The organism is Oligella sp. HMSC09E12, assembly GCF_001808505.1.
GTDB lineage: Bacteria > Pseudomonadota > Gammaproteobacteria > Burkholderiales > Burkholderiaceae_B > Oligella > Oligella urethralis.
Genome location: NZ_KV793599.1, coordinates 1 through 57,671, shown reverse-complemented (window position 1 = coordinate 57,671; position 57,671 = coordinate 1). Strand labels below are relative to the sequence as shown.

General features: G+C 48.5%; 51 protein-coding genes and 1 pseudogene (1 of these 52 running past the window's edge). 18 read left to right on the top strand and 34 right to left on the bottom strand.

The window, feature by feature from the left end; all coding sequences use genetic code 11:
- Positions 1-280: the 3' portion of an electron transfer flavoprotein-ubiquinone oxidoreductase gene (locus HMPREF3179_RS08955; RefSeq protein ID WP_070470793.1), read on the top strand. The gene continues 1,385 nt to the left of window position 1, outside the view; the window shows 280 of its 1,665 coding nt (coding positions 1,386-1,665); its start codon lies beyond the left edge, outside the window; its stop codon occupies positions 278-280.
- A gap of 661 nt (positions 281-941) precedes the next feature.
- Positions 942-1,529, top strand: coding sequence for a C40 family peptidase (locus HMPREF3179_RS08950; protein ID WP_018026399.1), 588 nt, complete (start codon positions 942-944; stop codon positions 1,527-1,529).
- A gap of 358 nt (positions 1,530-1,887) precedes the next feature.
- On the opposite strand, the gene HMPREF3179_RS08945 is transcribed toward HMPREF3179_RS08950, so the two are convergent.
- From HMPREF3179_RS08945 to lptF, 3 genes are all read right to left on the bottom strand, one after another.
- Positions 1,888-2,232, bottom strand: a complete 345-nt coding sequence (locus tag HMPREF3179_RS08945; RefSeq protein ID WP_018026401.1) for a DUF2325 domain-containing protein — start codon at positions 2,230-2,232, stop codon at positions 1,888-1,890.
- 143 nt (positions 2,233-2,375) lie between these two features.
- The gene (locus HMPREF3179_RS08940; protein ID WP_018026402.1) at positions 2,376-3,311 is read right to left on the bottom strand and encodes a CysB family HTH-type transcriptional regulator; all 936 of its coding nucleotides are present in this window, start codon (positions 3,309-3,311) and stop codon (positions 2,376-2,378) included.
- 121 nt (positions 3,312-3,432) lie between these two features.
- Positions 3,433-4,554, bottom strand: a complete 1,122-nt coding sequence (lptF, locus tag HMPREF3179_RS08935) for an LPS export ABC transporter permease LptF (protein ID WP_048766975.1) — start codon at positions 4,552-4,554, stop codon at positions 3,433-3,435.
- A gap of 65 nt (positions 4,555-4,619) precedes the next feature.
- On the opposite strand from lptF, the gene HMPREF3179_RS08930 reads away from it, so the two are divergent.
- The 4 genes from HMPREF3179_RS08930 (at position 4,620) to HMPREF3179_RS08915 (ending at position 8,025) form a co-directional block, all read left to right on the top strand.
- Positions 4,620-6,122 (top strand): leucyl aminopeptidase, encoded by a 1,503-nt coding sequence (locus HMPREF3179_RS08930; protein WP_036559014.1) that lies wholly within the window; start codon positions 4,620-4,622, stop codon positions 6,120-6,122.
- A 15-nt stretch (positions 6,123-6,137) separates the two neighbouring features.
- Positions 6,138-6,626 carry a DNA polymerase III subunit chi gene (locus HMPREF3179_RS08925; RefSeq protein ID WP_070470792.1) on the top strand — a complete coding sequence of 163 codons (489 nt, stop codon included), beginning with the start codon at positions 6,138-6,140 and terminating at the stop codon, positions 6,624-6,626.
- Between the two features lie 12 nt (positions 6,627-6,638).
- The gene (locus HMPREF3179_RS08920) at positions 6,639-7,154 is read left to right on the top strand and encodes a hypothetical protein (protein ID WP_070470789.1); all 516 of its coding nucleotides are present in this window, start codon (positions 6,639-6,641) and stop codon (positions 7,152-7,154) included.
- A gap of 181 nt (positions 7,155-7,335) precedes the next feature.
- Positions 7,336-8,025, top strand: coding sequence for a Bax inhibitor-1/YccA family protein (locus HMPREF3179_RS08915; RefSeq protein ID WP_018026407.1), 690 nt, complete (start codon positions 7,336-7,338; stop codon positions 8,023-8,025).
- 64 nt (positions 8,026-8,089) lie between these two features.
- Here HMPREF3179_RS08915 and HMPREF3179_RS12525 read toward each other — a convergent pair whose 3' ends face one another.
- From HMPREF3179_RS12525 to HMPREF3179_RS08820, 20 genes and pseudogenes are all read right to left on the bottom strand, one after another.
- Positions 8,090-8,290, bottom strand: a complete 201-nt coding sequence (locus HMPREF3179_RS12525) for a TMEM165/GDT1 family protein (RefSeq protein ID WP_246824428.1) — start codon at positions 8,288-8,290, stop codon at positions 8,090-8,092.
- Entirely contained in the window at positions 8,248-8,655 is a 408-nt protein-coding gene (locus HMPREF3179_RS08910) for a TMEM165/GDT1 family protein (protein WP_246824426.1), read from the bottom strand. The genes HMPREF3179_RS12525 and HMPREF3179_RS08910 overlap by 43 nt, the downstream gene beginning before the upstream one ends.
- A gap of 264 nt (positions 8,656-8,919) precedes the next feature.
- The gene (gene recO / locus HMPREF3179_RS08905) at positions 8,920-9,525 is read right to left on the bottom strand and encodes a DNA repair protein RecO (RefSeq protein ID WP_070470787.1); all 606 of its coding nucleotides are present in this window, start codon (positions 9,523-9,525) and stop codon (positions 8,920-8,922) included.
- Positions 9,518-10,411, bottom strand: coding sequence for a GTPase Era (era, locus tag HMPREF3179_RS08900; protein WP_070470784.1), 894 nt, complete (start codon positions 10,409-10,411; stop codon positions 9,518-9,520). Before era ends, recO begins: the two co-directional genes overlap by 8 nt.
- Positions 10,398-11,171, bottom strand: coding sequence for a ribonuclease III (gene rnc, locus HMPREF3179_RS08895; protein ID WP_070470782.1), 774 nt, complete (start codon positions 11,169-11,171; stop codon positions 10,398-10,400). The genes era and rnc overlap by 14 nt, the downstream gene beginning before the upstream one ends.
- A gap of 8 nt (positions 11,172-11,179) precedes the next feature.
- Positions 11,180-11,995 (bottom strand): signal peptidase I, encoded by an 816-nt coding sequence (gene lepB / locus HMPREF3179_RS08890; protein WP_070470780.1) that lies wholly within the window; start codon positions 11,993-11,995, stop codon positions 11,180-11,182.
- Between the two features lie 22 nt (positions 11,996-12,017).
- Positions 12,018-13,808 (bottom strand): translation elongation factor 4, encoded by a 1,791-nt coding sequence (gene lepA / locus HMPREF3179_RS08885; RefSeq protein ID WP_070470778.1) that lies wholly within the window; start codon positions 13,806-13,808, stop codon positions 12,018-12,020.
- 82 nt (positions 13,809-13,890) lie between these two features.
- A complete protein-coding gene (locus HMPREF3179_RS08880) occupies positions 13,891-15,435 on the bottom strand; it encodes a Do family serine endopeptidase (protein WP_018026414.1) in 1,545 nt (514 codons plus the stop codon).
- Positions 15,436-15,474: 39 nt separating this feature from the next.
- Positions 15,475-16,503, bottom strand: coding sequence for a MucB/RseB C-terminal domain-containing protein (locus HMPREF3179_RS08875; RefSeq protein WP_018026415.1), 1,029 nt, complete (start codon positions 16,501-16,503; stop codon positions 15,475-15,477).
- Positions 16,500-17,276, bottom strand: coding sequence for a sigma-E factor negative regulatory protein (locus HMPREF3179_RS08870; RefSeq protein ID WP_048767240.1), 777 nt, complete (start codon positions 17,274-17,276; stop codon positions 16,500-16,502). The genes HMPREF3179_RS08875 and HMPREF3179_RS08870 overlap by 4 nt, the downstream gene beginning before the upstream one ends.
- Positions 17,277-17,302: 26 nt before the next feature.
- Complete coding sequence (gene rpoE / locus HMPREF3179_RS08865) at positions 17,303-17,908, bottom strand: RNA polymerase sigma factor RpoE (RefSeq protein WP_018026417.1); 606 nt, start codon at positions 17,906-17,908, stop codon at positions 17,303-17,305.
- Positions 17,905-18,345, bottom strand: coding sequence for a hypothetical protein (locus HMPREF3179_RS08860; RefSeq protein WP_070470777.1), 441 nt, complete (start codon positions 18,343-18,345; stop codon positions 17,905-17,907). Before HMPREF3179_RS08860 ends, rpoE begins: the two co-directional genes overlap by 4 nt.
- A gap of 9 nt (positions 18,346-18,354) precedes the next feature.
- Positions 18,355-19,583 (bottom strand): annotated as a pseudogene (fabF, locus tag HMPREF3179_RS08855) (beta-ketoacyl-ACP synthase II).
- A gap of 132 nt (positions 19,584-19,715) precedes the next feature.
- On the bottom strand, positions 19,716-19,955 hold the full coding sequence (gene acpP / locus HMPREF3179_RS08850; protein WP_018026420.1) for an acyl carrier protein: 240 nt from the start codon (positions 19,953-19,955) through the stop codon (positions 19,716-19,718).
- Between the two features lie 326 nt (positions 19,956-20,281).
- Positions 20,282-21,025, bottom strand: a complete 744-nt coding sequence (fabG, locus tag HMPREF3179_RS08845) for a 3-oxoacyl-ACP reductase FabG (RefSeq protein WP_036558974.1) — start codon at positions 21,023-21,025, stop codon at positions 20,282-20,284.
- Between the two features lie 49 nt (positions 21,026-21,074).
- A complete protein-coding gene (gene fabD / locus HMPREF3179_RS08840; RefSeq protein WP_036558972.1) occupies positions 21,075-22,028 on the bottom strand; it encodes an ACP S-malonyltransferase in 954 nt (317 codons plus the stop codon).
- 47 nt (positions 22,029-22,075) lie between these two features.
- Positions 22,076-23,056: a beta-ketoacyl-ACP synthase III gene (locus tag HMPREF3179_RS08835; protein WP_036558971.1), complete on the bottom strand. Its 981-nt coding sequence runs from the start codon at positions 23,054-23,056 to the stop codon at positions 22,076-22,078.
- Between the two features lie 38 nt (positions 23,057-23,094).
- Entirely contained in the window at positions 23,095-24,174 is a 1,080-nt protein-coding gene (gene plsX / locus HMPREF3179_RS08830; RefSeq protein ID WP_083290742.1) for a phosphate acyltransferase PlsX, read from the bottom strand.
- A gap of 106 nt (positions 24,175-24,280) precedes the next feature.
- Complete coding sequence (gene rpmF, locus HMPREF3179_RS08825; protein WP_018026425.1) at positions 24,281-24,463, bottom strand: 50S ribosomal protein L32; 183 nt, start codon at positions 24,461-24,463, stop codon at positions 24,281-24,283.
- A 116-nt stretch (positions 24,464-24,579) separates the two neighbouring features.
- Positions 24,580-25,146 carry a YceD family protein gene (locus HMPREF3179_RS08820; RefSeq protein WP_070470775.1) on the bottom strand — a complete coding sequence of 189 codons (567 nt, stop codon included), beginning with the start codon at positions 25,144-25,146 and terminating at the stop codon, positions 24,580-24,582.
- Between the two features lie 70 nt (positions 25,147-25,216).
- On the opposite strand from HMPREF3179_RS08820, the gene HMPREF3179_RS08815 reads away from it, so the two are divergent.
- Together HMPREF3179_RS08815 and HMPREF3179_RS08810 are read left to right on the top strand one after the other, a co-directional pair.
- Entirely contained in the window at positions 25,217-25,816 is a 600-nt protein-coding gene (locus HMPREF3179_RS08815; RefSeq protein ID WP_070470773.1) for a Maf family nucleotide pyrophosphatase, read from the top strand.
- 5 nt (positions 25,817-25,821) lie between these two features.
- Complete coding sequence (locus HMPREF3179_RS08810; RefSeq protein WP_070470771.1) at positions 25,822-26,532, top strand: SAM-dependent methyltransferase; 711 nt, start codon at positions 25,822-25,824, stop codon at positions 26,530-26,532.
- Between the two features lie 69 nt (positions 26,533-26,601).
- Here HMPREF3179_RS08810 and HMPREF3179_RS08805 read toward each other — a convergent pair whose 3' ends face one another.
- Genes HMPREF3179_RS08805 through HMPREF3179_RS08795 form a run of 3 tightly spaced genes read right to left on the bottom strand, consistent with a single transcriptional unit; the run spans position 26,602 to position 28,869 of the window.
- On the bottom strand, positions 26,602-27,264 hold the full coding sequence (locus tag HMPREF3179_RS08805; RefSeq protein ID WP_070470769.1) for a ferric reductase-like transmembrane domain-containing protein: 663 nt from the start codon (positions 27,262-27,264) through the stop codon (positions 26,602-26,604).
- Positions 27,265-27,270: 6 nt separating this feature from the next.
- Entirely contained in the window at positions 27,271-27,936 is a 666-nt protein-coding gene (locus tag HMPREF3179_RS08800; RefSeq protein WP_018026430.1) for an HAD family hydrolase, read from the bottom strand.
- Between the two features lie 21 nt (positions 27,937-27,957).
- Positions 27,958-28,869 carry an RluA family pseudouridine synthase gene (locus HMPREF3179_RS08795; RefSeq protein ID WP_036559050.1) on the bottom strand — a complete coding sequence of 304 codons (912 nt, stop codon included), beginning with the start codon at positions 28,867-28,869 and terminating at the stop codon, positions 27,958-27,960.
- 836 nt (positions 28,870-29,705) lie between these two features.
- Between HMPREF3179_RS08795 and HMPREF3179_RS08790 the strand changes: the two genes are divergently transcribed.
- From HMPREF3179_RS08790 to HMPREF3179_RS08770, 5 genes are all read left to right on the top strand, one after another.
- Positions 29,706-32,957, top strand: coding sequence for an Rne/Rng family ribonuclease (locus HMPREF3179_RS08790; protein WP_070470767.1), 3,252 nt, complete (start codon positions 29,706-29,708; stop codon positions 32,955-32,957).
- A gap of 191 nt (positions 32,958-33,148) precedes the next feature.
- A complete protein-coding gene (locus HMPREF3179_RS08785) occupies positions 33,149-34,726 on the top strand; it encodes an acetyl-CoA hydrolase/transferase family protein (RefSeq protein WP_070470765.1) in 1,578 nt (525 codons plus the stop codon).
- A 187-nt stretch (positions 34,727-34,913) separates the two neighbouring features.
- A complete protein-coding gene (locus HMPREF3179_RS08780; RefSeq protein ID WP_070470763.1) occupies positions 34,914-35,924 on the top strand; it encodes a TAXI family TRAP transporter solute-binding subunit in 1,011 nt (336 codons plus the stop codon).
- Positions 35,925-35,973: 49 nt separating this feature from the next.
- Positions 35,974-36,483 carry a DUF1850 domain-containing protein gene (locus tag HMPREF3179_RS08775; protein ID WP_246823830.1) on the top strand — a complete coding sequence of 170 codons (510 nt, stop codon included), beginning with the start codon at positions 35,974-35,976 and terminating at the stop codon, positions 36,481-36,483.
- Positions 36,446-38,440: a TRAP transporter permease gene (locus tag HMPREF3179_RS08770; protein ID WP_070470761.1), complete on the top strand. Its 1,995-nt coding sequence runs from the start codon at positions 36,446-36,448 to the stop codon at positions 38,438-38,440. Before HMPREF3179_RS08775 ends, HMPREF3179_RS08770 begins: the two co-directional genes overlap by 38 nt.
- A gap of 149 nt (positions 38,441-38,589) precedes the next feature.
- On the opposite strand, the gene yaaA is transcribed toward HMPREF3179_RS08770, so the two are convergent.
- Both yaaA and serS read right to left on the bottom strand, forming a co-directional pair.
- A complete protein-coding gene (yaaA, locus tag HMPREF3179_RS08765) occupies positions 38,590-39,375 on the bottom strand; it encodes a peroxide stress protein YaaA (RefSeq protein WP_070470759.1) in 786 nt (261 codons plus the stop codon).
- A gap of 20 nt (positions 39,376-39,395) precedes the next feature.
- Entirely contained in the window at positions 39,396-40,742 is a 1,347-nt protein-coding gene (serS, locus tag HMPREF3179_RS08760; RefSeq protein ID WP_070470756.1) for a serine--tRNA ligase, read from the bottom strand.
- Between the two features lie 220 nt (positions 40,743-40,962).
- On the opposite strand from serS, the gene HMPREF3179_RS08755 reads away from it, so the two are divergent.
- Complete coding sequence (locus HMPREF3179_RS08755) at positions 40,963-41,646, top strand: cytochrome b/b6 domain-containing protein (protein ID WP_070470754.1); 684 nt, start codon at positions 40,963-40,965, stop codon at positions 41,644-41,646.
- A 116-nt stretch (positions 41,647-41,762) separates the two neighbouring features.
- On the opposite strand, the gene fba is transcribed toward HMPREF3179_RS08755, so the two are convergent.
- The 6 genes from fba to HMPREF3179_RS08725 form a co-directional block, all read right to left on the bottom strand.
- Positions 41,763-42,827, bottom strand: a complete 1,065-nt coding sequence (gene fba / locus HMPREF3179_RS08750; protein ID WP_018026440.1) for a class II fructose-bisphosphate aldolase — start codon at positions 42,825-42,827, stop codon at positions 41,763-41,765.
- 89 nt (positions 42,828-42,916) lie between these two features.
- Entirely contained in the window at positions 42,917-43,735 is an 819-nt protein-coding gene (locus HMPREF3179_RS08745) for a carbon-nitrogen hydrolase family protein (protein WP_070470814.1), read from the bottom strand.
- Positions 43,736-43,775: 40 nt separating this feature from the next.
- Positions 43,776-44,435 carry a YiiX/YebB-like N1pC/P60 family cysteine hydrolase gene (locus tag HMPREF3179_RS08740; protein WP_083290740.1) on the bottom strand — a complete coding sequence of 220 codons (660 nt, stop codon included), beginning with the start codon at positions 44,433-44,435 and terminating at the stop codon, positions 43,776-43,778.
- Between the two features lie 22 nt (positions 44,436-44,457).
- Positions 44,458-44,874, bottom strand: a complete 417-nt coding sequence (locus HMPREF3179_RS08735; RefSeq protein WP_048767264.1) for a DUF4878 domain-containing protein — start codon at positions 44,872-44,874, stop codon at positions 44,458-44,460.
- A gap of 80 nt (positions 44,875-44,954) precedes the next feature.
- Positions 44,955-47,201, bottom strand: coding sequence for a penicillin-binding protein 1C (gene pbpC / locus HMPREF3179_RS08730; RefSeq protein WP_083290739.1), 2,247 nt, complete (start codon positions 47,199-47,201; stop codon positions 44,955-44,957).
- 1 nt (position 47,202) lies between these two features.
- On the bottom strand, positions 47,203-53,151 hold the full coding sequence (locus tag HMPREF3179_RS08725; protein ID WP_070470752.1) for an alpha-2-macroglobulin family protein: 5,949 nt from the start codon (positions 53,149-53,151) through the stop codon (positions 47,203-47,205).
- A gap of 366 nt (positions 53,152-53,517) precedes the next feature.
- Here HMPREF3179_RS08725 and HMPREF3179_RS08720 point away from each other — a divergent pair, with 366 nt between their 5' ends.
- The 4 genes from HMPREF3179_RS08720 (at position 53,518) to HMPREF3179_RS08705 (ending at position 57,494) form a co-directional block, all read left to right on the top strand.
- Positions 53,518-54,522, top strand: a complete 1,005-nt coding sequence (locus HMPREF3179_RS08720; protein WP_070470750.1) for an ABC transporter substrate-binding protein — start codon at positions 53,518-53,520, stop codon at positions 54,520-54,522.
- A gap of 87 nt (positions 54,523-54,609) precedes the next feature.
- Complete coding sequence (locus HMPREF3179_RS08715; RefSeq protein WP_070470748.1) at positions 54,610-55,374, top strand: ABC transporter permease; 765 nt, start codon at positions 54,610-54,612, stop codon at positions 55,372-55,374.
- Between the two features lie 12 nt (positions 55,375-55,386).
- Positions 55,387-56,151: an ABC transporter ATP-binding protein gene (locus tag HMPREF3179_RS08710; protein WP_070470747.1), complete on the top strand. Its 765-nt coding sequence runs from the start codon at positions 55,387-55,389 to the stop codon at positions 56,149-56,151.
- Positions 56,152-56,186: 35 nt separating this feature from the next.
- Positions 56,187-57,494: an NAD(P)/FAD-dependent oxidoreductase gene (locus HMPREF3179_RS08705; RefSeq protein WP_036558929.1), complete on the top strand. Its 1,308-nt coding sequence runs from the start codon at positions 56,187-56,189 to the stop codon at positions 57,492-57,494.
- The last annotated feature ends 177 nt before the right edge of the window (positions 57,495-57,671 follow it).

The following is a 57,671-nucleotide window of genomic DNA, read 5'->3' as shown; positions in this document are numbered from 1 at the left end:
ATCCAATACCCACCACGACGATAATCAGCCAATTCACTTAACCCTCAAAGACGCTAGTGTGCCTGTGCGTGTCAATCTAGCAAAATACGCCGGTCCAGAGCAACGCTATTGCCCTGCCGGGGTGTATGAGTTTACCAAGGACGATCAGGGCGAGGATCAGTTACAGATTAACGCGGAGAACTGCGTACACTGTAAAACCTGTGATATCAAGGATCCGACGCAAAATATTGTGTGGGTAGCGCCACAAGGAGGCGAGGGTCCGGTGTATTCGGGTATGTAGTTAGCGCTTTGCCTTAGTTCGGTTAGGCAGCGCTTGCGCTTAGCTCACCAGAGTAGCCATCTGATGGCGGGTTCATCCCGTTCTCACATCAGATGGCTTTATTTTTTGCTGCAGGTAGCGAGCGCCATCAATTCAATCAAATCGAAGCGACGCGACACGATTAATTTCAAGCACTTATACAACACTTCTTAGAAACCACCTCACGTGTTACAAAAAAGATTTTTAAACTGTGGGGCCTTGATTATGAGCTGATGCTTTAGACTTCAATCAATGGCGCTAGATACTTTAAATGCGAATTATTCTCTTCCAGACTAGGTCTTATATGGCTCTGCAGCAAACACAATTAGTTTAAACTTGGATTTAGCAACAAATACGCCTTGTTTTGAGCTTAAGTTTTATTACATCTACGATAATAACAACCTTGCGATTTACAATTTAGTAGGACAAAACCTCATCTAATGCCTTGTAACTCCTTGGAATTTTATATAAAATCTTACTACTTGCTCGCAAGTGAAAACCTTACTATTCTAATTATATTGTTACCTTTTTTTGTGATATGGCTCAATTAAACTTTGCAAAATCACACGGGTTTCAGGTTTTCTGCCAAAAATTATTTGTAGTAACTGGATTTATTGCAGGACTGACGTTTAGTAGCGTCACTATGGCAGATAATCAGAAGGACGTGATCGGTGACTTGATTATTCAATCAAGCATCAAACAAAGCGCTGTTTCTATTAACAATACCCCCGCTTCTACTGAGTGGCGTGCTGACTTAAATGACCCCATCGGTCAGTTACTCAGCCAGACTAAAGCTGATCTAGGTAGTAAAAACGCTGCCGTACAGCTAAGCACCCCAACCACCGCTTCTGGTGAGTTAGCGCAAGCTGCGCTTAACTACTTAGGTGTTAGATATCGTTTTGGCGGTACCTCGCCTAGCAGTGGCTTTGACTGCAGCGGTTTAATTCACTACATTGCGAATAAGCACTTAGGCATGGAGATTCCACGCGTGGCCGCTTCTCAGGCGCAATTAGGCACGGCTGTTAAGCGCAGTGAGTTGCAGCCCGGTGATTTGGTATTTTTTAATACCCGCGGTGCCCGCAATTCTCACGTTGGCGTTTACTTAGGCAATAACGAGTTCGTGCATGCCCCCCGTTCAGGTGCCGTCGTTCGTGTCGAGAAAATCAGTTCCTACTGGGATAAGCGCTGGAACGGCGCCCGTCGTTTAAGCGGTACTAAGACTCACTTCTAGACGTCTAATTTTAGCGGTGCGATAGACCCTATCGCCTGATACAGAAAAGCAGCTCCATATCTTCTGATGTGGAGCTCTTTTTATGGGCGCATAACGATGACGCCCAATCAAAAAAGCCTCCGAAATTTAGCTGAACAAAGCCAAATTCAGAGGCAGAAAACGATAAATATAAAAACTAGTTTGAATAAATAAGCTGCAGGCTGGGAGCCTCCTTGATAAAGAGGCTGACACTCGCCTGAGAGCCGTCAAGCGGTGTGTCGATGCGCAGTCCGAAACAATTCCAGATCACAAAAAGTAGCATCAAACGGCTAAACCACTTTTGAAATCTTAAAGCGCTAGTCATCCCACACCTCCTCGCTTAGTGACGAGCTTGTTGTAGCTCAGGTCGATTAGGGCAGGTCGCGCAGGCCGCTTTAAAACCACAGCGCGCTAGGGCCTCCTGCATACTGCCTTTAGAACGGCGGCAGCAGACAATCTGCACGCCAGCCTTTTGCGCAGCGCAACGGTAGGACTTCATCACATTATGACCTAGAAAATCGGTCAATAAAATGACTAAACTAGTGCCACTCGGCAATTGATCCACACGCTTTTGATGCGATACCTCACGACCACTAATATGATGCTTAACTTTAATATTGTGCGATTTTAAAAGATCGGTCAAATTACCTAAACGGTCCGCACCCACTACTAACGCTCCAGTCATAACATTCTCCTAATTCATTTATAGCTAAAATCAATCGCATAAATGAATTATAGATGATAATGATTCTCATTTGCAAGCGTTATGTCGTATTGACCTAGACTGTGTAGGGTTTTTAGAGCGCACCGCCCTAGCACTCAGACAAACTAAGCCAACATATCATCTAAGGCATGGCGAGAAATCTTTTGACTGCTACACATGGTCACGAACTCATACAGGTAATCACGCACAAACACACCCTTTCTAAGTCCTAGACGCGTGGTATGACGGCCGAATAGATGACCTACCGGAATTTGGATCAAGGCCGCATCACGCCCTGGGTCAAAAGCCATGCCAGCAATAATGCCTAGCCCCATATTCAAATTTACATAGGTTTTAATCACATCGGCATCGACCGCCTCTAAAATAATATCCGGCACCAAACCATGTTCGGCAAAGACACGGTCGATGGTGGTACGACCAGAAAAAGCACGGTCATAGGTAATCAACGGATACTGCTGAATCTGCTCCAAAGTGATATTTTTTGCTTGTGAGGTTGTTAATTGACTAAGAGGATGCTCACTACTCATCACTAACACATGCTCCCACTCATAGCAGTCAAGCGTCACAATATCACTCACTTGCGACAGAGTTTCAGTAGCAAACGCAATATCGATTTCGTCGTGCAGCAAACGATTAGCGAGCTGTGGTGGATCACCCTCACTTAAACTAACACGGACTTTAGGAAATTTTTTGGTAAATTCAATCAGAAATTTCGGCAAAAAATAACGCGCTTGGGCATGGGTACAACCAATGATCAAACTACCCTCGTCATTTTCCGCCAGATCATCGCTTAAGCGCTTTAAATTATCGACCTGACGCATAATATCGTCAATGATGACGCTCACTTGCTGACCGGCCTCAGTCAAGCCACGCAGGCGCTTACCGTGGCGCTCAAAAATAGTAATACCAAGCTCATCTTCCAACTCAATAATCGCTTTGGAAACACCGGGTTGTGAGCTGTAAAGCTGCCTTGCTGCCTCGGTTAAATTAAAGTTTTGACGAATGGTTTCTCGTACAAAACGAAATTGCTGTAAATTCATACAATGGTCGCTCCACTAACATCTCAGCTCAATTCAGTAAAGCATTATATTAATATGATTTTTTCTTATAATACACATTAAGCTTATAACGTATGAATATATAACAACATCATCATAGCAGCTACACCGTCGGCGCCTCAACTAGCGGTGGCTTAGGCTTTTTCACCCGTATTTGACGCCAAAAGAAATACACGCAGAGCATGGTCGCCAGTAAATTAAGCCCTAAGGTCCCCTCAAAAAAACCGACCGTGCCGTTAGCAATCCAACTACGCATCAGATTCAGTAAATTCATATAGAGTAGCGCCACCAAACCGGCAATCACCAGATTAATCGAGCGTCCCATCCGCGGATTCACCGCTCCTAGAGGTATGGCAAGCAGCGCCAAATTTAAGGCAGCAATGGGCATCGATACCCGCCACATAATTTGCCCGTCACTCTTAGGCTGGCGGTCGTTAATTAAATCAACAAAAGGACGCGCCTTTAGACGTGATAACACCGCCTGCCGAATCGCCTCTTCACTGCCGGCATCAGCCGTTTTAATCTGCATGGTAAAGGAGTCAAAATGCGTCATTCGAAACTCGTTCGATTCATTGCGCATATCGTAGCGATTGCCAGGACCCAAATCAATAAAACGTCGTCCCTGCTCATCCACCCGATAATCCGCATGATCGGCGGTAATGGTACTGCTCCAGCCATCATCCTCGGTGATACGGGCAAAGACCCTACCCAAACCGCTCTCTAAGGTCTCATCTTGTTCAATAAAAAAGACCCGTGCACCATGCTGCGTTTCAATAAACTGACCGGTAGCAATTTTAAAAATATCTGAACGTTGCTCAAAGCGCTGACGATACTCTTCAATTTTGGCATAGGCCCATGGCGACACCTGAATCGTCAATAAGCCAATCAGCGCACAAATTGGTAAGGCAACACGTAATACCGGTTTAAGCCAAGTGATTAAGGAGATCCCGCTGCTAAACCACACGACCATCTCATTTTCCCGATAACTGCGGGAAACGGTAATAATCACAGCAATAAATAAGGTCACTGTTAAAATAGTGGGTAGCGCTGTCACGCTGGAAAAGGCCGCAATCCCTAGGACGATATCCGAACCAATGCTGCCCTCTGCTGCCTGGCCCAATAACCTAACCAACAACACACTGAGCCAGACCACCATCAAGGTGGACATTACCACCCCGGCGTGACTGCTTATTTCGTTAACTGCTGAGCGTTTGAATAGCGACATAGAGATTCTTAAGCGATAATAACTAACACAATGAAGTTTTAATTATAAGGAATAAGGACAGACAAATGGAATTTAAAGTACAGCAAGCAAAGTCATTTGAAGAGATCAAGACCGAGGCCTTAATTGTCGGCGTTTATCAGGAGCAAGCACTTGGTCTTGCGGCTGAAGCCATCAATAAGGCTTCGAAAAATGCCATTGCCCCACTATTAAAAAAAGAATTTAAAGCCACCCTGGGCAGCAGTCTGGTCCTACGCCATCTTAAAGGCGTGGAAGCCGAGCGCATCGTCCTAATCGGTCTTGGTAAAAAGGAAGATTACAATGCGAAGGCTCTTATCAAAGCGCATGAAACGCTGGCTAAGCTATGCAATGAGCTAAGCCTAGAAAAAGTGACCAATACCTTATTATTGGAAAAGGTGACGACGCTCCCCCTAGCCAAAGCCCTTAGATTAGCCACACGTACCCTTGAAAATGCGCAGTACAGCTACACCACCACCTTGGGCAAAGAAAACAAAAAGAACCAGGATAAGCCTACGCTAGAGCAACTGGTATTTCTACTCGATGATAAGCATGATAAAGCCATGGATAAGGCCATTGCTGAAGGACAAGCGATTGCTCGCGGTATGGCATTGACGCGTGAACTAGGTAATTTACCGGGTAATATCGCCACTCCTAGCTACCTAGGTGAGCAAGCTAAGACACTTGCTAAAAAATACCAATCACTGAGCGTACAGGTGCTAGAGAAAAAACAGATTGAAGCGCTTAATATGGGCGCTTTCCTATCGGTTGCCGCAGGCTCTGATGAGCCACCACGCTTTATTATTTTGCATCATAAGCCTAAAAAAGAGACTAGCACCAAAGCCCCCATCGTCTTTGTGGGCAAGGGTGTCACCTTCGATACTGGCGGTATTTCATTAAAACCAGGCGCTTCAATGGATGAGATGAAATGGGATATGTGCGGTGCGGCTACCGTCTTAGGCCTGTTTAAATTTATCGCTGAGATTGAGTTAGAGCGCGAAGTCGTCGGTCTCATCCCTGCCACCGAAAATATGCCTAGCGGTCACGCCACTAAACCGGGTGATGTGGTCACCAGTATGTCTGGGCAAACCATTGAGATTCTGAATACCGACGCAGAGGGTCGCTTAATTTTATGTGATGCCTTAAGCTACGCCGAGCGCTTTGAGCCGGCAGCAGTGATTGATATTGCCACCTTGACGGGTGCTTGCGTGATTGCCCTTGGTAAGGTCAATAGCGGTCTTTTTGCCAATCATGAGGAGCTCAGTGCAGCCCTGCAGCAAGCGGGTAAAGATGCCTGCGATACAGCGTGGCCAATGCCTTTGGACGAAGAGTATCAGCAGCAATTAAAGAGCGATTTTGCTGATATGCAGAATATTGGTGGTCGTGACGCAGGCGCCATCACAGCCGCATGCTTCCTGGCACGTTTTACTAAAAAGTATCCATGGGCGCACTTAGATATTGCGGGTACGGCATGGGATAAAGGTGGTGCCGCTAAGGGCTCCACTGGTCGTCCCGTACCTTTATTAGCCCAGTATTTATTGGATAATCATTAATCGTAGGAAATGGCCATGAGCGTTAGGGTGTATTTTGCGTTTGGGGTTCGACATCGCATTCAACAAGCGGCACTGACGGCTGCCAAAAACTATCGCTCGGCCAAAAAAATCCTGGTTTATAGTTCTGAGCAAAAGCGACTGGATGGCTTCAGTCGCATGCTCTGGGATGTTGCGCCGACTGCCTTTGTGCCACACGAACAAGTAGAATCTGCGGCGCATTTAGCGCAACTCATCCATGAGGACTGGGGGCACGAGCAGCAGCCAGCGCCCGTGCTGTTAGTGCAGGATTCGAGTTTACTGGCTGCTAGTGAGCTCGCTGCCATTGCAGAGGAGGTGTGGCTACTCAATCTTGATTTGGCCTGTCCGCCGCATTATGCGCAGTTTGCCTGTGTCCTCGAAATTGTTTCCGAGCACGAGCAGGATAAGCAATACGCCCGCAATCGCTGGAAGCACTATCGCAACGATGGCGCCAATCTAATTGCACACCAAATGACTAGCAATTAAAGGAATCAAGTCATGAGTTCATTTTTTCGCAAACGTCCTCCTTATGAACCGCGTGAAGCACCAGCCAAGCAAACGACGCAAGAGGATGTGATAGCAGATGACTATCCCGTTGTCAGTCCATCAGAGGCCGTTGAGGATTTCCCAATTGTCGGTCCGGCAGACGAGGATGCACTCGATGACTTCGATGTGGAGATACCGACCTTAAGCCCGGCAGCAGCTGAGGTTGAAGCCGATAGCAGAGCCAGTGCCGTGGAGCCTGCCCCTATGCCGGTAGCCAGCACCAAAAGAACCTTTCAGCCGAGCAATAAGTTACGCTTAGCCGAGGCACCAGCGTGGGTACAAGCGCAAGCGCAGCAAGCTGCTGAACTGTCGCTTAGCGCCTCTGACGCGACTAATCGCTCTAATCACACACCCCTCCAATTACAAAATGCCATTCAAGTGATTATTAATAATGAAATGGCAGAGGCGGAAAAGCGCATTAAGCAAAAAGTACTGGATGAATTAGCAAGCTATTTTGAAAATCGCTAGTTTTTTTCATTAAACTTTCATCAATCTAGGGGAACATACTAACTATTAGCTTGTCTATTGACACAGATTTCAGTTTTTTGTAAGCTTTTAACACGACGTGATTTTACAGTATTTGCCACTCAAAAGCTGTTATTATCTGCCTATTTCTAAGTTATCTATTTAGCGTTTCTTTGGAGAATCCATGAATCAATATCAACAACCTACTCAGTACCAGCAGCAAAGCACCGCCGGTGCCGTGGTGCGCAATCGTGTACTGCGTAATACCTACATGCTATTAGCCATTTCCATGATCCCCACCGTCTTCGGTGCATGGTTAGCGCTTCAGTTGGGTCTCAATCAGTTACTCAGTCCAGGCATGTCTACCATCGTCTTTTTTGCCGGTGCCTTTGGTCTGATGTTTTTAGTCGAGCGTAATCGTAACAGCGCTGCCGGTGTCGGTTTCCTGCTACTATTTACCTTCTTTATGGGGATCATGCTCTCACGCATGCTAGGCTTTGTGCTCAGCATGAATGACGGTGCCAATTTGATTATGTTGGCCTTTGGCGGTACGGCAGCGATTTTTGCGACGATGGCTACGATCGCCAGCACCACCAAGCGTGACTTCAGCCATCTACACAAAACCTTGATTATCGGTGCGGTGGTACTGATTGTGGCGGCTATTGCGAATATCTTCTTGATGATTCCAGCCTTGACCCTCACCATCTCGGTATTAGCAATCGTGATCTTCTCGGCCTTTTTGCTGGTTGATATTCAGCGTATTGTACAAGGCGGTGAGACGAACTATATCAGTGCTACCCTCTCCGTTTACCTAAGCCTTTACAATATCTTTGTGAGCTTATTAAGCATTTTAGGTATCACTAACAACGACTAATTGCAGCTTGCTGTATACAAAAACACCGGTATCGCAACTAAGTGATACCGGTGTTTTTATTGGTCTAAAAGTAATAATGCCGTAGCAAGGTCGCCACGCCTAACAACAAAAAGAGAATACAGGCACCAATACGAACTTGTTTAAAGGGCAAGAGCTTCATCAAATACGCCCCCAAATACACAACGGGCACATTCGCTAGCAGCATTCCGGCGGTACTCCCCACTAATACCATTGAAAAGTTCTGGTAGTTAGCGGCAAGCAGCACCGTAGCAATTTGTGTTTTATCACCAATCTCGGCAAAGAAAAACAGTATGGTAGTCGCGACCAATGCCCCCACTGCATATACTTTTCATCAACCGCATCGTCTTTATCGGGAATTAATAACCACAGACCCACGGCAATAAAGCTAATGGCCACAATCCAGCTTAGGTGAGTTTGATTAAGATGCTCGGCAATCCACATGCCGAACCAAGCAGAAACCGCATGATTCAATACGGTAGCGATAAAAATACCACAGACAATGGCGAACTTGCGTGCGAACACAGCAGTGAGAAAAAGGGCCAATAACTGTGTCTTGTCACCGACTTCGGCCAAGGCGACGGCTAAGAATGAGGCGATAAAAGCGTCCAAGCTAAACTCCTAAGCAGTGGGCAGATACGATAAAAGACAAACACAAAACCGCCCACTCGCAAGCCTTGTGTCTGTCTTAAGTCTCGTTAATCTGCTCACTAGGAGCCGGTAAGCTCTCATGCGATAGATGCTGTCACCATGCCGAGATAATGGCAAATGTGTTGATGACCGCTTCGTAGGAAGATACGACTAACTACTCCCCTAAGAACGCTTGAATTATAGCATGTATCAGCGCTAAAGCAAGCGCAGGTAGTCGCTTTGGATTTACTCTTGATGTGCGCGCACTAAGCGATGCAATGATTGAATCACATCCCGGGTTTTCAGCTCGCGTTGATCCAACTGCTCATCCAAGCGTTGTCTCATGCGCTTACGCCAATGCAGATTCTGTGCGGGATCATAGAAGTCTGGTTGGGGATCGGCGAAGCCGTAGCCGGTTTGTTCTAATAAGGCCCACTCAAAACGACGTAACACAATATTTTCATTGAGTCCCTCGGCTAGCTCACGCAAGCACTCGCTATACATATCAAAGAGTTCGGGATGCGGATCCTCTGGGGCCAGGAACTTCAGCAGTAATTCATTCATATACCAAGCCGGCATCAGTGCACGGCCTTGGATTGGGAAAAAGCCATTATATTCTGCGCGAGTCAAGGTTTTAACCTCGCCCTGCCCACTCCAACTGAGTAGTAAGGGATGAAAATGACTAAGAATCGGTCGCATGACTGAATAGGGGCGCTTTGCCCCCTTGGCTACCGCCACCACCACGCCATGCTCTTTGGCAAACACATGGGCGACTACTGAGGTTTCACTCCAAGGGTAAGCGTTAAGAAGAAAGGCCTCGGCCTCTTGTACCCGCGCTTTACGTCTACTCATAGCCTAAGTCACGCAAAGCACCCTCATGCTCTGACCAACCCTTGCGGACCTTGATAAAGACTTCCAGAAACACTGGTTTTTCTAACATAGCGCGAATTTCTTGACGCGCTTCACTGGCAATGCGCTTCATATGCTGACCACCTGCGCCTAACAGAATGGGCTTATGCGCTTCACGCTCCACCACCACGCAGGCATTAATCCGCACACCCTGATCATCCTCTTGCCAATCCTCAATCACCACCGTGGAAGAGTATGGCAGTTCATCACCGACTAAACGAAAGATTTTTTCACGTAATATCTCAGCGGCGATAAAACGCATGGAACGATCCGTTAGCGCATCCTCATCAAACATAAATTCGCCCACTGGCAGGCGTTGTGCAATTTCATCTAATAAAATATCGAGTTGCGTGTCTTTTAAGGCGCTCACTGGCACCACTGCATCATAGGGGTACTTGGCAATCAGCTTGGCGGTAAAATCAAATAAGGCCGCTTTGTTTTTTAAAGCATCGATTTTAGAGAGCACCAAAATCACCTGCTTATTTTGTGGCAAGAGCGGTAGCATATTTTCATCACCAGCAGACCACTTCCCTGCTTCTACTACATGCACCACCACATCAACCTCAGACAAGGCCTGCGTCACCACACGGTTCATCATACGATTCATGGCGCCACCATGACGCGTTTGGAAGCCTGGCGTATCGATAAAAACAAACTGCTGATTATCTCGCGTTAATACGCCCTGTATGCGGTGACGGGTGGTTTGCGACTTGCGTGACACAATCGAGATTTTGGCACCGATAAGCGCATTGGTCAGCGTGGATTTACCGACATTCGGACGCCCTACAATGGCAACAAAGCCACAACGCTGCGGATTACTTGTGCTCATTTGATGGTTCCTGCTCAGTTGCCACCGGTAAACTCAATTGCGTGGCTTGACGTTCCAAGTACTTTGCTTTATTAAAATGTGGTTGCGACAAAATAGGTTGCAGCTGCACTAAAGCCAATGCAGCAGCCGACTGCTCAGCCTGACGACGGCTATGGCCGCTGGCCTCTGTCACAATGCCTAAATCCTCGATCCGACATTCAACCACAAACTCCTGGTCATGGGCTGCACCGCGGGTATCTACCACCACATAGCGTGGCAAGGCCAGACGCTTAGACTGTAAAAGCTCCTGCAAGAGGGTTTTATTATCCTTGCCAGCGGTTTTGAAATCGACACGTTCAATTAATGGCTTATAAAGACGGGCAATCACCGCCTGTGCGGTCTGAATGTCCGCATCCAGATAGATCGCCCCAAACACCGCTTCTAAGGCATCTGCCAAAATGGACGGTCGTCTAAAACCACCACTTTTTAGCTCACCCTCACCCAAGCGCAGCACCTCAGATAAACCCAAGGTGCCGGACAACTCTGCCAAGGTCTGTTGATTCACCAGACTAGCGCGGATGCGTGACAGATCGCCCTCATCCTCTTTTTTCAACCCATCAAAAAGTATCGATGCAATGGTGAAGTTAAGAATAGAGTCACCCAAGAACTCTAAGCGCTCGTTATTAGACTGCCCATGACTACGGTGCGTCAAGGCGCGGATCAATAGCGCCTCGTTAGTAAACTGATAGTTCAGCTTGTCTTGTAATTGTCTTAAATTCATCGCTAGTGCTAGTTAATGGAGCCAATACGATCAAAGTTAAAGCCCAAGTTCATCCACACAAAAAATGCCTTACCGACAATATTTTCCTCTGGCACAAAACCCCAGAAGCGACTATCGACACTATTGTCACGATTATCGCCCAGAGCAAAATAATGGCCCTGTGGTACGGTACAACTTAGCTGCTCAGCCGTGTACTCGCAGTGATCCATAAAGGGGTAACGAATATGCGGCCGCGCCAAGTTAGCATAAGGCAACTTCAGAATATTATAAGTCTTGCCGTCGGCAACTTCCGCAAACTGCTCCGGCGCACCACCCTGCTGCTCGGGGTTAATATAAGGCCCTAAATCCATTTGACCATAAAGCTGACCATTGACCGTGAGGGTCTTATCGTGATTATGATAGACCACGCGATCACCCGGCAGCGCCACAATGCGTTTAATATAATCCACCTCTGGCTGTGGCGGATAGCGGAATACCGCCACATCACCGCGCTGCGGACTACCCACGGGGATAAGTTTTTTGTTGATAACCGGAAACACCACTCCGTAGGAGAATTTATTGGCGAGGATCATGTCCTTAGCTTCTAGGGTTGGCAACATCGAACCGGAAGGTATTCTAAACGGCTCCACAATAAAGCTACGCAACACAAAGACCGCTAAAATCACCGGGAAAAAGCTATGCACTAGGTCAATAAACCAACCACGATGCTTTGCCTCAGCCTCGCCGTAGGCAGCCACTCTGCGAGGCCGGAGTAAGAGCCTATCAATGACCTTGACCACGATCGCGATGATTAATAAAAGTAATAAAATTAGGGCGTAATCCATGATGATCTAGCTGCTCCGCGTATTAATCCTCAACTTGTAAGATCGCTAAGAAGGCCTCCTGTGGAATATCCACGCTACCAACCTGCTTCATGCGTTTCTTACCCTCTTTTTGCTTCTCTAAGAGCTTTTTCTTACGTGAGATATCACCACCGTAACACTTGGCCAAGACGTTTTTGCGTAAGGCCTTGACGTTTTCACGGGAAATAATCTCGGCACCAATGGCACATTGAATGGCTACATCATACATCTGTCGCGGAATCAAGGTGCGCATCTTGGCAACCACCTCGCGCCCGCGTTGACGGGCGTGCTGACGGTGCACAATCATGGATAAGGCGTCAACCTTATCGCCATTAATCAAGAGATCCACGCGCACCACATCGGAGCTGCGGAACTCAACAAACTCATAGTCCATGGAAGCATAACCGCGCGACACCGACTTCAAGCGATCGAAGAAATCCAACACGATCTCGGCCAATGGCATTTCATACACTAAATTGACCTGACGGCCGTGGTAAACCATGTTCTTCTGAATGCCACGCTTTTGATTACAAAGCGTCATCACCGGCCCCACGTAGTCCTGTGGCATCAATAAACTCACCTGGACGATGGGCTCGCGAATATCGGCGATTTCACCCACACTCGGCATCCGTGAAGGGGTTTCAACCGTGATCACCTTGCCGTTATTGAGCTCGACTTCATATACCACTGACGGTGCGGTGGTAATGATATCCATATCAAACTCACGCTCTAAGCGCTCCTGCACAATTTCCATATGCAGTAGCCCTAAGAAGCCACAACGGAAACCAAAACCGAGCGCCTCCGAGACTTCCGGCTCAAACATCAAGGAAGCATCATTTAATTTAAGCTTTTCAAGCGAATCACGAAGCTGGTCGTACTCACTACTCTCAACCGGATAGACACCAGCAAATACCTGCGGCTTGACTTCTTTAAAGCCCGGCAAAGGCGCTTCGGCTTCCTTGCCCACCACCGTGATGGTGTCGCCCACCTTGGCGTGTTCTAGCTCCTTAACCCCAGAAATAATAAAGCCTACCTCGCCCGCACTTAACTGCTTGCGTTGCTCTGACTTCGGTGTAAACACACCCACTTGCTCACACAAATGGGTTTGATTGGTCGACATAAAACGCATACGGTCCTTAGGCTTAAGGACGCCATTGACAATGCGCACTAACATCACTACACCGACGTAGTTGTCAAACCATGAGTCGATGATTAAGGCCTGTAAAGGCGCCTCTGGATCACCCTCTGGTGGGGCGATTCTCTCGACAATGGCCTCAAGAATCTCATCAATCCCCATACCCGTTTTAGCACTGGCGGGAATCGCTGCAGAGGCATCAATACCGATCACCTCCTCAATTTCGGCCTTGGCGGCATCGGGATCGGCCGAATTAAGATCCATTTTATTGAGTACTGGTATCACCTCCACATCGAGCTCAATCGCTGTGTAGCAAGTCGCTACCGTCTGCGCTTCAACCCCCTGAGAAGCATCCACTACCAGTAATGCGCCCTCACATGCCGAAAGCGATCGACTCACCTCATAGGCGAAGTCCACGTGTCCGGGCGTATCGATTAAATTTAAATTATAAATATTGCCGTCTTTGGCTTTATAGTGCAAAGCGGCCGTCTGTGCCTTAATAGTAATACCACGCTCACGCTCAATGTCCATGGAGTCTAGCACCTGAGTTGACATCTCACGCTCAGACAGACCCCCACAACGCTGAATTAAGCGATCGGCCAAGGTCGATTTACCATGGTCGATATGGGCAATAATAGAGAAATTGCGTATATGCTGCATGAATTCCGAAAAAAAGCAATAAGTAACAAAAAAGGCGCGTAAATTGCGCCTTTTTTAGCGTTCAACCACCGTATATTGTACTTTATTTTTCAGGTTGAACTGCGACCCACTGCGTTAAATTATCACGTCGTATCAAGATAGCGGCATTTTTGTTTTTTGCCAAGCCCTTGACCAACTGATGATATTGTTCAACGCTTCTAACATCCTGATCATTTAAGACGAGGATAATATCATCCACCATCAGACCAGCTTCAACCGCTGCACCTTGGACATCGGTGATGACGACACCGGCATCGTTACCTAGCAGCTGCTGTTGCGCCGGCGACAGTTCAGCCACTACCAGACCTAAACGATCGGCTGCGGTCGACTTATCCGCTGGCGACTCACGATTAGACTTAGCCGCTAAGGCCGCATCGCCATTAACCGCTTCTACCGTGATTTTTAACTCGACGGCTTTACCACGACGCCATACCTCAATGGTGGAGTCAGTGTTAGGACGGGTCTGGCCAACTAAACGGGGTAAATCCGACCATTTTTTGATGCTTTTGCCGTCAAACTTAGTGATCACATCACCGGCACGCACACCCGCTTTTTGGGCAGGACTGCCAAGCTCAACATTACTTACTAAGGCACCCTCGGCATTTGCCAAGCCAATGGCTTCAGCCACATCCTCTTGCACCTCAGAAATGGTCACGCCAATACGTCCGCGAATGACCTGTCCATTTTCCTTAAGCTGCTCAACCACCTTCATCGCTTCATTAATCGGAATCGATAAAGAAATACCCATAAAGCCGCCGGAACGAGAAATAATCTGCGAATTCACGCCGACCACCTTACCGCTCAGATCAATTAAAGGACCACCCGAGTTACCCGGGTTAACCGCCACATCGGTTTGAATAAAGGGCAAATAGTCACCGGTATCACGATTAATGGCACTCACAATACCCGCCGTTACCGTGGAATCCAAGCCAAAGGGTGAGCCAATAGCCAATACCCATTGACCCTTTTGCAGATCATCTGAGCCGCCGATAGTTAAGGGCTTTAAGCCACCTGCCTGCACTTTCAGTAAGGCCAAGTCAGTACGCTCATCGGTGCCCACCACCTCTGCCGTCAATTCCTTACCGTCATTCAGCGTGACGATGATTTTAGAGGCTTTATCAATCACGTGATTATTGGTGATGATATAGCCATCTTCAGAAATAATAAAGCCAGAACCGACACTGCTTGGCACCTGACGCTCGGCTCGATCGCCCTGCTGCGGGCCACGGCGATCATTATCCCGGCGCTGCCCCGGAAAACCGAAATCGGGACCGAAAAAGAAGCGGAAAATCTCCTCCATATCCTGATCCATGCCGAAGCGACCACCACTAAAACCGCGTACAGGCACAGACTCCATGGTGCGGATATTGACTACGCCAGTCTCTGTCTTGGCCACGATCTCAGTAAAGTCCGGCAAAGCCACCAGGCGATTTGTCGTTGTTGGCACCGCTGGCGCAGCTTGATTTGCAGCTGGCGCCTCTTGCTTCACCACCGGTGAAGGGACGAGCTTATTATCTTGAGCAAGTGCCTGAGTAGCAAATAAACTCATGGCCAACAAGGTGGATACAAAGGTTTTTTTTACTAACATAAAAATGTCCTTGAATACTAGTAGATAAAATATAAGCACCTAATCCGCAAGCGAACGATGCTGAGCAGATTCCGCCACGGCTTGCAAGCTTGCAATCGGCATAGCACCTAGCGCAGTAAGCCAATAATCGCCTACCCGTCTGCTGTAAATATTGACCGGTCCTTCAACCATATCGGATTGTCCGTATTGCGCCTGATCCTCTGGCGTCAGCTCTTGAATAAATAAGGAAAAGGAGGAAAGACCGTCTGAAAGAGTTAGTTGACGAACCTCCTTATTGGTTCCCATCAATAATTTAAAACTAGTAACTTGATGAAACCCGCTAGGAAAACTAAATTCCCAACCCTCAGCCGCCAAGTCGACCTCATCGCTACGTGGCTTAAGATGCTCCCAATTCACATAGTCATGCGCTGTATGAATTGCCTCAGGATCGATTTGCTCGTCAAAATGCACTTGCGTAAAGAGGGCCTGACTAATCACTTGCTGCTTGGCATTCACCGTTTCGATTTGTAGCAATAAGCGCTTAAGCGGTTCAACACAAAGCCTAAAACCGTAGCGACTGTCATCGCGTGGTTCTAAAAGAATTTTTTTACATTGAATCCCAGCCACTCGACCCGGCGCCTTTAATTCATGCGCAAAGTAATAATTAGCAATACCGTCGGCCTTGCTCAGTAAAAGACCGGGAAACTCATGCTCCCGAATCGGCATACTAATCACAATCTGTTGCTCAGGGACTAATTGGATTTGCTGATCGTCGGTACGCAAAATCTCAATCGGACTAGCATCCATGGAGTAGATGCGACGCAATAAATGATGGTTGTTGTAGAGGTTGGTAATGGCCGAGGTCACTAACTGCTGATTCGCCCAATGCGATACAAAAACACCCTGATAATTTACCTGAGCGGAAGCCAATTGAATCTGCGTCAGTAATTGCTCTAGATTTAACTCCTCCACTGCCTGTCCCACTTGACTATCTGCAGCCACTGATGACGGTGCCGCCTGCGCACTCAAGGTTGAGCCTAAACACAGTGCCAACAGCAGGGCTTGGGCGTGATGTATCCACTTAATCATTGAGCAAAACCTGCGCCTTGGTAATTTACCTGCATAAATGGCGTTTGTGCCGACATATCACGGTGTGAACGTAAATACTCGGGATAGGTGCGACGATACTCCTCGCTGGCCGCGCGAGCAGAGGAAACAGCTGCCGGCGCACTATGCACAACCGTCGGTGCCGCACGGAAGCTACGCACTGGACTAAGCTCGCCATGATCGGTAGTGGCTGTGAGCACTGGCTCTCTGGTCGTGTGTAAGGTGCTCGCTGGGGTCGTAGGCGCTACTGGGGCACTAGACACTAAGGCTGGTGCCGTCAACTCCGCACCCGATTGAATCTCCGCCGACTGAAAAACACTATAGGTCATCACGGTCGCAATCGCAGCTGCCACCCCACCGGCCACAAAGGCTAAACGCGCTTTGGGCTTGGCCGGTAGTTGGTGAATACTCGCCGTAGTCGCAGACTGAACGGGGAGCTTTGCATAGCCACCATCGGTACCGGTCGCCGGCAGCGCATCCTCCCAGCTTGACGCCTCAGCCACATGCGCAGGCTCAGCAGCCAAGGCCTCTGCCAAGCGCATTGAAAAGCGCTCGGAGCTACGAATCGCCAGACTGCCATCGCGCATCACATCACTAATCAGATGATAGCGCTTAAGCTCAGCATAGTGACTATCATCCATACCATCTAGCAATGCGCTCAGCTCGGCATCGCTTAATTCACCATCTAAAAAAGCACTCAGACGCTCGGCTTGATCGAGGTGCTTAGCAGCTGATAAATCTATCGTAGTACTCATTTACAAGACATCCTTTTGGTGGGTAGCTACCACGGCCTACCATCACCATCGCTACCCAATAACGACTTGAGACGCTCTGAAATCGCCTCACGTGCCCTGAAAATACGCGAGCGGACGGTGCCGACAGGACAGTCCATCACACCCGCAATTTCTTCATAGCTTAAGCCCTCAAGCTCTCGCAACACAATCGCTTGGCGCAATTGCTCGGGCAAGTCATCAAGTGCTGCCTGCAAAGCCTCTAAAATCTCGCGATTGTGCATATGTGTTTCAGGGGTTTCTCCATCTGTTAGATTATCTAACAAAGAAAAAGTTTCACCATCCTGACTCTCCAGTTGATCTGAGACAAACAGCTGATTTTGTTTACTGGAAAGATGATTTCTGGCGGTGTTGACCGCAATCCGATAGAGCCAAGTATAAAAGGCGCTCTCATTGCGAAACTTAGGCAAGGCACGATATGCCTTCAGGAAGGTTTCCTGTGCCACGTCCTCAACATCACTTTGATTGTATAAAATGCGCCCCAGCAGCCGCAAAATGCGTCGCTGATACTTACTCACTAACAGCTCAAAAGCCCGTTTTTCACCGGCTTGAGCTCTTTTTACAAGGGCTGCGTCTAATTCCCGCTCTGTACTCATGCCATTATCTCCTGAGACCAATTATGACATAAGGCATTAAAGCGACGCTTCTCTTGCGCTTTTAAGGCATGTAAGCAAATGATTAATTGATGGTGCTTGCCGTCCTCTGCCTGCAGCAATAAATAACACCAAAACAAGACATAACGCACGGCGATCGGCTTGCAACGAATCGCAGCCGCTCGGGTACCCTCACGACGAGAATCATAGGGATAATAGCGACACTCACCCTCCGGACTCAGGGACAGTCCCCAAGTCCTCTGGGAGGAAGCATGTTTTAAAAAAACAAATAAGAGTGACGCAATCAAGCAGGAAGTAATAAAGTCGAAAAAAAGTAACAAAGTGAGCCAGATTAAGCCGGCCTTAAAAAAAATCGCATAAGCGCTCGGCTTAATCTCTAAACTCTGATACCAAACTCGGTTTAAAACTGGCGAGGACATGCAATAACACTAGACTTTCTTAACAACCATTGAGCCGTTAGTGCCACCAAAGCCAAAGGAGTTAGATAGCGCATACTCAATCGCTACGTCACGCGCTTCATTGGACAATAGTCTAGATCACACTCAGGATCTTGGTTGATAAGATTGATGGTTGGTGGCGATTTCTGATGATAAACCGCTAGGGTCGCAAACACGCCCTCAATACCACCAGCCGCACCTAATAAGTGCCCTGTCATTGATTTGGTGGAGTTAACCACAACCTTGTGCGCATGCTCACCTAAAGCCAGCTTTAAGGCTTTGGTCTCATTAACATCACCCAGTGGTGTGGAGGTACCATGCGCATTCACATAGTTAATCTGATCAGCATTAATGCCGGCATTTCTCAAGGCATTGACCATACCACGGCGAGGACCGTCTTCATTTGGTGCAGTGATATGATGCGCATCGGAACTCATACCGTAACCGACTAACTCACCGTAAATCTTGGCACCACGCTTTTTGGCATGCTCATACTCTTCGAGTACCATCACGCCGGCCCCCTCACCCAAGACGAAACCGTCACGGTCAACGTCCCAAGGGCGCGAAGCGGCCGTCGGATCATCATTGCGCGTAGACAGTGCACGCATCGCCGCAAAACCACCGATACCTAAAGGAGATACCGTAGATTAAGCGCCGCCAGCAATCATAATATCGGCATCACCATACTCGATCAAACGACCAGCATCACCAATCGAATGAAGGCCAGTAGTACACGCAGATACCACCGCATAGCTCGGCCCCTTTAGACCTAGCATAATGGTCAGGTGGCCTGAAATTAAGTTAATCAATGAGGCTGGCACAAAGAAAGGATTAATACGGCGCGGCCCCTTATCAAGGTAGGCCGTTTGTGTTTCCTCAATCCGAGGTAAACCACCAATACCGGAACTCACGATCACGCCAGCACGCTCAGGGTTAATCTGATTAATATCTAAACCAGAGTCCTGCCACGCATCCAGGCTGGCAGCAATACCGTAATGGATAAAGGTATCCATCTGCTTGGCTTCTCTAGCGCCAATGTACTTAGTGACGTCAAAGTCCTTGACCTCACCTGCAATCTGAGAGTTGAATTCACTCGCATCAAAACGGGTAATCGGGCCAATACCTGAGCGGCCATTGACCAAATTATCCCATGCGGAATCAATGGTATTTCCAACAGGTGACACAATGCCCAAGCCTGTTATGACGACTCGTCTTCTCACAGAACACTCCTTAATGAGTTGTTAGTTTTTGTTCTAAAAAATGACAAAAAAACCGCCTAAGCCTGCTAGTTGTGCCAGCGTGACTGTGCACAAAAGACGGTCTAGGCGGTAATACGAAAATCACCCAAGCGATTACTTCTTGTTAGCAGTGATGAAATCAATTGCTTGTTGAACGGTCGTGATTTTCTCTGCTTCTTCGTCAGGGATTTCGGTTTCGAACTCGTCTTCTAAGCACATCACTAACTCAACCATATCAAGCGAGTCAGCGCCTAAGTCGTCTAGGAAAGAAGACTCATTTTTTACCTCAGACTCGTCCTTAATTGCTAATTGTTCAGCAATAATGCTCTTGACGCGTTGTTCGATGCTATCCATGTATATCTCCAAAAAGGGACATGCCCTTAATAATTAAAAACTAATGGTCAAAAATATGACCCATCGTGTGATTAATCGTTTTGAACTACTCAAGTCTAAGCAAAAAGCAGGCCTAGTTCAAGTAGATAAAACACCCAAAAATTGCAATGCGCTGTGTTTAAAACTGCATTTTAGACAAAAACACTGCAATGTTCATTAAATAAGTCACTTAGGACAATAATTTTCCTGTATCGCGACTCTTTTTACGACAGATCCACCTAATTTAGCTACTCAATTGACTCCAAATAAGCAGACCCTGACTAAAAACTGCTGCGGCGATGCAGTGATTACTGCATAAACATGCCGCCATTCACATGTAAGGTGGTGCCCGTAATATAAGCAGCTTGCGGGCTAGCTAAAAACACCACCGCATTGGCCACGTCCTCAGGCTGACCAAAACGCGATAAAGGAATACGTGATAATAGTGCCTCAGTCGCTTCCTCGCCTAATGAACGTGTCATATCGGTATCAATAAACCCGGGTGCCACGCAGTTAACGGTGATATTACGACTACCCAATTCGCTGGCTAAGCTACGGCTCATACCGGCAACCGCTGCTTTAGCGGCGGCGTAGTTAGCTTGACCGGGATTACCTACAGAGGCAATTACTGAAGTCAAATTAATAATCCGACCCTCACGCGCCTTCATCATCGCACGCATCACACCACGACTTAAACGGAAGACAGCGTTAAGATTGGTCTGAATCACTTCCAACCAGTCCTCGTCCTTCATGCGCATCGCAAGACCATCGCGCGTGATACCCGCGTTATTTACCAGAATATGCGGACCACCCTCTTTGGCCAGCTCTGCCAAGAGCGCATCACACGCCGCATCATCGGTGACATTTAACACCACACCGCGCCCGCCGAAAGCCTCTAATTCCTTGGTGATGCCCTCAGCGCCTTGCGCGCTAGTGGCTGTACCCACCACCACGGCACCTTGCTCAGCCAATGCCTTGGCAATCGCTTTACCAATTCCTCTAGAGGCACCGGTAACGAGAGCAATTTTATCCTTTAAAACTTTTTCCGACATCTGTTTTTACCCTAAAAAAAGCGCTTATAAAAGCAATGATGAGAGGCGATTAGGCGTGATTTGCCTGACCCTTTAAAGCCGCCAAAGTCGCTTCTAAAGAAGCAGGATCGTTAATACTTAAGACTTGTAACTCAGGTTCGATACGCTTAATCAAACCGCTTAAGACCTTGCCTGGACCACATTCGACCACATGCGTTACGCCCATCGCCTTCATCGCCTGAATGGTCTCAACCCAACGCACTGGGTGCCACGCTTGACGCACTAAGGCATCCACAATATCCTCAGGCATATCGGCCGTGGCTACATCGACATTATTAATCACGGGCATGGCTGGGCGCTGCAATTCAATTGCTGCTAAGGCATCCGCCAACACCTGCGCCGCTGGCTCTAATAAACGTGAATGGAAGGGTGCAGATACTGGCAACGGTAGCGCACGCTTTGCGCCCGCTTCCTTGGCCAGCACGCAAACACGATCAATAGCGTCCTTGTGACCAGCAACCACTACCTGTGCCGGAGCATTGAAATTGACCGCTTCGACAAAGCTATCAGCCGTGCTAGCCTGCTCACAGACCTGTCGCACGGCATCGTCATCCAAACCTAAAATGGCCGCCATGCCGCCCTCACCCACGGGTACTGCAGATTGCATGGCATCAGCGCGAATACGCACTAAGCGCACAGCATCACTAAGCGATAAACTACCCGCCGCCGTCAATGCCGTGTACTCACCTAAACTATGGCCTGCAACCACCTCAGGTGCTGCACCACCAGCGGATAAATAGGCCTGATACATGGCGTAGCTGGCGGCCAACATAATCGGCTGCGTATTGGTGGTTAAATTTAAGGCCTCAGCCGGCCCCTCGGCCGCTAAGCGATGTAAATCCTGGGCTAAGGCTTGACTCGCTTCATCCATCACCGCTTTAACGGCATCATTTGAAGCCCAACTGTCGAGCATGCCGACACTCTGTGAACCTTGACCCGGAAATACAAATGCTAATTTAGTCATATAACACCACCCTAATTAATCACTGAAATCGAATACACTGAGGGATACTAGGCTCTCAACAGCACAGAACCCCATGTAAAGCCGCCACCTACGCCCTGCAATAAAACCAACTGGCCGGGCTGGATGCGACCGTCACGACAAGCCTCATCAAAGGCTAAGGGAACGCTAGCGGCCGATGTATTGGCGTGCTTATCCACCGTCACCACCACCCGCTCGGCCGGTAGGCTGAGCTTGCGCCCCAAGGCATTAATAATGCGAAGATTTGCCTGATGCGGCACAAACCACTCAATCTCCTCGTGACTGATGCCGGCCTTATCGCACACATCCAGTGCTGAACGCTCCAACAAACTCACGGCCTTTTTAAAGACCGCCTGACCGTCCATACGCATAAAAGGATCACCCACCACCGCACCACGTGAAATACGGCCCGGTACATGCAAGATAGACTCAAAGGCCCCATCCGCATTTAACTGCGTCGCTAAAATACCCGGCTCCTCAGACGCCTCTAAAATAATCGCGCCTGCCCCATCGCCAAAGAGTACGCAGGTACCACGATCCTGCCAGTCTAACAGGCGGGTAAATGTCTCCGCACCAATGACTAAAGCTCGCTTGGCATTGCCACTGCGAATCATACTATCCGCCATCGTCACCGCATAGACAAAACCGCTGCATACCGCCTGCACATCAAATGCCATGGCGTGATTAGTGATGCCGAGCTTAGCCTGTACGATACATGCAGTGCTCGGAAAAATCATATCCGGGGTGGTGGTGGCGAGAATGATTAAATCAATGTCATTTGCGTCTAGCGCTGCTGATGCGAGGGCATTTTTGGCTGCTTCAACCGCCAAGTCACTGGTCTGCACTGAGGCATCGGCGATATGCCGCTGACGAATACCGGTACGAGACTGAATCCACTCATCCGAAGTCTCCACACCCTGCGCTGCTAATTGCTTAGCAAGCTCGTCATTGCTAATGGCTGACTTCGGTAAGGCACTACCGTGACCAATAATTTTGGCGTATTGATGCACTATGGACTCCTCTATATGGCGGAACAACTCAGAAAAAACTAAGGCTGCGACGGGCTAGACTCGACATCTGCTACCACAGCTGAAGCATGCGCTTGCTCATTCTGTGATTTTATAGCATTACTTCGCTCTACGCTATGGATAATTTTACTTAAGAGATTACTCGCCACCGCCCCTCGGGCACGTTCCACGGCACAGGCAAAAGCCAGTTCATCAGCAGAACCGTGGCTTTTAAAAACTACACCCCGCAAACCGAGCAGAGCGGCGCCATTATAACGACGATTATCTAGACGTTGACGCAATCTTTTAAAGACCGGCATTGACAATAGCGCTGCAAAGCGACTAAAGGGATTGCGCTTAAACTCTAATTTAATCTGGCCTAAGATCATCTTGGCCGTGCCCTCAATCGCTTTAAGCACCGAGTTACCGACAAAGCCATCGCACACAATCACATCGGTCGTGCCTTTGAAGATATCATCACCCTCGACATTACCGTAGAAATTCAAATGACTGCTTTTCAGCAACTGAGCGGCTTGCTTAACCTGATCGTTACCCTTAATATCCTCTTGACCAATATTGAGGATACCCACCGTGGGCGCGTCAATATGATCAATGGCTTGCACCAAGGCAGAGCCCATGATGCCAAACTCAAGTAAATGCTCAGCACTACAATCGACATTGGCGCCCAAATCAAGCACCGTGGTGCCGCCGCCCTTGACATTCGGCAAGGCCGTGGCAATGGCCGGACGATCAATCCCGGGAAGCATTTTAAGAATAAAGCGCGACAGCGCCATCAAGGCACCTGTATTGCCTGAAGAGACACACGCATCGGCACGACCATCCTTAACACAAGAGATGGCGACACGCATGGAAGAATCCTTTTTGCGGCGCAAAGCCACCTCAACTGGATCGTCCATAGTGACAACCTCAGTTGCAGAAACTATCTCAAATTGAGACCGATTAGCAGGCTTTGCCCGCTCCAATGCAGCCTCAATCTGATCGACCAAACCTACTAATAAAAAATGCGTATCTGGATAGCGATTGGCTACCTGCACTGTACCAGGAATGGTAACCGCAAGGCCCTCATCGCCACCCATACAATCAATAGCAATTTTGATCACGACAATATGAATTAATTAATTTTAAAAGTCGCCCTCGCACCACGAGAACATAGGCACAGCACACATAAGCGCCGTACATGCCTCATAAGCACGGGTGAACAATTAATTACTCGTCGCTTTTAGATTTGATCACCTGACGACCACGGTAAAAACCGTTAGGGCTGATATGGTGACGTAAATGTAACTCACCCGTTGTTGCTTCAATCGCTACGCCCGGCTTAGTTAAACCGTCGTGAGAACGACGCATACCACGTCTTGATGGTGATTTTTTGTTTTGTTGAACAGCCATGATGACTCCAAATACAAATAATTACTTGCTCTACACTCAGAACAATATAAAAAATTAAAACAAATAATAAAGCTTAACGGTACGCTCTAGCGGACAACGATCCCAGATCCTAAACACTAGCTATTTTTTAAGTTCTTCAGAACCGCAAAAGGCGATTCCTCTGCTGGTGTTGCGTACTCGTCTAGTAAAGCCTGCCCCTCTTCACAACTCTCATGACTTGGCATAAAGGGTAAAGCTAAAATTAACTCATCCTCAACTAGCTCAAGTATATCAAGATAGGGATTGGCCACGACCTTTTCATAATCGTCTAGTACAACTTCACCCGACTCACTAACCGCCTCGAGCTGCTGCTCCGAAGGAACGACTTCAACCGTCGCTTCAACCGTTAAAGCAAAGCGAAAAGGCTTCATGCAACGCTGACAGATCACAACCGGTTCGGCTTCAATCAAAAAATGCAACAGATAGCGACCCTGAGGATATACCTCAGTCGATAACTGCTCGCCCTCCACCTGCCAGTAGACTTGGTTACGCGCTAAGGACTCATCCAAGCTTTCTGTTGCTAGCTTTTGGGTTGGTAAATCTGAGCAAAAACGTCTAAAATGACTAATCTCAGCTTCACCAATCAGCGGCTTTGCGATAGGGCGCTGCTGAGCAATAAAAGTATATACATCAATTTTGCGCATGGCCTTTACTCGCAACCACGTAAAAACATAGAATAATAACCTCTTTTACCCATATAGGTCAATTAAAATAATGACTTCCGCTCCGAATTGTCTTATTCTTGCTTCAACTTCGCCATATCGACGCATGATGCTTGAACGTCTAGGCGTCCCGTTTAGGGTTGAAGCGTCACATATTGATGAAACACCACGCGACGGCGAGAATCCTGCTGAACTTAGTCTTAGACTGGCTGCCGCCAAAGCCAAAGCCGTCGCCGATAAGTACCCCGGCAGTCTGGTGATTGGCTCCGATCAAGTAGCTACCCTAGGGCGTGAGCCTATCGGCAAGGCTGGTAGCTATGAGGCCGCCTTTGCCCAATTGCAGCAGCTCTCCGGTCAGGTGGTGCAGTTTCACAGTGCCCTCGCCGTGACGGATGGGGAGGCGCTATTAGTTGAGGATGTGTTGACCGCCTGTCATTTTCGCGAGTTGAGCGAGGCAGAGATCCATCATTACCTGCGCTATGACGAGCCCTTTGATACCGCTGGTAGCGCCAAGGCAGAATCCTTGGGTATCAGCCTCATGCAGTCCATGCGTAGCGATGACCCCACCGCCATCATCGGGCTACCATTAATTGCGCTATCGCACATGCTACGTCACTTTGGTTTTAACCCTACTTTATTGGCACAAAGATAGTACTCATGACGCAAAAAACCTTACACTTGATTCCCGTCGGTCTTAGCGAAAGCTCGCCCGCCCAATGGCTGCCTACTGAGGTGCAGGCTTTAGCGGCTAAGCTAGATAGCTATATTGCAGAAAATGCCAAAACTGCACGCGCCTTTTTAAAGCTAATTGAAACACAGCATGTATTACAAGACATCACCATTCATAGCCTCAGCAACAAAACACCCAGCCAAGAAATTCGCGCGTGGCTTAAGGCCATTCCCGAGGGTGGGGAAATTGGTCTAGTCTCAGAAGCAGGCTGCCCAGCCGTTGCCGATCCAGGTGCTAATGTAGTCGCTGAGGCGCATACCTTGGGTATTAAGGTTGTACCTTGGGTAGGCCCCAGCTCGATCCTTTTGGGCTTAATGGCAAGCGGTCTGAATGGTCAACAATTTGCTTTTAACGGCTATGCGCCGGTCAAAAGTGATGAGCGCGCCAAGCAATTAAAGCAATGGGAGCAGCAATCCCGCCGCCTCAATCAGACGCAATTATTTATTGAAACACCCTATCGCAATGAGGCCATGTTTGCTAGCTTGCTGCAACACCTCAATGCTAATACCCGTCTTTGCGTGGCCAGAGATATTACAGGGAAAAACGAATGGATTAAAACCGCCAGTGTTGCCGAGTGGAAAAAGCAACCCGCCCCCTCCCTTGATAAGCAAGCCACCCTATTTTTGTTTTTAGCTTAAGCTGCTTAAGCGCCTGCGGAGGGAAATCTTACACCACCGCCGGCGCTAAGTGGCTACTGGTTTGTTGCGCTACTTATCATCGTCCCGCTCACGCGTGTTAATACTATCGAGCTTTTTAGCCACGCGACGGCGTGTCGTAAAGCCATGATAAACACGCCAAATTAATAGCACGGAGACTAAGCTAAAGAGTAGACGATCACCATTGGTTAAGCTAAAGCTCGTGGCCATATAGTAAATCCACAAGAGCGCCACCACATAAATGGCCGAATGAATACGGCGCCACCAAATCCCCAAATCATGCATGGCTTGATGATTAGCAGTCAACACCATCGGCACCATTAACAGCGAGGCAACTAACGCCGCCCACAGCGCTGGATTGAGGCTAAAAGCCACCCAAATCGCAGTGCCATTAAACTCATGCAAGTAAAAAAAGCCTAGCCAATGCAAAAATGCATAGGCAAAGGCAGCTAAACCAAGAGGTCGCCTAATCATGGCTAAATTAGGCTGCGCCAAAACGCGCGATAAAGGTGTAATTAGCAGGGTAGCCGCCAACATCAACAAACAGGCAGCGGCTAAATAATGCACCAACACCTCAGCACTGGCAATATGCCCTTCGTCCCTGAAGGCATAGCTCATCCAAAGTGCGACCAGACCCGGCACCGCACAGGCGATATAAATATGGATGAGGAAATTGCGGATCAAACTTTCCGGCCATTGCTTGTTAGTAGGCATAATAAATTACTCTGAGCGCTTTTTAGTGTGACGCGATAGCAGATGCTCCAACTCACCGACATGATTCACAATATAGCTAGGCTCAGCCTGACTGATTTCACGTAGGGTATGAGCACCATAGGTCACGGCAATACTATCACAGCCGGCATTGCGCGCCATCAAAATATCATGTGAGGTATCCCCTATCATAACGCATTCATCGGGTTGCACCATCAATTCATCAAAAATCTCTTGCAACATCACGGGGCTAGGCTTACTTTGCGTTTGATCGGCCGTTTTAGTGACATCGAATAAATTCGCAATACCGTGATTGGCTAAGGCACGATCAAGACCAAAGCGACTTTTACCAGTAGCAACTGCTGTCATCAGACCCTGCTCACGCAAGCGCTGAATCATCGGTAACACCCCATCAAATAACTTTAAATCGGGATCGGCGCTGAAATAGTACTTTCTATAGGCATCGATAAAGGCCTGCAAGCGTGTCTCATCTAAGCCCGGCACCACTTCCAACAAGGCCTTGGGCAGCGACAAACCGATGACCCAACTGGCTTTTTGCGTGGTCGGCTCCTCTAAACCCAGTTCACGACTGGCCTTTTTAATGGCATCCACAATCACATAGGTTGAATCAACGACGGTGCCATCCCAATCAAAAATTACGGTTGAATACTTCATGCTTAATACATTCTCAATTAATTAAAATTCATGCGCCGCAATACGCTTTAACAGCTGCTCACAGGCTGGCGGCAACTCAGCCTCGACCGTCATCCACTCGGCGCTAATGGGGTGCGGAAAACGCAGCTTAGAGGCGTGCAAAAACATACGCTTAAAGCCTTGTTGCACTAGCTTTTTACGCAATTCATCATCCCCATACTTCTCATCACCCACGATGGTGTGACCGATGGACTTTAAGTGCACCCGAATCTGATGGGTTCGACCTGTCAGAATTTCTGCATCAATCAAAGTATAGTCCGGGTAACGTTGCAACACAGTGACAATGGTATGCGCATAACGCCCTTGGGGATCGACCCGCACCCGACGCTCACCCTCGGCCGTCAAATACCTCAGCAAAGGCTTTTTAATATGCTGCACCTTTTGCTGCAACTCTCCCACCACCAAGGCACGATAATGCCGTTGGGTACGAGCTTGCTTAAAAATATCATGCAGCGCCACCAAGGCTGAGCGCTTTTTAGCAATAATTAAGAGTCCCGAGGTTTCTCTATCCAAGCGATGCGCCAACTCGAGAAAGCGCTGCTGCGGCCGCGCCGCACGCAATTGCTCAATCACCCCGAAGGAGACGCCACTGCCGCCGTGCACCGCCACACCCGCAGGCTTATTAATCACCAAAATCGCATCATCCTCGAACACCACCGGAAATTCCGCCTGTGGCGCCGTGGGCTTAGCATCTGGGGCCGCCATGCGCATGGGCGGAATACGCACCGTATCACCCTGCTGCAAACGGTAATCCACACTGACACGGCCCCGATTGACCCGCACCTGCCCCGAACGCACCGCCCGATAAAGATGACTTTTAGGCACCCCCTTGCACTCACGGATTAAAAAGTTATCCAAACGCTGCCCCGCACTGGCAGCATCGATTTCTAACATTTGTACAGATAATCTGGGCGCATCTGATGAACTTTGTTTGCACATATTGTAAAGACTAACTATAATTCCTAATACCCGCAGTAAAAGAAAGTGGCGCAATCGTCGAAGGGCCTATTGCCTATCCGCTTGCGATATTCTCAAGACTGTAAAGCCTACACTCTACCTTAACACGCTATTGTAACTCATGGATTTTTACTGAGTTTTGATTTATACAGCGTTGTCAGGGTTTTTGAGCTTTGCTCAGGTAGCTGCTCACACCTATGGCAGCCAGTGCCTGCGCATCTTGCCCACTGAGTCAGTGCATTTAGGCTGAGGCCCGTTTTCTTTTGAGTTGTTATCGGTGTTCATTTGTCGTTGACAGTGACTGTTATTGATGCGGCAGTATTTAACCTCCTGCCCACAGTGCACTTGTCATGCAGATGAGATGGTTGATTGTTAAGTGAAAGTACAGGATTTTTTACTTATAGACTAGGCCACCAGTCTAGCTCTATAGGGTATAAGTAAACTGATTGATAAATACATCAGTTTCATGTTTTTTGTTTTTTTAACTATTTTTTTGTTTGTTCAGTTGATTGTGAATAGCCCATGTCACTTGCTGGGAGCCTATCGAATACCTCCCACAAGTACGGTTAAACGCCCCCCTACTCGGTACCCATACAGCCTGTGTGTGCACCGAGCGTTGGGGTGTGCTGATTTACGCTTAGTGATGTCTACTCAATAAAAACAACACACAAAAAACTAGCTGTCGTCATTTCGCAGCGTCACCAAGCCCGTAACAACTCTTTCCGGGGAGTTCAGCATGTATTGCTGTGGCATTTTTTCGGAGAGTTTGATACATGAAACGCATGTTATTTAATGCAACGCACCAAGAAGAATTACGCGTTGCAATTGTTGATGGGCAAAAGCTTATCGACATCGATATTGAAAGCGCCGGTCGCGAACAACGTAAGGGCAATATCTACAAGGGTGTGATTACCCGTATTGAGCCGAGTTTAGAGGCTTGTTTTATTAACTATGGTCACGAGCGCCATGGTTTTTTGCCATTCAAAGAGGTTGCGCGCAGCTACTTTAAAGAGGGCGTGGATCTACGCACTGCTCGCATTCAAGATGCCCTACACGAGGGGCAGGAGCTAATTGTACAGGTCGAAAAGGAGGAGCGCGGTAACAAAGGCGCTGCCCTCACTACCTTTATCTCCTTAGCCGGTCGCTACCTAGTATTGATGCCTAATAACCCTCGCGGCGGCGGTATTTCACGTCGCATTGAGGGAGAGGATCGCCAAGAGCTCAAAGAGGCGATGGATAAATTAGCACTACCACAGGGCATGAGCATCATCGCCCGCACGGCCGGTATCGGACGCTCTACCGAGGAATTGGACTGGGATTTACAGTATCTGTTAAAGCTCTGGAATGCCATTGATAACGCAGCCAAACAGCACCCTGCCCCAGTACTGATTTATCAGGAATCCAGTCTCGTAATTCGCGCGATTCGCGACTATTTCTCACCGAGCATTGCTGAAATTCTTATCGACACGGATGAGATTACCTCACAGGCCATGGCCTTTATGCAGGATGTGATGCCGGAAAATGTCAATCGAGTTAAGCGCTATCGTGATGCGGTGCCGCTATTCTCACGCTTCCAGATTGAGCATCAGATTGAAACCGCCTATGCGCGCAATGTCTCACTACCTTCTGGCGGTTCCATTGTGGTGGACCACACCGAGGCTTTAGTCGCCATTGATGTTAACTCCGCACGCTCAACCCGTGGCGTAGATATTGAAGAAACCGCTTTACGGACCAACCTTGAAGCGGCCGAGGAGGTAGCGCGTCAATTACGTCTACGTGACTTGGGCGGTTTAATTGTTATCGACTTTATTGATATGGACGATAATAAAAACCAGCGCCAGGTTGAACAAAAACTGCGCGAAGCCTTACATTTTGACCGTGCTCGCGTCCAAATGGGCAAAATTTCCCGCTTTGGTCTGATGGAGCTATCACGTCAGCGCTTACGTCCATCGCTCAACGAGGGTTCACATATTACCTGCCCACGCTGTAATGGTACTGGTGTGATTCGTGATGTGGAGTCCAGCGCCTTAAATATCCTGCGCCTGATCCAAGAAGAGGCGATGAAGGAAAATACCGCCGCCCTCCATGCACAGGTGCCGGTGGATGTAGCGACCTTCCTATTAAATGAAAAACGCGCTGATATTGTGAAAATTGAGAATCGTCTCAATGTTCGTATTGTACTGATTCCTAACAAAGCCCTAGAAACCCCGCACCACCATATTGAGCGCTTACGTTACGACGATAATCGCTTAGATGATCATAAAAGCAGTGTGGAATTAATGCCGGTCCCTGAATCAGTGGTACAGTGGCGCGAGCAAACTGCCCGTCTTGAGGAGCAGGAAAAACGCCCAAGCGCTATTGTGAAAGGCATTGCCCATGATGAGCCTATCCCACCTAAAGTAGAAAAAACGGTTGCGGCCGCCACCGCCAAAGCGGCTGAGGTAGCCGAGCGGGTCGTGCCTAAGAGTTTCTTGCAGCGCATTATGTCTTTCTTTATGCGCCCTCAAGATACTGAAGAACAAGCAACGGAAACAACAAAAAAGGCAACACCAGCTAAAAAAGCCGCTGCTGCTAAGAAAAACCCTGCACGCCAAGGTGGCGACTCGGCGCAACGTCAACCGCGTCAACGCAATCAACGCCGTACCGCTAAACGTGGTGCCGCGCAAGAGACTGAAGCTGGCACACCACAAAAGCCACGCCGTCAAGCACGCCCTAAAAAGGCAGCTCAGGCAGAGGCAGCGCCAAAACAAGCCAATCAGCAAGCTCAAGAACAGAGTCAGTCAAATGATAAACGTCGTCAGGAGCAAGACGCAAATCGCAACAATCGTCGCTCGCGTCGCCAACCGCGTCAAGACAATGACAATCAAGCGCAATTAAATCAGAATCAGCAGCAACAAGTTGCTGAAGAGACGCAAGCTCAAGCAAGCAAAAACGAGCAACGCGAGCAGCGTAAAGCGGCTGAACAGCGAACACAACAAGCGCCTGAGCCAGCTATCCAAGCGGAAGCGAATGCGCAGCATGAATTACAGCAGCCAGCCGAGCAACGCCGTGATGAGGAGGAGCCACGCTTTCTCCGTGCACCAGCTCGTGACGAGCAAAAGCGCACGCGTCAAAAGCAGCCAACGACAGAAGCTGTAGTTGATGAACAGGCTAAGGCAGCCGTGACGACGCCAGAGCAAGCGCCTCAAGTAAATGAAGCGCCATCCCACACAGCCGAAGCAGATGCGGCAACGCAAGACGACGCCACGCAAGCTGATACACGTCGCCGTCAAAACCGCAGTAATCAGCGTAATCGTCGCTCTCAAAAAGAGCATAACGCGGCAGCAGCAGCCTTACCCTTCGTGCCGAATGAGGTGATGTTAAATGCACCGAGTCAGGACTATGAAGAGGTATCTGAACAAATTGCCAAGGGTGAAATTGATGTTGAGGAGCTCACTAAACGAGCTGCCGACACTGAGCAGACCCCTGCAACTGAAGCAGAAACACCGCTCAGTGTGACGAGCGAGCCAGTGATGGATTCCGCAGCGCCTGCGATGCCAGAAAGCGCCACGCCCACCGAGTCACTAGCAGTGGAAGATGAGGTTAAGCCTTCGCAGCCAGTCGATAACCAGCCCTCAACGCCTGCCGCGGAAGCAGAACAAGCCGCAAGCGCAGCAACGGTCGCAGCGATGCATACAGAAGCTGAGGTTGCAGTTGCGCCCGAAGCCGCAGCTCCTGCTGGGGACGACACGCCCATCACCGCAAGCGCTCCAGCCGACAACGGCACCGAGGAGGCTGAGGCTGCGCCCGTCGCCAACAACGCAGAGCATGCAAGCGAGAGCTTAGCGCAAGTGATTGCTGCTGCCGGTTTACACATGATTGAAACCAACGCCGATGCGGTGACGCCTATCCCCGAAGCTGCACCCGTCAAATTGGGACGACCACGCAAAGCGGCCAAAGTAATTGCCACAAGCGAGTTAGTTCAAATTGAAACTAACACAGCAGCGAGTACCACTGAGCCGACACCGGGTGATGCCAACGAGTAATCCTCACAACAACACCTAAAATTAAAGAACCGATAGCTAGTTTTAGTATCGGTTCTTTTTTTATTAGAAAATTCTCAATTTAACTGTGTTATATTCTTTAGGCGTCGATAATTTATCGTTATCCTTATGAAAAATCATCGACTTTCAGTTGTTAATATTCGGACATGTGCCATCAAATTAAGGGTTAAGAAATGAGTCAGAAGTTTGAGTCTCTATCACGAATTAAGAATAAGGGCTATCACAGTTTAGTTATGTCAGCGGAGGAGGCTGTCAAAAAGATTCCTTCAGGGGTTAATGTAGGAATGAGTGGTTTTACTGGTTCCGGCTATCCCAAGGAGATTCCAGTTGCCCTAGCGGCACGCATTCGTGAAGAGCACGCTCAAAACAGGCCCTTTAAAATCGGCGTTTGGACAGGCGCCTCCACCGCACCCGAATTAGATGGTGCCTTGGCTGAGGTAGACGGCATTGAGATGCGACTGCCCTATCAATCCGACCCGACATGTCGCAAAAAAATTAATAGCGGCAAAATGCAGTACATGGATATTCATCTTTCTCATGTGGCGCAGCATGCGTGGTTCGGCTTTTACGGCAAGTTAAATATTGCTGTGATTGAAGTCGCAGGTATTCGTGAAGACGGCAGTTTAATTCCTGCCGGTTCTGTGGGTAATAACAAGACATGGATCGACCAAGCAGATCAGGTCATTATCGAGGTCAACTACGCACTAAGTGAAAAACTTGACGGCATGCATGATATTTACTACGGCACTGCCCTCCCACCGCATCGTAAGCCGATACCCATTGTAGAGGTCGCTGATCGCATCGGCCAGCCTTACTACCATTGCCCCGCAGAAAAAATCATTGCCATTGTCGAAACCCACGGCACCGATCGGGTTAACGTCTTTACTGAGCCGGATGCGGCTTCGAAGAAGATTGCCGAGCATATCCTGAACTTCTTAAGAGATGAGGTAAATAAGGGGGTGTTACCGCCGAATTTACTACCGATTCAGTCTGGCGTGGGTAATATTGCAAATGCCGTGATGGCCGGTTTAAATGAGGGTGATTTTGATAATCTGACCTCCTATACCGAAGTCATTCAAGACGGCATGCTGAATATGATCAAATCAGGCAAGCTGGTTAAAGTCTCAGCCACCTCGCTATCCCTTAGCCCAGCGGGCCTAGAAGAGCTTAATAAAAATATCGATTTCTACCGTGAGCGCATTGTTTTACGCACCCAGGAAATCAGTAATCACCCAGAGGTGGTGCGTCGTCTCGGCGTGATTGCGATTAACGGTATGGTAGAAGCGGATATTTACGGCAACGTCAACTCCACCCACGTGATGGGTAGTGACATCATCAACGGCATTGGTGGCTCCGGCGACTTTGCACGAAATGGCTTCCTCTGCTTCTTTGTACGTCCGTCCATTGCCAAAGGCGGTGATATTTCCGGTATTGTGCCCATGGTGTCTCACGTTGACCATACGGAGCATGACTCACAAATCCTCGTCACCGAACAGGGTTTAGCCGATTTACGTGGTTTATCACCGCGCCAACGCGCCGAACGCATTATTGAGCATTGCGCCCATCCTGACTATCGTGCTGAGCTACGCTCCTACTTCGAGCGTGCTTGTGCGGAAAATAGTGGTCATACCCCACATATTTTAAGTGAGGCCTTAAGCTGGCACGATCGCTTTAATAAAACCGGCAGCATGAAAATCACCGCCGCTGGTACTGAGCAGGTGGCTGCTTCTAAAGACAGTGAGACTAACTAAGATACTGCGCTTAACAGCACATGCAAAACCGCTTAGCACCACAGTGTTAGGTGTTTTTTTACAAAATATATAAACATTTATCATGAAATAAGTTATGATTCCATGATTGGCCTCTAACGCCTTCCCTAACAACTAATAGCCATCTCTTTTTCAGGGATGGGCTGTTTTACTAATTTAGAGAGTTATTATGCTAAAGAAATCTGTATTATTAGTAGCTGCTGCTTTTACACTGGCTGCTTGTTCTGATGATGCCAAGGACTCATCAACCACGGCTGAGCCACAACAGTCTGCTGCCGAAGCACCTGCAAGCACTGCTAGCGATAAGTTAGAGACTCGCTTTGTGACCATTGCTACTGGTGGTGCTTCTGGCCCTTATAACATCATCGCGACAGCCTTGGCTGAGCAATACAATAAAGCCTACGGCGTTAACTCTAAGACACAAACTACCGGCGCTTCAGTAGAAAATATCAACCTCATCAATCAAGACAAAGTACAAATGGCCTTTGTGATGAGTGATGTGTTAACTGATGCAATTAACGGTGAAAATAGCTTCCCTGCTAAGATCGATAAGGTTCAGCAAATCGCCGCCCTCTATCCTAACTACGTTCAAGTGGTCACGTCAAAGCGTTCTGGCATTAAAACGCTAGAGGATTTACGCGGTAAGCGTGTGGCGGTAGGTGACCAAAACTCTGGGGTTGAGGTTAACGCACGCAATCTTATTAACGGTTTTGGCATGACCTATGACGACCTACGTGTGGACTACTTGGGCTATGCCGAAGCAGCCGATGCGCTTAAAGCGGGTCGTATTGATGCCGCCTTCCTGACCAGCGGCCTACCTAATGCCTCCTTGATGGAGTTGCAGCAAAGCTTCGATCTGCAAATGGTTGAAATTCCTGCCGATCGTATTGCCGACATCGCCAAGGATAAGCCTTACTTCGTATCCTTAAATATCCCAGCCGGTACCTACGGTAATGATGCCGACATCCCGACCGCAGCGATTCAAAACGCCTTGGTTATCCATAAGGATATCAGTGAGGACGACGGTTATAAGTTAACCAAAACCTTCTTTGAAAACTTAGAGCACCTTAAGTCTGCTCACCAAGCAGCCGGCGCTATCACGCTTGAAGGGGCGCAGTCTGGCTTAGTTGCTCCTTTACACCCCGGTGCGAAGAAGTACTATGACGAAGTTGCTAAATAAGTTTTAAAGCCTAATCAAAGCCTCCCGGTTCCCGCCGGGAGCTTTGCTTATGTCTAAACACCATCTTCCAATAGCGCTACTGCTACTTATGATGTTGGGCTTGACGGCTTTTATCATCTGGCCGCAAGAGCGCTTAAAGATCAGTTTTCAAGATCAAACTTGCTATTTAAACGAATCTGAGTTTAGTTTGCGGTGGCGCCATTCGGTCGAGCTGCAGGATTGGCAAGAACACTATTACTTATCTTCCGGTCAATTATTGCTGGATGCTAGTTATCTGCAAACCTTTGGTGCTGGCACCCCTAGTGACGGTGAAACGATTGTAGCACCCGAAGGCTTTGTGGGATTACGAAGTCAGGTGATACTTCCGGCCTTGCATTGGATCGTGTCAGCAAATATGCAGGGTCGTATCATCAGCCCTCAAGGCAGCTGGGAGATCTACCGCTTAGTGCCTGATTACACCGAAATTACGATTGAACCCAAAAAAACCTTTCGCCCCTTTTTCTGGCTAGGAAAAAACTGTTATGACTATGGATACTTCTCAGACGACTACCGCGAGTAGTCAAACTATTCTGGAGAAATTTGACCGTGAATCGGTCACCCGTACCCCGAGTAGCCAAAGCATACGCTGGCTTATTACCGCGATTGCTGTTTTTTACTCTTTATTTCACCTCTATATGACCTTTAACCCCGTGCCTACACTGATTTTACGTTCAGTGCACGTGGCGGTGGGTGCAGCCTTAATCTTTTTACTCTACCCTCCAGCCAAAAAAAGTAGTCGTAGCAAGGTGGTCTGGTACGACTGGTTGTGGGTAGCAGCAGCTTTAGCGGGCATGTTTTATATCATCTCGCAATATCAAAATATCATGACCGTGCGCGGTGGCATCCCTAACACCACCGATATTGTGATGGCCATATTGACCGTGGTTGTGGTGTTAGAAACAGGACGCCGAATTACGGGCTGGATTTTACCGATTTTTGCGCTTATCTTCTTAAGCTACCCCTTTTATAGTCATATGAATTTTGTGCCAGATCGTCTGGCAACGCGTCTCTATGATTTAGGGGATATTTTTGGGCAGCTTTATTTAAAAACTGAGGGTCTTTATTCCACTGCCATCGGCGCTTCTGTGGATTTTATTTTCCTCTTTATTTTATTTGGAGCCTTTTTATCACGCTCTGGCATGGGGCAATTATTTAATGATTTAGCCCTGGCGCTTGCGGGTAGCCGTCAAGGTGGTCCCGCCAAGGTTGCGGTGATTTCTAGTGGCTTTATGGGAAGTATTAACGGCTCCGCAGTGGCTAACGTGGTGGGTACCGGTGCCTTTACCATTCCTTTAATGAAAAAAGTTGGGTATAGCCGCAACTTTGCTGGTGCGGTTGAAGCCAGCGCCTCTGTCGGTGGCCAAATTTTACCACCCATTATGGGGGCGAGTGCCTTTATTATGGCTGAAACCACCGGTGTGAAGTACAGCACCATTGCCTTAGCTGCTCTGATCCCGGCCCTCCTGTACTACTTTGGCGTGTTGGCACAAGTGCATTTCCGTGCCGGTAAGGACAATCTGCGCGGTGTACCTAAAGCAGATTTACCGCGCTTAAAAGAGGTGCTTATGGCGCGCGGTCATATGCTGCTACCCATTATTGCGCTGATTGTGATGTTAGCTCAATCAATTCCTATCGGCTATGCAGCAGCTTATACCATCGGCATTACGGTTGTGATTAGCTGGATTCGTCCCGAGACCCGAATGGGCTTCAAGGCGATTTTAGAGGCCCTTGAAGACGGTGCTAAGCAATCCCTCTCCGTGATGGCAGCGTGTGCGGTGGTGGGCATTGTCATCGGTGTCGTCAGCCTCACCAGCTTTGGTAATGTGATGACTTCGTTGATTGTGTCCATGGGTGCAGGCTCACTCTTTTTCACCCTGGTACTGACCATGTTTGCTTCCATGATTTTAGGTATGGGCTTACCCTCTATTCCAGCCTATATTATTACTGCAACCATGGTGGCGCCGGCCTTAGCGACCTTTAATGTACCAGTAATCGTGGCGCATTTATTTGTATTCTATTTCGGTATTTTTGCCAATATCACACCGCCGGTAGCCCTAGCCTCCTTTGCTGGGGCGGGTATTGCTGGGGGCGATCCAATGCGCACTGGCTTCTTATCATTGAAATTGGCCTTAGCCGGTTTTATCGTGCCCTTTATGTTTGTGTACAACCCAGACATGCTCATGATTGACACGCGCGATATTGCGGTCACGGCCCGTGAATTTGCACGCCCGCATTGGTTCAATATAGTCTCCGTGGCAGTAACTGCCTTTGCTGGGGTAATGGCATTATCTGCTGCACTAGAGGGCTACTTTAAGGCCCACCTTCCGAGCTGGCAGCGTTTGCCAATGGCGATCGGTGGTTTAATGCTGATTGTTCCCGAGACCTTGACGGATATTATCGGCTTAAGCATTGTGGTGGTGTTCTGCGCTCTCAATATTTTACAAGCTAGACGGGATAAAGCCGCCCTAGCGGCCTAATGCCTGCTATCGAGTAGGGTGAGGATGACGCCTCACTCTACTCCTCACTGTGGTGATGTTTTGACAGGTTGCTGATGAGTGAGATTAATCAACAACCCAAAAAAAAGCCGAATCTCTTCAGACTCGGCTTTAATCTCACACTTTTTAAATCACTTCTTACGCTGATCGGGTCTTAAAAAAACCAGACTGTCCTCGCTGGAAGAGGCCTCATCGTAGCTATAACCCTCTAAATTAAACTGCTTTAAGCCCTCAAGATCATCAATGCCATTTTCAATCGCATAACGACACATCAGACCACGCGCACGCTTGGCACTAAAACTGATGATTTTATAAGCACCGTCACGTTCCTCTTTAAAAACACATTGCACCACCGGGTACTTTAAGACGTCTTTTTTAACTGCTTTAAAGTACTCCTCTGACGCTAAATTAACGATCAGTGGATTTTTCTGCTCGGCAAGGCGTTGATTCAAATAGTCGGCGATTTGCTCATCCCAGAACTCATAAAGATTTTTACCCTTTGAGGTAGCTAAGCGCATACCCATTTCCAAGCGATAAGGGCGCATCAAATCCAAAGGTCGTAACACCCCATACAGACCACTTAGAATCACCACATGCTGATTAGTCCACGCCAATTGCTTTTGATTCAATGTCGACGCCTCTAAGCCCTCATACACATCGCCATTAAAGGCTAAAATGGCTTGACGCGAATTTGACTGATCAAAGCTCGGCTCCCACGCTTGATAACGCTCAACGTTAAGTGAGGCAAGACTGTCGCTAAGCTTCATCAAGTCGGCAATCTCCTGCTCCGACTTTGTTTTTAAGACCTCAATTAACTCCGTCGCTTGCGCTACAAAAAGTGGTTGTTCAAACTCATAATCCGCCGCCAAGGGACTGTCGTAATCCAATTTTTTAGCGGGTGAAAGTAAAAATAACATGCTCACTACTCCCTAATTCCTTAAGCCTGAGGCGTCAAACACTCCAAACCACCCATATAGGGTCTTAATACCTCCGGCACGATAATACTGCCGTCCGCCTGTTGATAATTTTCCATCACTGCCACTAAGGCACGCCCTACGGCCACACCGGAACCATTTAACGTGTGCACGAACTCATTTTTACCCTGACTTACACGGTAGCGAGCATTCATGCGGCGCGCTTGAAATGCCTCGGTATTCGAGCAAGAAGAGATCTCACGCCAGGTGTTTTGTGACGGTACCCAGACCTCAATATCATAGGTTTTCGCTGCACCAAAGCCCATATCACCGGTACACAAGGTAATCACACGATACGGTAGCTGCAATAACTGCAATACCTCCTCCGCATGCGAAGTCATCGCCTCCAAAGCCTCATAAGACTCATCAGGATGGACAATTTGTACCATCTCTACCTTGTCAAATTGGTGCTGACGAATCATTCCGCGCACATCACGCCCGCCACTACCCGCTTCGGAACGGAAACAAGGGCTGTGAGCGGTCAGCTTGATCGGTAACTCCGCCGCATCAAGAATCTCATCACGTGCAATATTTGTAAGGCTAATCTCAGAGGTTGAAATTAAAAACAGCTCCTCCTTGCTCTTACTGCCGTCCTCAGCCGCATCATCCTCACCACCTTTAGTTACCCAGAACATATCCTCTTTAAACTTAGGTAATTGACCGGTGCCGTACAAGGAAGCACTATTCACAATATACGGCGTGTAGCACTCGGTATAACCATGCTTTGAAGTGTGCAAATCCAACATAAACTGCGCTAAAGCACGATGTAAACGGGCAATACCGCCCTTTAAAAAGCTAAAGCGTGAGCCACTGATTTTGGCTGCCACTTCAAAGTCCATGCCAAGTGGCTTACCCAAATCAACGTGATCGAGTACAGTAAAGGGCAAGGCCTCGGGAAACACGCTCTCAGCCACGTAATCCTGCCCTGGGATCCAACGGCGAAGCTCGACATTATCCCCCTCATCGGCGCCGACTGGCACTGAGGCATGCGGAAGATTTGGGGTCGACATCAAGATCGCATTGAGCTCCTCTCGTAGTGCAGACAGCTCCTCTTCCATTGCCTTTAGCTGCTCCGGGATGGCCTTTGACTGTGCCATCAAGTCATCAGCATCCAAGCCTTGGGACTTGAGCTTACCAATCTCCTTGGCAAGGGCATTGCGACTGGCTTGCAATGTTTCGGTCTGTACCTGTAAGTCCTTGCGGCGCGCCTCTAAGTCATTAAAACGAGCCACATCAAAATCAACGCCTCTACGTGCTAAAGCGCTAACCACAGCATCTAAGTCTTTGCGTAATAATCCGAGATCGAGCATTTAATTGATATCCGAATAAAAAATAAATTATCTTAATTAATTGAACAGCCTTACATCATGGCATCAGTCTGTCTCACTGTATAAGTATAACAAGGCACAGCGCTGTTATTACTCGAATGAAACAATTCCACAAGTAATGAAAGGAAATTGAGTTCTTTATCCCTTATAATGGCAACACCTGCTTATTAAGGCATTCATGTAATTAAAAAGGTTTGAATTTATGCTTACACCCAGCGCAACTGAAGTACGACGTATTCGGATTTGGGATTTGCCCTTGCGCCTATTCCATTGGTCTTTTGCCGCCTGTGTTATCGGTGCCTTTATCACCGTTAAAACTGGCAATATGGAGTGGCATCTGCGCCTTGGTCTCGCTGCCCTCTGTCTTATTATTTTCCGTATTCTTTGGGGCTTTAGCGGCACCTACTATGCGCGCTTTACCCAGTTTATTAAGGGGCCCACGGCCATTATCGACTACTTAAAAAGTGGTCAAAAGGTCTTTGGTCACAATCCGCTCGGCGCCTTATCCGTGTTGGCCCTCTTGGGCTTATTCGGGCTCCAGGTAGTGAGCGGTTTATTTACCGGCGACGGTTATTTTTACCAAGGTCCTTTATATCGTCTGGCTGCTAAAGACATCAGAGAGCTGATGGCAAAAATACACCACAGCACCGAGCTTCTGATGATTTTATTAGTGGTACTCCATGTGGGTGCCGTGCTATTTTATCGCTTTATTAAAAAGCAGAATCTGATTACACCCATGATTACCGGTCAGGCTCAGCTCAGTAATGATGTGCCCACAGCCGCCGTACATGTAGAGCAAGGCCTTAGCATGTGGCTACGCTTTGTGCTTAACTTTGGCATTGCGGTGTTAATCACCTACTATATTGCAAATGGCTTATCCTTTTAGTTTTTAGCGCTCTCCACGCCCCTAGCGGGCTAAGGCAGGCGCTTTTTATAAAGGCAAAAACAAAGGCGACTCAATGATATGCGAGTCGCCTTTTGCTTAGTTAGCGCTGGATGGGATTAGACCGTTTTTTGGTATAAATCACCCGCAGCATAGAGTGCCGCCATCTCTTTTAACGACACGGGCTTGATTTTAGAGGCATTACCCGCGGTACCAAAGGCCTCGTAGCGCGCAATACAAATCTGCTTAGCCGCTTCACGCGCTGGCTTATTAAACTCACGAGGGTCAAATTTGGATGGATTTTCGTGAAGAAAACGACGAACTGCAGCTGTCATCGCCAAGCGAATATCGGTATCAATATTCACCTTGCGTACGCCATGCTTAATCGCCTCCTGAATCTCCTCAACCGGCACCCCGTAAGTCTCTTTCATATCACCACCGAACTCACGAATTTCAGCCAATAACTCCTGCGGCACGCTAGAACTACCGTGCATCACAAGGTGTGTATTGGGTAAGCGGGCGTGGATTTCCTTAATCCGCTGAATCGATAAAATATCACCCGTTGGCTTGCGGGTAAACTTATACGCACCGTGGCTAGTACCAATGGCAATGGCTAAAGCATCGACCTGAGTACGCTTAACAAAATCAGCCGCCTGATCCGGATCCGTCAATAACTGATCCAGGGTTAAGGTACCCTCGGCACCGTGACCGTCCTCCTTATCGCCTTGCATGGTTTCGAGCGAGCCTAACACGCCCAACTCACCCTCCACGCTAACACCGATCCGATGCGCCATTTCCACTACCTGGCGCGTCACATCAACGTTATACTCATAGTCAGCGACAGTCTTACCGTCGGCTTGGAGCGAACCGTCCATCATCACACTACTAAAGCCTAAATCAATGGCACCGCGACATACCTCCGGTGATTGACCGTGGTCCTGATGCATCACAATCGGAATCTCTGGATAAGCCTCAACCGCCGCTTCAATTAAATGCTTTAAAAAGGGCTCACCGGCGTACTTACGAGCACCGGCAGAGGCCTGCATAATCACCGGACTGTCGGTTTCTCTGGCTGCTTCCATAATGGCTTGCACCTGCTCTAAGTTGTTAACATTAAACGCAGGGATACCATAGCCATGCTCAGCAGCGTGATCCAATAATTGGCGCATTGAGACTAAAGCCATCAAACTCTCCTAAAATAGATTTAAATACTAATGATTCTTAATAGAGCAATTTTAACACGATGCTGACTCACACTTAGCTAAAGTGTGGCCTACACCTCATAACGACGATTGGCTAAGCAAGGCAAGGTTTGGCGCACCGCACGGATACGCTCCCGCGTCAGCGTCTGCACAATCACCCCCGGCTCCTCTGCTGCGCCTGCCAAGATCGCCCCCATCGGATCAATAATCATGCTTTGACCAGTATTTTTAGGTGCTGTTTGACCACAAGCCAAGACATAACAGGTATTTTCAATGGCACGCGCTTGGGATAAGGTCTGCCAATGCATTTCCTTATAAGGACCTGCTAACCATGCGGCACTTATGGATAGAATATCCGCACCCGCAATGGCTAATTTTCTGGATAATTCAGGAAAACGCAAATCATAACAATTGACTAAGCCGATATTAAACCCTTTAAGATTAAACAAACTCAGTTCGCGCTGATCCTCATACAGTGTCGCTGGCTGTACCTTGTCGGACTCCTTAAAACTAAAGGCATCGTATAAATGGATTTTGGTATAGCGTGTAATCAGCTGACCATCTGCCCCAATGGCAATCAGTTGATTAACGACTCGTGCATCATCGGCCTGCTCGGAGGGGCTTAAGACACCCACAATCACCGCAAAACCATGGTCTTGCGCTAATTGCTGCATAAACTCGATAAAGGCGGCAGAATGCCCCCCCGCTACAGCTTGCAAGGTTTCTAAATCAGAACTAAAAGCGCACATCGCTGCTTCTGGAAACACCACTAACTCAGCCTTTGCCTCCGCCGCTTGCCGACTTAAGTCCAAAATATACTGTTTATTTTGAACAATATCATTGCTACCTGGAAACTGCGCCACGGCGACGCGTAATTGCTCTTGACTCACCAACCCGTCTCCTTTTTACGATTAACATTAGAATGATTTATTATAGATCGCTCACTCGCTCATCACTAGTATGGATAAGCTCTAATGCCGGCAAGGCGAAAAAGGCTTCAGGAAATAACAACTCCCCACGAAAGCCCGGATAGGAAGTAAAGCGTGGTGTGAGTTGCTGTTGCAAGGCTGGCGGCAGCCCATCTCGAATAATGGTCGTACAATAGCGTGCGACATCGGTCTCACTCGCCCTTAAGCTAAAAGGCAATCCCAGACTATGCTCCACCGCTTGCACTAAGGCCGCTCGCTCATGACTAGCTAAACTTGATAGACGATATACGGCCCAATGCGTGGCCAATTCTGGACTCACAAACTCCGCCAAAGGCGAGCGTATCACCTGATTAAGTCGTGCTGGATCATCATCCGTTGTGGCATGAATAATCTCCACCTCCGGTGCCCCCTGCACCACCAGCCCGATATGTGAAAAGGCACTGCCGCTCAGTCGCTTAATCACGTAGCTTTCGTAAGCGGTACCACTACGAAAAATCAAATCCCCCGGCGCTAACTTCTCGGCAATCTGAGCTGCCACTGGTGGTTTAGACAATGCCACTGCCTCAGGTGAGTCGTCTTGTAACAGCAAGCAGCTTCCCACAAAAAGAAGGAGTCCTAACAGTATCAGGACTCCTTGCGGTAACGATTTTACTAAGCGCATCGGGACTAAAACCTAGGCCTACTTAGTCAAGATTCACCTTCCACGTCGAGCCATCTTTGATCAGATCGACGCGCTCTTCACGAGAACCCTCGGGACCATTCTTAAACGTTAACGCTAAACGCACATCTGCACGTTTACCACTCTCATCATGGCTGGACTCCAACACAGTTACGTTTTTAAGGCCGCCATATTGATCGGCTTGTTTTTTAGCATCATGTGCCGCCGCAGCCATCTTGCCCTTGACCATCTCTTCAATGCCTGGCTCTTTAAGCTCTTCGGCAGGGATGTAAATCATTTTTTGCACTTTATCGCCTTGGCCGTTGTACATCGCCTCGATAAATTCAATGGCCGTTTTTTCATAGGGCTTGCTTGAGCCGCCACACGCAGTTAAGAAAAAACCAAACGACAACGCAAAAACAAAAACTAACCACTTCTTCATATACCCTTCTCCTCATTAATAACTAATAAAAAACTATATCAGAATATACTTAAACACCCCAACTGTCAATGCAGGCAAGACTATCGCACGGTAATTCTGACCTGATCTAAGAGCTCGCCCTGAGCATCTTTTAAACGAATAATATGACTACCGCGACGGAGCGACCAAAAATACTCACTGCCCTGGCCCAGCGTCAGCTCCCCAAGCTGCCACTGCAAAGCAGACGCGCGGGCATCATGCTCGGCAATCGAGGCCTTTAACAATAGCTTTTGAGAAGATGCCGGTATTTCAGGATCAATGGCTAGGATACTGCCATTAATCGGTCGTTCAATGGTGATCGGAGCGAGTGCATCCGGCGCTAAACTGCTCAGGGCGACAACCTCAGTCATGGCGGTGCCATCAATAAAAAACTCCTCACGCTCAGCCTCTGCCACCCCTACAAAATGTACCTTTTCTGTGACGATAGTGCTTGGTTTTGTTGGCGCTGAGGAGCGCTGATGTTGATGCAAATAGGCCATGACATCGTACCAAATCGGTCCAGCGCCACTGACCCCATAGACATTTTGCATACTGCGACCGTCACTATTACCGACCCAAACGCCCACGGTATAATCGGCCGACCAACCAATGGTCCAATTATCGCGCATATCCTTACTGGTACCGGTCTTCACTGCGGTCCAGAACGGTGTGCTCAGTACATTATCCAAACCGAAGGTATAAGCACGCGCCTGACGGTCGGCGAGCATATCCCCAATAATCCACGCAGCCTCCGGCGAAAAAACCGCCACCGGCTCAGCCGTCGCAGCTTCCGCCTGATTCCACCAGACCGAACTATAAACACCCTGATTCGCTAAGCTTCGATAGGCATTAGTTAAACTCAGTAAGTCCATATCCGCACTGCCTAAAGCCAAGCTATAGCCGTAAAACTCACTATCCTGATGCAAAGGCAAATGCAAGGTCTTGAGTTTTTTATAAAATGGCTCTACCCCTAATAGTACAATCGCTCTCACGGCTGGAATGTTTAGCGATGAGGCCAGCGCCGTACGCAGCGTCACCCAACCGGCATAATTACGATCATGGTTCTGCGGGATATATAAGCCCTCACCGGCTAATAAATTAATCGGTGAATCATGTAATAAAGACGCTGCCGTCAAGCGCTTTTCATCCAATAGTTGTGCATATAAAAAGGGCTTTAGCGTGGATGCCACCTGCCGCGGCGCCCGCACATGGTCCACCTCTGGCGCTGCACTTAATTGTGCGGAGGAGCCCACATAGGCAAGAATAGCCCCGCTCGCATTATCTAAGACCAGCACCGCGGCGTCCTGCACCGTGGCATCACGAATCTCACTAAGATGATGCTGTAAAATCTCATTGACCCGCCGTTGCAATGCCGCATCTAGACTGGTGTGGACGCGTTGTTGCTGCTGCTGATTAGCCCATTGCCGGGCGTAACGTGCCAAATGCGGAGCATGCTGCGGTCGATCCAAGGTTTGCGGATGGGGTAAGCGCAAATAGTAATTAACAAAATGCGCCAGCCCCTGACAAGCTGCAGGCTCAGCCATTTTTTTCAATAACTCACAGCTTCGTTCTGTCAAACGCTCAGCTGAGGCATTAGGTGCTCTGATCATCACCGCTAGAAGCGCTGCTTCACGTGGGTTTAAACCAAAGGCATACTTTCCATAAAAGCTTTCTGCGGCGGCGGCAATCCCCACCAGCTCACCCCTGAACGGTAATCGATTCACATAGGCTTCAAGAATTTCCTGCTTCGTCCAATGCCGCTCAAGTGCTAGCGCTGTGGCCATTTGCTGCCATTTTTGGCGATAACTACGTAGCGTATTCGTTTGCAATTCGGGGTTCAACATGGCTGCCAATTGCATGGAAATACTGGAGGCTCCACCACGCCCCACGCCACTCGTGTCAGCATTGTTGAGTGCTAAAGCTCGACTCAGGCGTTGCCGCAAATGCGCTTGAGTGGCATTGACTAAAGCGAGCCAGTCCACGCCACCATGCTGATAAAAGCGCTTATCCTCCGATTGAATCAGCGCCTTAATAAAGGCCTGAGACACCTCATCTAAGGACAGCCACTCACCCTGTCGCTTGCTGAAATCCTGACGGATACGATCTAGGACCAGGCCCTGCCGATCTAAGACTTCCACATACGAGGATGAGGTTGCCGCTTTGACTTCAGCCAAGCTTGGAAGCTGCGGTGGTGCGGAATAATACAAGGCGATGCGTAGTGCTAATAGCGCTAAAACTAAGAGCAGCGCTAGGCTCAGCAAGCCATAAAGCAGCTTGCCCCAGCCACGCTTCGTCACCCCCGCTTTCATACTACTTTGCTTCTACCTTAAAAGGCTCAGGACTCGGTAATTCACCATAGACGTCTGGGCTATACAATGCCTCAACACGACTAGGGGGTAGCTTAAAATGACCGCTGTGATTCAGTCTCACCGTATATGAAAGCTCCGTTTCACCCTGATCCAGATAGGCGTAATAAGCACGATAACTATCATTCATTCGCTCCACAAAGCTCGGTGTCGCCTGCCAAACAGTATCTGGCTGAGTCTTGCCACCCGCCTTTTGAGCCGCTGCCTGCGCCGACTGCTGCTGTAGAATCTGGCTATCACGGCCTAGACCTGAACCCAGGATCGTCGCCCCACTCGGAATCGGATCATTGAGCACCACCCAAGTCATCGGTGCATGCGCATGAATTTTAAGATTCACACGATAAACATCCCCCTGGAACCAGTGCGGTGGATGCTTTTGCACGACCGGTATGACCTCACGCTCTAAACGGTAACCGGCATACTTAGGTGCGTCAAGGGGTACCGCGGCATGTGTCGTCACATTGACCCAGAGCTTACCCTCACCCTCAAAATCCAGTTTAAGTTGACTCTCACCCGCGCTAGGCCAAGCCATCATTGGCAAGCTCACACCCTGTTGCTGCTTAAAGGTGTCCGGCTTAATCTCAGTACTAAGAGTATGTGCTGACGCGGTTGGCGCCACACTACGTAAACTAGCCGTAAATTTGGCTGATTGCAAGGGCTGATCAAAATGCTTCGCATACTGTTGCAGGGCTAAGTTAGCATAGGTATTACTCACCGTGGTGCCCCAATGACCCTGACGTTGCAGACTATTAAGACCGTTTAATAAATACGGTACTTCTGCAGACCATGCTGGATCCTCAACTGCCAAAAAGAGCAATTTCGCTAAATTAGCCTCGCGACTAAACATCGTCCACCAGGTATTTGTCAACTCATTGGCTGGTGGCACTAATAACTGGCCCTCACGACTTAAGAGGCTTAGTAAATTGACCTTGGCGGCTTTTGCGATCTCAGTCATTGTTGGATCATCAAAGGCCTGACTAATGGCTAACCAATGCAACCAGTCGCTCATATTCCAGCTATCGTATTGATCGTAAAATGAGGCCGCGGTGCGGGCCGACACCTGGCCATAGGCCACTAGGGTAGCTAAGGCGGCTAAACGTTCACTTTGACGCCATGATGGCTGCGCATAGCTATCTGATACGCGCCCCTCAAACGCGGCCACCAAGGCGCTTAAAATACGCTCTTGATGCGCTTGTGGAATATCAAAATTTAAACCAATACGCTTGGCATGCACGGATAAATTCAATAAATAGGCGCTTAAACTAATACTGCCTTTGAGCCTAGGTGCCGGGAAAAATCTCACGAGACCCTGAGCATCTAGATGTTGCGGCAAATCCAACATTAATTTTTCCCAAGCCTCTGCATCCGCTAAACCCACCGCCACAGCAGCCAATTGCTCATAACAAGTATAGGGATAATCGCTGAACCATTGAGTCAGTGCTTGGCTAGGACTCAATAAACTATCACGCAACAAGAGTGAAATCCCACCAATTGGCTTGCCGTCAATGTTAAGCGCTCGGTCTGGGAGCGCAAGCGACAGCGTTTGTGAGGACTTATCGCCCTCCAAAGCCACTAAGGTGGATTGACGCACGCTCACTGGTACTAAGGGTTTAAGCTGTTGCGTGACGCTCAAGCTATCGCGCAATGCGGTTGCCTGCTTCGCCTTGGAGGTTTTTTGCAAGGCATAAAACTCCCAACGAATGGTTTGCGTGGAGGCCATAGCGGCTTGATCCGCAGTATCGGCCAAGGCATACGGCGCCACCTGCTCTAAACTCACGGGCCAAGTCACGGTGGTAGATTGCTGTGCCGGGAGCTTTACTTTTTGCTGCTTAAGCTCCGTTGTGAAGGCGCCGCTACTACGACCGCCAACCAGCACCACCAGATTCTGATCGGTGCTATTACGTAAACTTAGACTAAGATCATAACTATCCTCGGCACGCAACACCTCCGGGATACCTGCGATAAGTTGTAGATCCTTACTGCTACTAAACTCTGCGCTCGCCTCAGCAAAGCGATCGACCCCATAATCACCGACAGCCATCACTTTAAAACGAGAAATACTGTCATTTAAAAGGATAGGAATCGTCGCCTCACCATTCACATCCAATTCAATCGCTGGCTCCCACAAGAGGAGCGTATCAAAGAGCTCACGGGTACCGGCACGCTTAGCCAAGTCCGCAGCAGCACCGCCAGCTGGCACAGCCTTACGGCCATAATGACGACGCCCTACCACTTCCGATTGCGCGGTGGCCGTGGTCACGCCATAGCCGCGCTCACGTCGCATGGCTTTAATAATGTTGGCACTGCGATTTTCCGCTAATTCTAATAAGGCCTCGTCCACCACAGCCAAAGCAACGGTCGCTCTTGAGGCGGGCGTACCATCGGCTAAGGTCGCTTTAATTTTGGCGGTCGCGACTTCTCTTAATTGGTAGCTACTACGATCTAAATTAAGCTCAAGCCTAAATTGCTTGTCCGGATTCGTGACCTTAAGTTCAGTCAAACCGAAACGGAAACTCGGCTTATTCAAATCAATCAACACCGGATTAGGCACTTTTTCGGCACCCTCCTCTGGTGTGATACGCCCCCGCACGGCAAGCACTGAGACATAGACATTAGGGTACCAACTATCCTCAATCTCCAGACGAATATTAGGATCCTCGGCCGTGAGCTCATGCAACTGCGTGGTTAAAATACCGGCACGCTCCACTGCCACCAAGGCCGTGGCTTTACGGAACGGCATACGCACCGTCAGAATCGCTGTGTCGCCTACTTGATAGTCTTTTTTATCACTGACAATATCAATCCGATCGTGATCGGCGGCGCCTAACCAAGCCCAATCACTAAAATAAGCGATTGCCGTATTGCTTACGGTGACCTTGTGCTGATCTTGGCTGCTTACTTTAAACAGCATACGCCCTTTAAATTGCTGATTCAATTCACAGGTGAACTTACCAGAGGCATCTGTTTTGCCCTCACACACCTGACCGAGATTATGCTTACGCCACGTACTATCGTAGCTATAAAAACCGCCCACTAAGCGCTTGCGCACAGCATAATAGATCTCTTGCGAAGCTTCAACCGTAAAGGGGTGATGCGCTAAAGGCTGCCCTTGTGCATTGACGAGTACCAAATCAATTTTGCTCGATTGAGCGCCTTGGTCAAACTCGGTCACTTTCATCCCAATCACTAAATCCGCTGGCAAGATGGTCTGCCTTTGCTGCAGGGTCTGAAGCTCACCATTTGGATCCATAAACGACGTTTCTACGCGCACCATTGAGGCCCCTTGAATCGACGGCAATTGCGTAAGCGCCAAACGCCCTCTCCCCTCAGCATCCACGCTTAACGGTGCCTGCTTTAAAAAGATACGGGGCGCCGCATCTGAAGCTTCAGCATCAGATGTGCTTGAGCCAGGCACATCGGCGGCAAATTGATATTCCGGATAGGCAGCAAATTGCGGACGCCACGCACTCATCATCGCTGACACAGACGTATCCCAATTAGACGCTGCGCCACCGCTAATATAATTTAACTGTAAATCCACATCCAAGCGTTTAGGGGCGACTAGCGGTGTCTGACCGTCACTGCTAAGCTGCATCGCTCCCTTTAAAAACGGCACTTTAAACTGCTCAACCCTAAAGCCCTCTTCGCTTTGTAAGACCTCCTTGCCTTGACGTAAGTAACTTAAGGTGTAATGACCCAATTTAGCGTTTTGAGGTAAGGTCCAATCCGTCGTCGCCCCCAAACCACCGCTCGCTGTCGGCAACCACGTCACCTCAAGCTCATAACTATCCCCACTGGCAGCATGACTGATACGAATCTGATCCGGCAGCTCACTAGCTCGGGGCAAGGCGAGACCGTGCTTATCCAACACGCGCAAATAATGCTTAATGGATACCGTTTCACCTTTTTTATACAGCGGGCGGTCAAAGAAACTATGCTCAACCAAGCGACCACTATCAGAATCACCATACAGGTAATTATCAAGATTAAAACGCCACGGCTCAATGCCATCGGTCCAACGGCTCAAGGCAAAGCTATACTGCGGCACACCTAAGGCCGCCGGATGATCGGCTGCGACCCTAGCAGACACAAAATAATCACCGACCTCAGCATACTGACAAGTCGCTGCTTCAGCTAAAGGACGATTTAGATAAAGTCGACCTGCCTCATCGGTGGTGCCCTTATGTAAAGGCTTGGCATTACAGTCCGAAATCGTGATATCTGCCCTAGCTACCGGCTCACCGCTATCCAGCCGAGTAACCCACACCAGAAAGTCCTCGGAACTATACTTCATATGCACGGCCAGATTGGTAATTAAGGCGGTGCTGCGCACATACATGGTGTCATTCCCAGCAGCCAACAAGGATGCGGCTAGGGTCGGCGATTGTAATTCCAATACATAAAAACCACTTTGATGCAGTGGCACCCCCACAAGCTCGGCAGCCGACTCTGTACTTGCTGACAGAGGCGGTAATTCGAGTCGAGCCCGTTGCGCTGTCTCTGCCCCAAAAATCGACACAGCACGGGTATCAATCAGCTCAGACGCTTCACCTTCCTCCCAACGGACTTCCTTACGGTCAGCCATCATATCTGCTAAGGCAGTGGCATCAACCTGATTTTCATCCAAGCGAGAAAAACGCCGCATCCAACGCATCACCTCTGCATCATCCGTGACCACGACGCTCTCCAGTAAACTTGCTCCCGCTGCCTGGTCCGCACCCAAACGACGCTGAGCAATCGGAATGATTGCCTCTGCTTTGTCGTCTCCGCTTAAGAGCTCATAAATACCAAAAGCCTGCTTGGCAAACTTAGCTAAGGGTGGTAATTCATCCAAACTAAAAGGCTGTTGCAGACTATCCCGATTACTTAGCTCACGCTGCACATCATCACTAAAATCATCAGGAATTAGCAATTGCAGCTCGGCCTTTTCTGGGAATGGGCCTTTGAAGACTATCGAATCATTAAGATTCGACTGATAACCATCCTCATTAACTGACGGCTGGTGCAACTCACCATTTACCCGCAAGCGCAGTTGAGCTAAGCGCTCAGCCTCCACCAGTGAACTAAAACTCACCCGAATATCTGACAATGGTAAACAAGGCGCACTTTCAGCTAAGCGCTGACAAGATAACTTGCCATCAAAAGGTGCTCTCACCTGATAATCAAAGCGTTTCGTTTGTGCCAAACGATGACCGGAGTCCGTACGTAAATCCGCCTCTACCACCACCGCCACGGCAGCAGAGCTGGGTAATTGACGACCACAATGCACTACACGGGTCCAGTCAGGATTACGTCGCGACCAAGTGGCCTCCAAATAGCGCTTACTGGCTGTGCTATCTAACACCCGCAAGGGTAAGCGCTCACCGACCCCCTCCACAGCGCAATAGCCGTGTTGGCGTAGTTGCTCACTCGAGACTCGATCGTTAAAACTTAAAATAAAATGCTGATCCTCACTAATGTTTTCGCTATCCGGCCAAGGATTAGCACTCAGCGTTAATTTACCGGCGCTGAACTTATACTCCAACTCCTCTAAAGGCGTGCCATTTACATCCTGAAAATTAGGATTACTGCGTATTAAACAACTGTTGGGTTCACTGATGGGCTGCTCAAAATCATACTGCCAAACACGGTCATCCACCCATTTACCAGTACCTGCGACCTCACCCTGCTGACATTGAATAAAAAAAGGATTGACCGCCTCTGACCCCAAGCTCACCACCGCTTGCGTAAAACTAATGCGCACCAAATCCGCACGCACCACCTCTCCTCTAGGCGTTACCGAGTCCACCGTGGGTGCTTCAGCGGCAATGGCTAGGCTACTCGTAGCGGCAGTCATGAGCGTAAATGTAAATAGACTCAAAGGACGATAGAGCGACTTAAGGCGTAGCGGCATAACTGCTCCCGGGTAAAAGAATGAATTTTATAAATTTATAGCATAAAAAAATGACTATTTAAGGTACGCAAACGGGTGGTGCTGATTTCTTTCACAACAAGCTAATTAGGCGCTTAGCACTGCGGCGTTAGCGACCTAAACAGCATCTGCAAGAACTCATTGAGTGCGATTGACACGGAGTCAGGACCCTAAGTAATTTTGCCAAAACGCATGCTTGATGGTACATTAACAAGCTTCTGTCAATACCAGCGGCTTGATTAACTGTGTCCATCGACGTTAATACTAGCAATATCCTCAATTTTTTTAACCTCATTTTGATGGTACGGTAATGAGTGGCTCATGTCTGAAATAATTAGGAGGTAATACATGAATACATGGAATAGACGACGTTTTATCAAGACTTCAGCCTTAACGGGCACAGCGATTGCTTTGGCCAGCAGTCCTTTAGCGGTATTAGCTCAAAGTAGAGCGATTAATTATGGCGGTTCGGCCTGGTTAGGTCATTATCCTGCGTATTTAGCCATTGAAAACGGTCAATTTGCTGAAGCTGACCTAAAGGTCGGTTGGGAGTTCTTTGGCACCTCATCTGGCCGTATGAGCGCTTTGATGAGTGGCGATATTAATGTAGCAGGCACCGGTGTAGTTTCAGCCATTGCCTTAATGGCTCAAGGCGTAGAGCGCTTTTATGTGATCGGTGTACCTGATAACTTTGGTCGTGTTGAGGGACTGTTTGCACTTGAAGGGATCGAGTCGATTAATGATCTTAAGGGTAAAACCATTGGTACTACCTTCGCCTCCAGTGCGCACACCTTGGTGTTAGACCTGATGGCACAAAATGGTCTTACGGAGCGTGATATTAATGTAATTAATATCCCTGCCCCTGAGATTCCGGCAGCCATCAAGGCAAAACAAATTGATGCGTGTGCCACATGGACGCCGTATTTTAATACCGTGGCTAGCTTACCAGGGGTCAAGCTGATTGCCGACGATACTGACTTTAGTCTCTTTAAGGACTACGGCGTTACACCAGGCCCTGATGTCTTAGTGGTGAGCAAGCGTTTTGCTGATCGTAACCCTGACATTGTCAAGGATTTCGCCAAAGTTTATTTTGCTGCTGCTGAGTCACTGGGCAAGGATCCTGAGGCTGCCGTTGAGGTACTGACTAAGCTGACGCAAATGTCCGCCGACGAGCAGCTACAAACCATTAAAGACGCAGACTGGTACAACTTCGAGCAACAACAAGCGATGATTGGCGCCGATAGTAAGTTCGTCGAGGGTCTACAAAAACTTGCCGATATGTTGGTTGAGTATGGTCAGATCGATAAATCACCAGAGGTTAAAAACTGGATCAAAAACGACTTTATTCGCTAAGTCCTAAGTTTTTAATGCCTCATCACCTTGAACAGCGATCCTCTGTGCTCGCTGTTCAGTTCCTTTAGTCTGAAAACAGGACCTCGTATGAACAACGCTCGTTCAGAAAAGTATTCATTATTTATGATTAGCACCTTGTCCGTGCTTATTTTTGTTAGTGTCTGGGAGCTATCGACACGTCTAGGTCTGATTGATCCCATCTTTTTACCCGCGCCCAGTGATGTGTTTCAACGCGCTGTTCGCACCTTAGAAAACGGCACCTTAGTTGCCAACGTCTTGGCCTCTACCCGCCGCGTGATGATTGGTTTCTTAATGTCAGTGGCGGTATCCGTACCACTCGGGTTGGTGCTAGGTAGCTCGCGCCGTGCCTGCGCTGTCTTTGATCCCATTATTTCCTTATTGCGCCCCCTACCCTCAATGAGCTGGATTCCCTTATCCTTATTATGGTTTGGTATTACAGAAACTCAAAAATACAGCATCGTCTTTATGGGTACCATTGCCCCCGCCTTACTTTATGTGATTGATGCGACCCGTAATGTGGATAAGGTACTTATCCAGGCAGCACGTAATATGGGTGCATCACATTATCAAGTGATGCGACACGTGATTTTACCCGCCAGTCTGTCACAAATCATTATTGGCTTTAAAATTATTCTTGGTTTAGCCTGGACCTGTGTTATTTCTGCCGAGCTGATTGCCGCCAAAGAGGGCTTAGGCTTTATGATCATGAATGGTAAGGAGTTTTTCCAAACTGATACCGTGGTATTAGGTATGGTCATGATCAGTCTCACGGTGTTGATTATTGATGCACTACTGCGTCGTATCGAAAAACGAGTCTTAGCCTGGAAGTAAAGAGAGAATCTTATGATTAAAATCAACAATGTGACCAAGCGATTTGGCGATCTCGTCGTACTTAAAGACTTGGATTTACATATCAAGGAGGGCGAATTTGTCGTACTGCTCGGTGCCTCAGGTTGCGGCAAATCGACCCTATTAAATCTGATTGCGGGCTTTGAGCAGCCCAGTGAGGGCACGGTGATGGTCAATGATCGTCTCATTACGGATGTCGATCCAGGCAGTGGCATGGTGTTCCAGCAATATGCCCTCTTCCCATGGCAAACCGTGATGCAAAATGTCGCCTTTGGCTTAAAGCTCAAGGGGGTACCCAAGGCAGCGCGTGAAGAGCGGGCGCAGCACTATATTAATAGGGTGGGTTTAGCAGGCTTTGAGAACTCATACCCCAAGGAGTTATCAGGCGGTATGCGTCAACGGGTAGCCATTGCGCGGGTGCTGGCGAATGACACTGATGTGATTCTCTTGGATGAGCCCTTTGCCGCACTGGATGCGATGACCCGCCAGGTCTTACAAGAGCAATTGGTTAAAATCTACGAGGCTAACCATAAGACCATTGTGTTTATTACGCACTCCATTGATGAGGCCTTATTACTATCTACTCGGATGATTGTCTTAGGCGCTAAGCCAGGTCGAATTGTCAAAGATATAGAAAACGACCTACCTCATCCCCGCAATGCCAAGGTTCAACTATCTCAGCGCTACAATGATATTAAAACCGAGGTGTGGGATGTAGTACAAGAAGAAGTGATGAAAGGGCTTGAGAGCAAAAACTAGCCTTGTTTTTAATTTTGATTGGAGTCAATGAATCCATGTCATCCACTGAGATATTTCCATCCTACGCTACCGTATCGGGTTGGAATGCGGTATTAGCACCGCGCGCCATTGCTGCACCCCCATCGTCACGGAAGAAGTTTGATTTTATTATTATAGGGGCGGGTTACACAGGCTTAGCTGCAGCACGCCAATTGGCGCTATTAAAGCCCGAACTTGAAATATTGGTACTTGAGGGATCCGTCGTGGGCGAAGGCTCCTCAGGACGTAACTCTGGCTTTTTAATTAATGTGCCGCACAACACCAAAATGTCCGGCCATGATGCGGATGCGGATTTTGCCAAAAAGCAAATTGCCATTCTCAATAAGGGTAAAGCATGGCTGAAATCACTGATTGATGAGCATGGCATTGACTGTGCTTGGAGTGATATTGGTAAATATCACGGTGCGGCGACGGTCAAGGGTGAGCGCGGTCTGCGTCAATTAGCCGATGATTTACGCCAATGGGGCCTGCCCTGCAAGTTATTGAATAAGGAGGAGCTGGAATATCATATTGGCTCGCCTTATTATCGCTTTGGCTTATACTCAGACACTAATGTACTGGTTCAGCCCGCCGCCTTAATTCGGGGCTTAGCCGATTCATTACCCGCTAACGTCACTTTAGCAGAGCGTTGTCCAGCCAGTAGCATTGAGTATAAAAAGGGGGAGTACACGGTTCGCACCTTAACCCATAACTACAAGAGTAATGCCATTATTCTAGCCAATAACGGTTTTGCCAAGCACTTTGGTTATTTAAAAGACCGCCTCATCACCATTTATACCTACGCCGGTATGACGGGGCAATTAGATGATGAGCAGCTGAACACCCTAGGCGCTGACAAGGAATGGGGCTTGATTCCGGCCAATCGGCTTGGCACGACCTTACGTCTCAGCCAAGATCGCCGTTTCTTAGTGCGCACCGAGTACTCCTACGAGCGTCCAGAGAATTTATTCAAGGTTAAAGAAATTCTCCTTAAAAGTATTCGACATCGCTACCCACAGTTTGAAGGCTATGAATTCGAACATGTGTGGGGCGGCGTGACAGCCTTGACGCGCAATGGCGCGGTGTACTTTGGTCAGCTAGGTCCGAATATCTTTGCCTCAGTTGGTTGTAATGGCGCCGGCGTACTCAAGGGCTCGATTTATGGCAAATTATTAGCCGAGTCGATTTTAGGCATTGATTCGGAGGAATTGCACACGGTGGTTAGTTTGGATAAACCAAGCTGGTTACCTCCGGAGCCACTGCGCAAGGTGGTTGTGGGCGCTGCGATTAATCGCTTTAGACGCATTGCGGGTTTAGAGCGTTAAACGAGAGCCTTATAACACCTATGTGACGACTAAGGCCCGCTTGCCGCGATAACGTCAGCAGGCCTTTTATGAGTAAAACTGTTTGTTAACGGCACTACTTCACACGTCGACGACGCCACGCGACCACTCGGCTTAATATGTAGCCCCCCTTTTTAGTAGCAATTTTAGGTAGAAACA

What these genes read in the sequence shown, in the direction of transcription:
- rpoE (WP_018026417.1), bottom strand. Translation starts at nt 17,908, where the DNA reads ATGAGTACAGAGCGGGAATTAGACGCAGCCCTTGTAAAAAGAGCTCAA.
- lepA (WP_070470778.1), bottom strand. Translation starts at nt 13,808, where the DNA reads ATGCAGCATATACGCAATTTCTCTATTATTGCCCATATCGACCATGGT.
- lepB (WP_070470780.1), bottom strand. Translation starts at nt 11,995, where the DNA reads ATGGATTACGCCCTAATTTTATTACTTTTATTAATCATCGCGATCGTG.
- HMPREF3179_RS08875 (WP_018026415.1), bottom strand. Translation starts at nt 16,503, where the DNA reads ATGATTAAGTGGATACATCACGCCCAAGCCCTGCTGTTGGCACTGTGT.
- HMPREF3179_RS08920 (WP_070470789.1), top strand. Translation starts at nt 6,639, where the DNA reads ATGAGTTCATTTTTTCGCAAACGTCCTCCTTATGAACCGCGTGAAGCA.
- serS (WP_070470756.1), bottom strand. Translation starts at nt 40,742, where the DNA reads ATGCTCGATCTCGGATTATTACGCAAAGACTTAGATGCTGTGGTTAGC.
- HMPREF3179_RS08810 (WP_070470771.1), top strand. Translation starts at nt 25,822, where the DNA reads ATGACGCAAAAAACCTTACACTTGATTCCCGTCGGTCTTAGCGAAAGC.
- HMPREF3179_RS08870 (WP_048767240.1), bottom strand. Translation starts at nt 17,276, where the DNA reads ATGAGTACTACGATAGATTTATCAGCTGCTAAGCACCTCGATCAAGCC.
- fba (WP_018026440.1), bottom strand. Translation starts at nt 42,827, where the DNA reads ATGGCTTTAGTCTCAATGCGCCAATTATTGGATCACGCTGCTGAGCAT.
- HMPREF3179_RS08755 (WP_070470754.1), top strand. Translation starts at nt 40,963, where the DNA reads ATGCTTACACCCAGCGCAACTGAAGTACGACGTATTCGGATTTGGGAT.
- era (WP_070470784.1), bottom strand. Translation starts at nt 10,411, where the DNA reads ATGAGCACAAGTAATCCGCAGCGTTGTGGCTTTGTTGCCATTGTAGGG.
- fabD (WP_036558972.1), bottom strand. Translation starts at nt 22,028, where the DNA reads ATGACTAAATTAGCATTTGTATTTCCGGGTCAAGGTTCACAGAGTGTC.
- pbpC (WP_083290739.1), bottom strand. Translation starts at nt 47,201, where the DNA reads ATGAAAGCGGGGGTGACGAAGCGTGGCTGGGGCAAGCTGCTTTATGGC.
- HMPREF3179_RS08915 (WP_018026407.1), top strand. Translation starts at nt 7,336, where the DNA reads ATGAATCAATATCAACAACCTACTCAGTACCAGCAGCAAAGCACCGCC.
- HMPREF3179_RS08720 (WP_070470750.1), top strand. Translation starts at nt 53,518, where the DNA reads ATGAATACATGGAATAGACGACGTTTTATCAAGACTTCAGCCTTAACG.
- rpmF (WP_018026425.1), bottom strand. Translation starts at nt 24,463, where the DNA reads ATGGCTGTTCAACAAAACAAAAAATCACCATCAAGACGTGGTATGCGT.
- HMPREF3179_RS08740 (WP_083290740.1), bottom strand. Translation starts at nt 44,435, where the DNA reads ATGCGCTTAGTAAAATCGTTACCGCAAGGAGTCCTGATACTGTTAGGA.
- lptF (WP_048766975.1), bottom strand. Translation starts at nt 4,554, where the DNA reads ATGTCGCTATTCAAACGCTCAGCAGTTAACGAAATAAGCAGTCACGCC.
- acpP (WP_018026420.1), bottom strand. Translation starts at nt 19,955, where the DNA reads ATGGATAGCATCGAACAACGCGTCAAGAGCATTATTGCTGAACAATTA.
- HMPREF3179_RS08735 (WP_048767264.1), bottom strand. Translation starts at nt 44,874, where the DNA reads ATGAAGAAGTGGTTAGTTTTTGTTTTTGCGTTGTCGTTTGGTTTTTTC.
- fabG (WP_036558974.1), bottom strand. Translation starts at nt 21,025, where the DNA reads ATGTCGGAAAAAGTTTTAAAGGATAAAATTGCTCTCGTTACCGGTGCC.
- yaaA (WP_070470759.1), bottom strand. Translation starts at nt 39,375, where the DNA reads ATGTTATTTTTACTTTCACCCGCTAAAAAATTGGATTACGACAGTCCC.
- recO (WP_070470787.1), bottom strand. Translation starts at nt 9,525, where the DNA reads ATGAGTAGACGTAAAGCGCGGGTACAAGAGGCCGAGGCCTTTCTTCTT.
- HMPREF3179_RS08805 (WP_070470769.1), bottom strand. Translation starts at nt 27,264, where the DNA reads ATGCCTACTAACAAGCAATGGCCGGAAAGTTTGATCCGCAATTTCCTC.
- HMPREF3179_RS08880 (WP_018026414.1), bottom strand. Translation starts at nt 15,435, where the DNA reads ATGTTAGTAAAAAAAACCTTTGTATCCACCTTGTTGGCCATGAGTTTA.
- HMPREF3179_RS08770 (WP_070470761.1), top strand. Translation starts at nt 36,446, where the DNA reads ATGACTATGGATACTTCTCAGACGACTACCGCGAGTAGTCAAACTATT.
- HMPREF3179_RS08795 (WP_036559050.1), bottom strand. Translation starts at nt 28,869, where the DNA reads ATGTTAGAAATCGATGCTGCCAGTGCGGGGCAGCGTTTGGATAACTTT.
- HMPREF3179_RS08925 (WP_070470792.1), top strand. Translation starts at nt 6,138, where the DNA reads ATGAGCGTTAGGGTGTATTTTGCGTTTGGGGTTCGACATCGCATTCAA.
- HMPREF3179_RS08715 (WP_070470748.1), top strand. Translation starts at nt 54,610, where the DNA reads ATGAACAACGCTCGTTCAGAAAAGTATTCATTATTTATGATTAGCACC.
- HMPREF3179_RS08815 (WP_070470773.1), top strand. Translation starts at nt 25,217, where the DNA reads ATGACTTCCGCTCCGAATTGTCTTATTCTTGCTTCAACTTCGCCATAT.
- HMPREF3179_RS08790 (WP_070470767.1), top strand. Translation starts at nt 29,706, where the DNA reads ATGAAACGCATGTTATTTAATGCAACGCACCAAGAAGAATTACGCGTT.
- HMPREF3179_RS08930 (WP_036559014.1), top strand. Translation starts at nt 4,620, where the DNA reads ATGGAATTTAAAGTACAGCAAGCAAAGTCATTTGAAGAGATCAAGACC.
- HMPREF3179_RS08780 (WP_070470763.1), top strand. Translation starts at nt 34,914, where the DNA reads ATGCTAAAGAAATCTGTATTATTAGTAGCTGCTGCTTTTACACTGGCT.
- HMPREF3179_RS08710 (WP_070470747.1), top strand. Translation starts at nt 55,387, where the DNA reads ATGATTAAAATCAACAATGTGACCAAGCGATTTGGCGATCTCGTCGTA.
- HMPREF3179_RS08940 (WP_018026402.1), bottom strand. Translation starts at nt 3,311, where the DNA reads ATGAATTTACAGCAATTTCGTTTTGTACGAGAAACCATTCGTCAAAAC.
- HMPREF3179_RS08800 (WP_018026430.1), bottom strand. Translation starts at nt 27,936, where the DNA reads ATGAAGTATTCAACCGTAATTTTTGATTGGGATGGCACCGTCGTTGAT.
- HMPREF3179_RS08945 (WP_018026401.1), bottom strand. Translation starts at nt 2,232, where the DNA reads ATGACTGGAGCGTTAGTAGTGGGTGCGGACCGTTTAGGTAATTTGACC.
- HMPREF3179_RS08820 (WP_070470775.1), bottom strand. Translation starts at nt 25,146, where the DNA reads ATGCGCAAAATTGATGTATATACTTTTATTGCTCAGCAGCGCCCTATC.
- HMPREF3179_RS08785 (WP_070470765.1), top strand. Translation starts at nt 33,149, where the DNA reads ATGAGTCAGAAGTTTGAGTCTCTATCACGAATTAAGAATAAGGGCTAT.
- HMPREF3179_RS08950 (WP_018026399.1), top strand. Translation starts at nt 942, where the DNA reads ATGGCAGATAATCAGAAGGACGTGATCGGTGACTTGATTATTCAATCA.
- HMPREF3179_RS08725 (WP_070470752.1), bottom strand. Translation starts at nt 53,151, where the DNA reads ATGCCGCTACGCCTTAAGTCGCTCTATCGTCCTTTGAGTCTATTTACA.
- rnc (WP_070470782.1), bottom strand. Translation starts at nt 11,171, where the DNA reads ATGAATTTAAGACAATTACAAGACAAGCTGAACTATCAGTTTACTAAC.
- HMPREF3179_RS08775 (WP_246823830.1), top strand. Translation starts at nt 35,974, where the DNA reads ATGTCTAAACACCATCTTCCAATAGCGCTACTGCTACTTATGATGTTG.
- HMPREF3179_RS08860 (WP_070470777.1), bottom strand. Translation starts at nt 18,345, where the DNA reads ATGTCCTCGCCAGTTTTAAACCGAGTTTGGTATCAGAGTTTAGAGATT.
- HMPREF3179_RS08705 (WP_036558929.1), top strand. Translation starts at nt 56,187, where the DNA reads ATGTCATCCACTGAGATATTTCCATCCTACGCTACCGTATCGGGTTGG.